The 57671-nt window shown below is 71.8% G+C and carries 48 protein-coding genes (2 of these 48 only partly in view); 27 read left to right on the top strand and 21 right to left on the bottom strand.

Annotated elements, in window-relative coordinates:
- The 6 genes from gcvP to Q9R28_RS09445 form a co-directional block, all read left to right on the top strand.
- Positions 1-1872, top strand: partial view of an aminomethyl-transferring glycine dehydrogenase gene (gcvP, locus tag Q9R28_RS09470; RefSeq protein ID WP_311205958.1) — the 3' portion only. It extends 1044 nt beyond the left edge of the window; 1872 of the gene's 2916 nt are visible here — the last part of the coding sequence; the start codon falls outside the window, past its left edge; the stop codon is at positions 1870-1872.
- Between the two features lie 402 nt (positions 1873-2274).
- Positions 2275-3903 carry an ABC transporter substrate-binding protein gene (locus Q9R28_RS09465; protein ID WP_066652772.1) on the top strand — a complete coding sequence of 543 codons (1629 nt, stop codon included), beginning with the start codon at positions 2275-2277 and terminating at the stop codon, positions 3901-3903.
- A gap of 246 nt (positions 3904-4149) precedes the next feature.
- The gene (locus Q9R28_RS09460; protein WP_066652773.1) at positions 4150-5079 is read left to right on the top strand and encodes an ABC transporter permease; all 930 of its coding nucleotides are present in this window, start codon (positions 4150-4152) and stop codon (positions 5077-5079) included.
- A complete protein-coding gene (locus tag Q9R28_RS09455) occupies positions 5069-6019 on the top strand; it encodes an ABC transporter permease (protein ID WP_066652788.1) in 951 nt (316 codons plus the stop codon). The genes Q9R28_RS09460 and Q9R28_RS09455 overlap by 11 nt, the downstream gene beginning before the upstream one ends.
- Positions 6016-7758 carry an ABC transporter ATP-binding protein gene (locus Q9R28_RS09450; RefSeq protein ID WP_066652791.1) on the top strand — a complete coding sequence of 581 codons (1743 nt, stop codon included), beginning with the start codon at positions 6016-6018 and terminating at the stop codon, positions 7756-7758. Before Q9R28_RS09455 ends, Q9R28_RS09450 begins: the two co-directional genes overlap by 4 nt.
- Before the next feature lie 62 nt (positions 7759-7820).
- The gene (locus Q9R28_RS09445) at positions 7821-8324 is read left to right on the top strand and encodes a PH domain-containing protein (RefSeq protein WP_066652794.1); all 504 of its coding nucleotides are present in this window, start codon (positions 7821-7823) and stop codon (positions 8322-8324) included.
- Between the two features lie 121 nt (positions 8325-8445).
- On the opposite strand, the gene Q9R28_RS09440 is transcribed toward Q9R28_RS09445, so the two are convergent.
- From Q9R28_RS09440 to Q9R28_RS09430, 3 genes are all read right to left on the bottom strand, one after another.
- Entirely contained in the window at positions 8446-8991 is a 546-nt protein-coding gene (locus Q9R28_RS09440; RefSeq protein WP_158407732.1) for a PH domain-containing protein, read from the bottom strand.
- A 212-nt stretch (positions 8992-9203) separates the two neighbouring features.
- Positions 9204-9680: a peroxiredoxin gene (locus Q9R28_RS09435; protein WP_251154698.1), complete on the bottom strand. Its 477-nt coding sequence runs from the start codon at positions 9678-9680 to the stop codon at positions 9204-9206.
- 69 nt (positions 9681-9749) lie between these two features.
- A complete protein-coding gene (locus Q9R28_RS09430; RefSeq protein WP_251154699.1) occupies positions 9750-11432 on the bottom strand; it encodes an ABC transporter family substrate-binding protein in 1683 nt (560 codons plus the stop codon).
- A gap of 144 nt (positions 11433-11576) precedes the next feature.
- Between Q9R28_RS09430 and Q9R28_RS09425 the strand changes: the two genes are divergently transcribed.
- From Q9R28_RS09425 to Q9R28_RS09415, 3 genes are read left to right on the top strand one after another with little or no spacing between them, the layout of a single operon-like run.
- Positions 11577-12560: an ABC transporter permease gene (locus Q9R28_RS09425; RefSeq protein WP_251154700.1), complete on the top strand. Its 984-nt coding sequence runs from the start codon at positions 11577-11579 to the stop codon at positions 12558-12560.
- Position 12561: 1 nt separating this feature from the next.
- Positions 12562-13590, top strand: coding sequence for an ABC transporter permease (locus tag Q9R28_RS09420; protein WP_251154701.1), 1029 nt, complete (start codon positions 12562-12564; stop codon positions 13588-13590).
- A complete protein-coding gene (locus Q9R28_RS09415; RefSeq protein WP_311205957.1) occupies positions 13587-15725 on the top strand; it encodes an ABC transporter ATP-binding protein in 2139 nt (712 codons plus the stop codon). Before Q9R28_RS09420 ends, Q9R28_RS09415 begins: the two co-directional genes overlap by 4 nt.
- Positions 15726-15912: 187 nt before the next feature.
- On the opposite strand, the gene Q9R28_RS09410 is transcribed toward Q9R28_RS09415, so the two are convergent.
- On the bottom strand, positions 15913-16662 hold the full coding sequence (locus Q9R28_RS09410; protein WP_311205956.1) for a CPBP family intramembrane glutamic endopeptidase: 750 nt from the start codon (positions 16660-16662) through the stop codon (positions 15913-15915).
- 139 nt (positions 16663-16801) lie between these two features.
- Between Q9R28_RS09410 and typA the strand changes: the two genes are divergently transcribed.
- The 7 genes from typA to Q9R28_RS09375 all read left to right on the top strand — a co-directional run bounded on the left by typA (position 16802) and on the right by Q9R28_RS09375 (position 24902).
- On the top strand, positions 16802-18724 hold the full coding sequence (gene typA / locus Q9R28_RS09405) for a translational GTPase TypA (protein ID WP_066652823.1): 1923 nt from the start codon (positions 16802-16804) through the stop codon (positions 18722-18724).
- Positions 18725-18833: 109 nt separating this feature from the next.
- A complete protein-coding gene (locus Q9R28_RS09400; protein ID WP_066652826.1) occupies positions 18834-20027 on the top strand; it encodes an amidohydrolase in 1194 nt (397 codons plus the stop codon).
- Between the two features lie 75 nt (positions 20028-20102).
- Positions 20103-20642 (top strand): hypothetical protein, encoded by a 540-nt coding sequence (locus Q9R28_RS09395; RefSeq protein ID WP_311205955.1) that lies wholly within the window; start codon positions 20103-20105, stop codon positions 20640-20642.
- Positions 20643-20661: 19 nt separating this feature from the next.
- Positions 20662-21921, top strand: coding sequence for a PIG-L family deacetylase (locus Q9R28_RS09390; RefSeq protein ID WP_311205954.1), 1260 nt, complete (start codon positions 20662-20664; stop codon positions 21919-21921).
- A gap of 37 nt (positions 21922-21958) precedes the next feature.
- A complete protein-coding gene (fdxA, locus tag Q9R28_RS09385; RefSeq protein ID WP_066652836.1) occupies positions 21959-22276 on the top strand; it encodes a ferredoxin in 318 nt (105 codons plus the stop codon).
- A gap of 14 nt (positions 22277-22290) precedes the next feature.
- Positions 22291-23409: a succinyldiaminopimelate transaminase gene (gene dapC / locus Q9R28_RS09380; RefSeq protein WP_311205953.1), complete on the top strand. Its 1119-nt coding sequence runs from the start codon at positions 22291-22293 to the stop codon at positions 23407-23409.
- A gap of 194 nt (positions 23410-23603) precedes the next feature.
- A complete protein-coding gene (locus tag Q9R28_RS09375; RefSeq protein ID WP_081984701.1) occupies positions 23604-24902 on the top strand; it encodes a citrate synthase in 1299 nt (432 codons plus the stop codon).
- 585 nt (positions 24903-25487) lie between these two features.
- Here the strand turns inward: Q9R28_RS09375 and Q9R28_RS09370 are convergent.
- Positions 25488-26303 (bottom strand): alpha/beta hydrolase fold domain-containing protein, encoded by an 816-nt coding sequence (locus Q9R28_RS09370; RefSeq protein WP_311205952.1) that lies wholly within the window; start codon positions 26301-26303, stop codon positions 25488-25490.
- A 23-nt stretch (positions 26304-26326) separates the two neighbouring features.
- On the bottom strand, positions 26327-27295 hold the full coding sequence (gene dapD, locus Q9R28_RS09365; protein ID WP_311205951.1) for a 2,3,4,5-tetrahydropyridine-2,6-dicarboxylate N-succinyltransferase: 969 nt from the start codon (positions 27293-27295) through the stop codon (positions 26327-26329).
- A 174-nt stretch (positions 27296-27469) separates the two neighbouring features.
- Here dapD and dapE point away from each other — a divergent pair, with 174 nt between their 5' ends.
- Positions 27470-28552: a succinyl-diaminopimelate desuccinylase gene (gene dapE, locus Q9R28_RS09360; protein WP_066657851.1), complete on the top strand. Its 1083-nt coding sequence runs from the start codon at positions 27470-27472 to the stop codon at positions 28550-28552.
- Positions 28549-29787: a hypothetical protein gene (locus Q9R28_RS09355; RefSeq protein ID WP_311205950.1), complete on the top strand. Its 1239-nt coding sequence runs from the start codon at positions 28549-28551 to the stop codon at positions 29785-29787. Before dapE ends, Q9R28_RS09355 begins: the two co-directional genes overlap by 4 nt.
- Here Q9R28_RS09355 and Q9R28_RS09350 read toward each other — a convergent pair.
- The gene (locus Q9R28_RS09350; RefSeq protein WP_158407733.1) at positions 29766-30908 is read right to left on the bottom strand and encodes an AI-2E family transporter; all 1143 of its coding nucleotides are present in this window, start codon (positions 30906-30908) and stop codon (positions 29766-29768) included. The genes Q9R28_RS09355 and Q9R28_RS09350 overlap by 22 nt on opposite strands.
- Positions 30909-31053: 145 nt before the next feature.
- On the opposite strand from Q9R28_RS09350, the gene Q9R28_RS09345 reads away from it, so the two are divergent.
- Positions 31054-31224: a DUF3117 domain-containing protein gene (locus Q9R28_RS09345; protein WP_017887054.1), complete on the top strand. Its 171-nt coding sequence runs from the start codon at positions 31054-31056 to the stop codon at positions 31222-31224.
- 173 nt (positions 31225-31397) lie between these two features.
- Here Q9R28_RS09345 and Q9R28_RS09340 read toward each other — a convergent pair whose 3' ends face one another.
- Positions 31398-32030: an O-methyltransferase gene (locus Q9R28_RS09340; RefSeq protein WP_066652851.1), complete on the bottom strand. Its 633-nt coding sequence runs from the start codon at positions 32028-32030 to the stop codon at positions 31398-31400.
- A gap of 64 nt (positions 32031-32094) precedes the next feature.
- Between Q9R28_RS09340 and Q9R28_RS09335 the strand changes: the two genes are divergently transcribed.
- The gene (locus Q9R28_RS09335) at positions 32095-32475 is read left to right on the top strand and encodes a twin-arginine translocase TatA/TatE family subunit (protein ID WP_066652853.1); all 381 of its coding nucleotides are present in this window, start codon (positions 32095-32097) and stop codon (positions 32473-32475) included.
- Positions 32476-32544: 69 nt separating this feature from the next.
- Here the strand turns inward: Q9R28_RS09335 and Q9R28_RS09330 are convergent, their stop codons facing one another.
- From Q9R28_RS09330 to Q9R28_RS09315, 4 genes are read right to left on the bottom strand one after another with little or no spacing between them, the layout of a single operon-like run.
- Positions 32545-33396 carry a bifunctional 2-polyprenyl-6-hydroxyphenol methylase/3-demethylubiquinol 3-O-methyltransferase UbiG gene (locus Q9R28_RS09330; RefSeq protein WP_066652855.1) on the bottom strand — a complete coding sequence of 284 codons (852 nt, stop codon included), beginning with the start codon at positions 33394-33396 and terminating at the stop codon, positions 32545-32547.
- 43 nt (positions 33397-33439) lie between these two features.
- Entirely contained in the window at positions 33440-34606 is a 1167-nt protein-coding gene (locus Q9R28_RS09325) for a P-loop NTPase (protein WP_311205949.1), read from the bottom strand.
- Positions 34599-35114 (bottom strand): DUF1003 domain-containing protein, encoded by a 516-nt coding sequence (locus Q9R28_RS09320; RefSeq protein WP_396137159.1) that lies wholly within the window; start codon positions 35112-35114, stop codon positions 34599-34601. The genes Q9R28_RS09325 and Q9R28_RS09320 overlap by 8 nt, the downstream gene beginning before the upstream one ends.
- Positions 35115-35148: 34 nt before the next feature.
- Positions 35149-36468: a magnesium transporter MgtE N-terminal domain-containing protein gene (locus Q9R28_RS09315; protein WP_066652860.1), complete on the bottom strand. Its 1320-nt coding sequence runs from the start codon at positions 36466-36468 to the stop codon at positions 35149-35151.
- A gap of 157 nt (positions 36469-36625) precedes the next feature.
- Here Q9R28_RS09315 and Q9R28_RS09310 point away from each other — a divergent pair, with 157 nt between their 5' ends.
- A complete protein-coding gene (locus Q9R28_RS09310) occupies positions 36626-37543 on the top strand; it encodes a general stress protein (RefSeq protein ID WP_311205947.1) in 918 nt (305 codons plus the stop codon).
- 115 nt (positions 37544-37658) lie between these two features.
- Here Q9R28_RS09310 and Q9R28_RS09305 read toward each other — a convergent pair whose 3' ends face one another.
- Together Q9R28_RS09305 and Q9R28_RS09300 are read right to left on the bottom strand one after the other, a co-directional pair.
- Positions 37659-38168 carry a GNAT family N-acetyltransferase gene (locus Q9R28_RS09305; protein ID WP_081985226.1) on the bottom strand — a complete coding sequence of 170 codons (510 nt, stop codon included), beginning with the start codon at positions 38166-38168 and terminating at the stop codon, positions 37659-37661.
- A 15-nt stretch (positions 38169-38183) separates the two neighbouring features.
- The gene (locus Q9R28_RS09300) at positions 38184-39668 is read right to left on the bottom strand and encodes an aminopeptidase P family protein (RefSeq protein ID WP_209683626.1); all 1485 of its coding nucleotides are present in this window, start codon (positions 39666-39668) and stop codon (positions 38184-38186) included.
- A 69-nt stretch (positions 39669-39737) separates the two neighbouring features.
- Between Q9R28_RS09300 and Q9R28_RS09295 the strand changes: the two genes are divergently transcribed.
- On the top strand, positions 39738-40610 hold the full coding sequence (locus Q9R28_RS09295; RefSeq protein WP_311205946.1) for a PHP domain-containing protein: 873 nt from the start codon (positions 39738-39740) through the stop codon (positions 40608-40610).
- 7 nt (positions 40611-40617) lie between these two features.
- Here Q9R28_RS09295 and Q9R28_RS09290 read toward each other — a convergent pair whose 3' ends face one another.
- Together Q9R28_RS09290 and Q9R28_RS09285 are read right to left on the bottom strand one after the other, a co-directional pair.
- Entirely contained in the window at positions 40618-42102 is a 1485-nt protein-coding gene (locus tag Q9R28_RS09290) for a glycosyltransferase family 39 protein (RefSeq protein WP_311205945.1), read from the bottom strand.
- A 124-nt stretch (positions 42103-42226) separates the two neighbouring features.
- Positions 42227-43723 carry a DEAD/DEAH box helicase gene (locus tag Q9R28_RS09285; RefSeq protein ID WP_311205944.1) on the bottom strand — a complete coding sequence of 499 codons (1497 nt, stop codon included), beginning with the start codon at positions 43721-43723 and terminating at the stop codon, positions 42227-42229.
- 104 nt (positions 43724-43827) lie between these two features.
- Here Q9R28_RS09285 and Q9R28_RS09280 point away from each other — a divergent pair, with 104 nt between their 5' ends.
- A complete protein-coding gene (locus Q9R28_RS09280; protein WP_251159866.1) occupies positions 43828-44544 on the top strand; it encodes a ferritin-like fold-containing protein in 717 nt (238 codons plus the stop codon).
- Between the two features lie 57 nt (positions 44545-44601).
- Here the strand turns inward: Q9R28_RS09280 and Q9R28_RS09275 are convergent, their stop codons facing one another.
- Together Q9R28_RS09275 and Q9R28_RS09270 are read right to left on the bottom strand one after the other, a co-directional pair.
- Positions 44602-44898 (bottom strand): hypothetical protein, encoded by a 297-nt coding sequence (locus Q9R28_RS09275; RefSeq protein WP_066652875.1) that lies wholly within the window; start codon positions 44896-44898, stop codon positions 44602-44604.
- Position 44899: 1 nt separating this feature from the next.
- Entirely contained in the window at positions 44900-45124 is a 225-nt protein-coding gene (locus Q9R28_RS09270) for a DUF3107 domain-containing protein (RefSeq protein WP_066657860.1), read from the bottom strand.
- 117 nt (positions 45125-45241) lie between these two features.
- Here Q9R28_RS09270 and Q9R28_RS09265 point away from each other — a divergent pair, with 117 nt between their 5' ends.
- A complete protein-coding gene (locus tag Q9R28_RS09265; RefSeq protein ID WP_311205943.1) occupies positions 45242-48397 on the top strand; it encodes a PD-(D/E)XK nuclease family protein in 3156 nt (1051 codons plus the stop codon).
- Between the two features lie 110 nt (positions 48398-48507).
- Positions 48508-51807 (top strand): ATP-dependent DNA helicase, encoded by a 3300-nt coding sequence (locus tag Q9R28_RS09260; RefSeq protein WP_396137158.1) that lies wholly within the window; start codon positions 48508-48510, stop codon positions 51805-51807.
- A gap of 196 nt (positions 51808-52003) precedes the next feature.
- On the opposite strand, the gene Q9R28_RS09255 is transcribed toward Q9R28_RS09260, so the two are convergent.
- Positions 52004-53002: a phosphotransferase gene (locus Q9R28_RS09255; RefSeq protein WP_066652883.1), complete on the bottom strand. Its 999-nt coding sequence runs from the start codon at positions 53000-53002 to the stop codon at positions 52004-52006.
- A 119-nt stretch (positions 53003-53121) separates the two neighbouring features.
- Between Q9R28_RS09255 and nudC the strand changes: the two genes are divergently transcribed.
- Both nudC and Q9R28_RS09245 read left to right on the top strand, forming a co-directional pair.
- Positions 53122-54057, top strand: a complete 936-nt coding sequence (gene nudC / locus Q9R28_RS09250) for an NAD(+) diphosphatase (protein WP_066652885.1) — start codon at positions 53122-53124, stop codon at positions 54055-54057.
- On the top strand, positions 54054-55808 hold the full coding sequence (locus tag Q9R28_RS09245; protein WP_311205941.1) for an ATP-dependent helicase: 1755 nt from the start codon (positions 54054-54056) through the stop codon (positions 55806-55808). Before nudC ends, Q9R28_RS09245 begins: the two co-directional genes overlap by 4 nt.
- Here the strand turns inward: Q9R28_RS09245 and Q9R28_RS09240 are convergent.
- Positions 55699-56556, bottom strand: coding sequence for a hypothetical protein (locus Q9R28_RS09240; RefSeq protein ID WP_311205940.1), 858 nt, complete (start codon positions 56554-56556; stop codon positions 55699-55701). The genes Q9R28_RS09245 and Q9R28_RS09240 overlap by 110 nt on opposite strands.
- 60 nt (positions 56557-56616) lie before the next feature.
- Positions 56617-57671, bottom strand: the 3' portion of a protein-coding gene (locus Q9R28_RS09235) for a zinc-dependent metalloprotease (protein ID WP_066652890.1). It continues 367 nt past the right edge of the window; only the last 1055 of its 1422 coding nucleotides appear in the window; the start codon falls outside the window, past its right edge; the stop codon is at positions 56617-56619.

Below are 57671 nucleotides of genomic sequence, written 5' to 3'. Positions count from 1 at the left end.
ATGTACGCGGTCTACCACGGCCCCGAGGGGCTGCGCTTCATCGCGGACCGCGTGGCCCGGACGACCTCGGCGCTCGCCGACGTCGCCCGTGCGGCGGGGCTCGAGGTCGTGCACGAGCACTGGTTCGACACCCTGACCCTGCGGGCTCGCGGGCGCGCGGCAGCGATCGTCGACGCCGCGCGCGACGCCGACCGCCTGCTCCACCTGATCGACGCCGACACCCTCCAGTTGTCGGTGGACGAGACGACCACACCCGAGGACGTGACGGCGCTCGCCGACGTGTTCGGGGCGGTGGACGTGACCGTCCCGTCGACCGAGGGCGCCGTGCGCGACGCGGCCACGGGCCTCCCGTCCGACCTGCTGCGCAGCAGCGAGTACCTGACGCACCCCGTGTTCAGCGCGCACCGCAGCGAGACCCGCATGATGCGGTACCTCAAGCACCTGGCCGACAAGGACTACGCGCTCGACCGCGGCATGATCCCGCTCGGCAGCTGCACCATGAAGCTCAACGCGGCGACCGAGATGGCGGCGGTCACCTGGCCCGAGTTCGCGAACGTGCACCCGTTCGCCCCGCGCGAGGACGTCGATGGGTACCTCGACATGATCGGCGACCTGGAGACCTGGCTGGCCGAGGTCACCGGGTACGACACGGTCTCGTTGCAGCCGAACGCCGGCAGCCAGGGCGAGCTCGCGGGGCTGCTCGCGATCCGGGGCTACCACCGGTCCCGTGGTGACGTCGACCGCACGGTGTGCCTCATCCCGTCGAGCGCCCACGGCACGAACGCCGCGTCCGCCGTCCTCGCCGGCATGAAGGTCGTCGTCGTGGCCTGCGACGAGGACGGCAACGTCGACCTCGCCGACCTCCGTGCCAAGACCGCGCAGCACGCCGACACCCTCGCCGCGCTGATGATCACCTACCCCTCGACGCACGGCGTGTACGAGCACGACGTCCGCGAGGTCTGCGACGCCGTGCACGAGGCCGGTGGCCAGGTGTACGTCGACGGTGCCAACCTCAACGCACTGCTCGGGCACGCCCGGTTCGGCGACTTCGGCGGCGACGTCTCGCACCTCAACCTGCACAAGACGTTCTGCATCCCGCACGGCGGCGGCGGCCCCGGCGTCGGCCCGGTCGCGGCGAAGGCGCACCTCGCGCCCTTCCTGCCGGCGCACGCCTTCGCCCAGGACCCGGACCGGCGACCCGGATCGACCTCGGACGGGCGACTCGCCCACGCCGGTGGGCCGGTCTCAGCAGCGCCCTACGGCAGCCCGAGCATCCTGCCGATCACCTGGACCTACGTCCGGATGATGGGACTCGAGGGCCTCACCCGGGCGACCGAGGCCGCGGTCCTCGGTGCGAACTACATCGCCGCGCGGCTCCGTGACGCGTTCCCCGTGCTCTACACGGGGGAGTCGGGGCTCGTCGCCCACGAGTGCATCCTCGACCTGCGCCCCCTGCGCGAGTCGTCCGGCATCACGGTCGACGACGTCGCGAAGCGCCTGGTGGACTACGGCTTCCACGCCCCGACGATGTCGTTCCCGGTCGTCGGGACGCTCATGGTCGAACCGACCGAGAGCGAGGACCTCGCCGAGCTCGACCGCTTCGTCGACGCGATGCTGGCCATCCGTGCCGAAGCGGCAGCCGTCGAGCGGGGGGAGTGGCCGGCGGACGACAACCCGCTCGTGCACGCCCCGCACACCGCGGCGTCCGCGATCTCGGGGGAGTGGACGCACCCGTACACGCGGGAGCAGGCCGTCTACCCCGTCCCCGGGATCAGTGCGCGGAAGTACTGGCCACCGGTCCGCCGGATCGACCAGGCGTACGGCGACCGGAACCTGGTCTGCGCGTGCCCGCCGATCGAGGCGTTCGCCTGATCGGGCCCGCCGCCCGTGTCACACGGCGGCGATCCCACCCCTGAGCGCGTAGCGTGTGCCCTGTCCGGAGATCCGGGCAGGGCACACGTGCGCCAGGGGGTGTGCGCCGACGGTTCCGGACAGCGGGATGTCGGAGCGCTCCACCTCCGTCCGAGGGCTGCTCGGCTAGCCCATCGCTGTGCGCTCGTGCAACAACTTCGTTGCAGAAGCAACAAACCCGCTCGCGCCTCGTCAGGGCGACCGAATCTTGCATCCTCCCGCAACGATCCTGCAACTTGGTTTCCGGTTTGTAACCGATGGCCGCAGGGTTTGGTCGGCGGTCCGAGCACTGCCTACAGTGCAAGGACAAACGCGCCCGGCAGCACCTCTGTGCCTGGCGCGTCCCATGCACCAGGAGGAACCTTGATCAAGAAGCGCGCTGGGCTCTCTGCCCTCGCCGTGCTCGGGGCCACAGCAATCGCCCTGACCGGCTGCTCCAGCAACGGAAGCGGCAACGGCGGTGACTCGGGCTCGACGAACGCGTCCGGGATCGTCACCACGAACGGCTCCGAGCCCCAGAACCCGCTCATCCCCTCGAACTCCACCGAGACCGGTGGCGGCAAGATCATCACGTCGATCTTCGAGGGCCTCGTCTCGTACGACGCCGACGGCAAGCCGGTGAACGAGGTCGCGAAGAGCATCGACACCGATGACTCCAAGACCTACGACATCACGCTCAACACGGGCTACACCTTCACCAACGGCGAGAAGGTCACGGCCGAGTCGTTCACGAAGGCGTGGAACTGGGCTGCCCAGAAGTCGAACGCGCAGGGCGCGAGCTACTTCTTCGAGAACATCGAGGGCTACGACGCCGACAAGGACTCGGAGCTCACCGGGCTCAAGGTCAAGAGTGACGACGAGTTCACCGTCACGCTGAAGTCGGCGCAGTCGGACTTCCCGCTGTCGCTCGGCTACTCGGCCTTCATGCCGCTCCCCTCGGCGTTCTACGACGACACCAAGGCGTTCGGTGAGAACCCGATCGGCAACGGCCCGTACAAGCTCGACGGCAAGGGTGCGTGGACGCACAACCAGTCGATCAAGCTCGTCACCAACGAGGACTACGCCGGCAAGCGCAAGCCGAAGAACGGTGGTCTGACGATCACGTTCTACACCTCGCAGGACACCGCCTACGCGGACGTGCAGGGTGGCAACCTCGACGTGCTCGACGCCATCCCGGACGCTGCCTTCGCGACGTACAAGTCGGACTTCCCCGACTCGAACGCGAACCAGGCCGCGGCGATCTTCCAGGGCTTCTACCTGCCCTACTACCTCGACCACTGGAAGGGCGAGGAGGGCAAGCTCCGTCGCGAGGCCCTGTCGATGGCGGTCAACCGCAAGCAGATCACCGACAAGATCTTCGACGGCACCCGCACCCCGGCCAAGGACTTCACCTCCCCGGTCATCGCCGGCTGGAACGGTGACCTCAAGGGCTCCGACGTCCTCGACTACAACCCGTCCGAGGCCAAGAAGCTCTGGGCGCAGGCCAACGAGATGTCGCCGTACGACGAGACGCTCACCATCGCCTACAACGCCGACGGCGGACACGAGGCATGGGTGACCGCGGTCACCAACTCGATCTCGAACACGCTCGACATCAAGGCCGAGGGCAAGGCGATCCCGACGTTCCAGGAGGCGCTCGACGCCCAGACGCAGGACAAGCTCACGGGCGGTAGCCGCACCGGTTGGCAGGCCGACTACCCGTCGCTGTACAACTTCCTCGGCCCGACCATGGGTGAGGGCTCGTCCAGCAACTACGCGCGCTACGACTCGGCCGAGTACAACGAGCTGCTCGCCAAGGGCCGTTCCGCCTCGACCGTCGAAGAGGGCAACAAGTACTTCGACCAGGCCCAGGAGCTCCTGTTCCAGGACCTGCCGGAGATCCCGCTGTGGTACTCCAACGTGACCGGCGTCTGGTCGGCCGACAACGTGAAGAACGTCAAGTTCGGTTGGGACTCCGTGCCGCTGTACTACGACATCGAGGTCACCAAGTAACACCGGTGTCACCGCGGTCGAGCACCGCGGAGACACATCGCGAGCAGGTATCCTGCTCCGCGGCCACCGGACGGGGGTCCGGAGACCACACGGTCTCCGGGCCCCCGTACCTCGGCGGCAACACAACCCCCACCACCGCGGGCGCCGCCGCCCGCACCGGACACCCGTGCCGACCCGCGAGCCGTCCACCCCTCACGACATGAACCTGAACGACACGCGCGCCGCTGCGCAGGGCCGAGCGATCTGATGCTCTGGTACCTCGGCAAGCGCCTCCTGCAACTCATCCCCGTCTTCTTCGGGGCCACGTTCCTCATCTACTTCATGGTCTTCTCGCTGCCCGGCGACCCGATCGCCGCGCTGTTCGGCGACCGTCAGCCGTCGCCGCAGGTGATCGAGCAGCTCCGGCAGCAGTACAACCTGGACAAGCCGTTCCTCGTCCAGTACTTCCTGTGGATCGGTGGCGTCTTCCGCGGCGACCTCGGACTGACCTACTCGGGCCTGCCGGTGTCGCAGCAGCTCGCGTCGGCGTTCCCGATCACCGCGCGTCTGGCGCTCCTGTCCCTGCTCTTCGAGGCCGTCGCGGGCATCGTCGTCGGTGTCATCGCGGGTCTCAAGAAGGGCAAGTGGTTCGACACCTCCGCGCTCGTCGTCTCGCTGCTGCTCATCTCGGTGCCGACCTTCGTCGTCGGCTTCCTGCTGCAGTACGTCTTCGGCATCCAGCTCGGTCTGTTCCGCGTGACCGTGTCGGGTCAGGCACCGTGGTCGGAGCTCGTGCTCCCGGCCGTCGTGCTCGCGACCGTGTCGTTCGCGTACATCGTGCGGCTCACGCGCGCCAGCGTCGCCGAGAACATGAACGCCGACTTCGTCCGGACCGCCACCGCGAAGGGCCTGCCCCGTCGTCGCGTGGTCGGGGTGCACATCTTCCGCAACTCGCTCATCCCCGTGGTGACCTACCTCGGTGTCGACATCGGCAACCTGATGGTCGGCGCGGTCGTGACCGAGGGCATCTTCAACATCAACGGTGTCGGCGGCACGGTGTTCCGCGCCGTCAAGCTCGGCGAGGGCCCCACGGTCGTGTCGTTCGTCGCCGTGATGGTCATCATCTTCATGCTCGCCAACCTCCTGGTCGACCTGCTCTACGCCGTCCTGGACCCGAGGATCCGCTATGCCAAGTAACGCCGAACCCCGCTCCGCGACGCACTACGTGGCGCCGATCGAGGAGACGCCGCTCCAGGCCGTCGACCAGGTCGACGAGACGGAGAAGACGCGCTCGACCTGGACCGACGCGTGGGACTCCATGCGTGTCCGCCCGACCTTCTGGATCTCCTCGGTCCTGATCCTGCTCGTGCTGGTCGTCGCGGTCTTCCCCGGCCTGTTCACGCACGTGGACCCGCGCGCCGCGAACCTCGACTTCAGTGACGAGGGCGCCCGCCCGGGTCACCCGCTCGGGTACAACCGCCAGGGCTACGACGTGTACGCCCGTGTCATCTGGGGCGCACGCAGCTCGGTCATCGTCGGCCTGGTGGCCACGATCCTGGTGTCGCTCGTCGGCATCATCATCGGTGCCCTCGCCGGCTTCTACGGCGGCTGGCTCGACACGATCGTCTCCCGCATCGGCGACATCTTCTTCTCGATCCCGACCATCCTCGGCGCGATCGTGATCATGTCGGTCATCCCGGCCCGCAACGCGATCACGGTGGCCCTCGTGCTCGCCGCGTTCGCGTGGCCGCAGATCGCCCGCATCATGCGCGGTGCGGTGCTCAGTGCGAAGCAGTCCGACTACGTCACCGCCTCGGCGGCGCTCGGCGTCAGCCGCTTCACCACGCTCGTCCGCCACGTGATCCCGAACGCGATCGCCCCGGTCATCGTCATCGCCACGGTGTCGCTCGGGTCGTTCATCGTCGCCGAGGCCACCCTGTCGTTCCTCGGCATCGGGCTGCCCCCGTCGGCGCTCAGCTGGGGCCTCGACATCGGGACCGCGCAGACGTCGATCCGCACCAACCCGTCGACGATCTTCTGGCCGTCCGCCGCCCTGTCCATCACCGTGCTCGCGTTCCTGCTCCTCGGCGACGTGGTCCGCGACGCGCTCGACCCGAAGGCGAGGGCCCGTCGATGACCGAGACGCTCACCGATCCCACCACCCGTCGTCCGGCCGGTTCCGGCGCCCCGCTGCTCGAGGTCTCCGGCCTGCAGGTCGGGTTCCGCACGCAGAGCGGTCTCGTGCAGGCCGTACGCGGCGTCGACTTCACCCTCGAGCAGGGCGAGCGTCTGGCGATCGTCGGCGAGTCCGGTTCGGGCAAGTCGACCAGCGCCCAGGCGATCATCAAGCTGCTCGCCGGCACCGGCGAGGTCACCGGCGGGTCGATCAAGTTCAACGGGCGTGAGCTCGTCGGGCTGTCCGACAAGGAGATGGCCGGCATCCGCGGGAAGGAGATCGGCTACGTCCCGCAGGACCCGATGTCGAACCTCAACCCGCTGTGGTCGATCGGCTTCCAGGTGGAAGAGGCCATCAAGGCCAACGGCATGGCCACCGGCAAGCACGCGATCCGCGCCCGCGCGGTCGAGGTGCTGCAGGAGGCCGGCCTCGGCGACGCCGCCACCCGGCTCAAGCAGTTCCCGCACGAGTTCTCCGGCGGCATGCGCCAGCGCGTGCTCATCGGCATCGGTCTGTCCAGCCGCCCGCAGCTGCTCATCGCGGACGAGCCGACCTCGGCGCTCGACGTCACCGTCCAGCGGATCATCCTCGACCACCTCGAGACGCTGACCCGTGACTTCGGCACCTCGGTCCTGTTCATCACGCACGACCTCGGCCTCGCCGCCGAGCGTGCCGAGAAGCTCGTCGTGATGTACAAGGGCCAGGTCGTCGAGTCGGGTCCGTCCAAGGAGATCCTGGCCAACCCGCAGCACCCGTACACGCAGCGCCTCGTCGCCGCGGCGCCCTCGCTCGCGAGCCGTCGCATCCAGTCGAAGGTGCAGCACGCGCGGGTCGACATCGCCGACGCGGGCAGCGAGGACGACGAGCTGATCGCCCGCGCCCAGGAGCGCGAGCACCGTCCGGCGCAGGACCTCATCGTGGTGAAGAACCTGCAGAAGGTCTACAAGCTCCGAGGGAAGAACCTGCAGTCCCGCGAGCTCAAGGCCGTCGACGACGTCTCGTTCGCGATCCCGAAGGGCACCACCACGGCGCTCGTCGGCGAGTCGGGCTCGGGCAAGTCGACCGTCGCGAAGCTCGTGCTGCAGCTCGAGTCGATCAGCGGTGGTTCGGTCACGTTCGACGGCATCGACATCGGCGCCCTCAAGGGCAAGGACCTGTTCGACTTCCGTCGCCGGGTGCAGCCGGTCTTCCAGGACCCGTACGGCTCGCTGGACCCGATGTACAACGTCGGGAACACGATCGCCGAGCCCCTTGCCACGCACAAGGTGGGCGACAAGGCGAGCCGCCGGGCCCGCGTGCTCGAGCTGCTCGACCAGGTCGCGCTGCCGAAGTCGATGGTGAACCGCTACCCGAACGAGCTCTCCGGCGGGCAGCGGCAGCGCATCGCGGTCGCGCGTGCGCTGGCGCTCAAGCCCGAGGTCATCGTGCTCGACGAGGCGGTCTCGGCGCTCGACGTGCTCGTCCAGGGACAGATCCTCGACCTGCTCACCGAGCTGCAGACCGAGCTCGACCTGACGTACCTCTTCATCACGCACGACCTCGCCGTCGTCCGCCTCGTCGCGGACAACGTCTGCGTCATGCGGAAGGGGCAGATCGTCGAGAAGGCGACGACCGACGAGGTCTTCGCGAACCCGAAGGAGCAGTACACGAAGGACCTGCTCGCCGCGATCCCGGGTGCCGGGTTCGAGTTCGGGCGCTGATCCCGCTGCACCACCCCGAGGCCGGACGTCCCGTCAACCTCCGCGCAGGTCGCGGAGGGGCGGTGGCGTCCGGCCTCGTCGTCGTCCTGGGGGTGTTCCTGCTCGCCGACGCCGCGGTACGGGGGAGTTGGGACGTCGTCTGGGTCGCGGTCGGCCCGGTCGCCGCGATCGTGTGGGCGCTCTGGCTGCTCACCGTCCGGCCGTCGGTGCGGCTCGACGACGACGCGCTCACGGTCGTGAACCCGATGCGCACCACCCGCGTCCCGTGGGCTGCCGTCACCGACGTCCGGCTGCGCTGGCAGATCGTGGTGCAGACCGCCGACGGGCGCTCCGTCACCTGCCGCGGCGGGCCGTCGATCCGCGGGTCGCGTCCGGTCCGTCGTGGGCAGCTGTCCGTGCCGCAGGAGCCGGAGGAGCTGCGGACGATCCGCCAGCGCTGGCGCGCACGCCGCGCGGCCGGGGCACCCGACAGCGACGTCCGCCGCGGGTGGGACCGTCCCGCCGTCGTGACCGGGGCGGCGGTCGCGGTCCTGCTGCTGGTCTCCGCGGGCGCGCTGGCGGTCTGACGCACCACGGGGCGGTCGGGAGGCTCTGCGCGGTCCCGCCACGCGCCTCCCGTCCGCCGACGGGATGATCCGGAGGCTCGACGCGGTCCCGCCACGCGCCTCCGGGCCGTTGCGTGCTCGTCTAGAGCTGTGCGCCCGCCATCGACGCGGCGACACCGAGCACGATCATCGCCGTGACCGTCCACCCGTGCACGCGGTGGACGATGGTCGCGGCCTCGACGGTCGCCGGCGGCGGTCCGTCCTGCACGACCGGCGCCGGCACGTGCGCGCGGAGGACGTCCGCGACCTCCCGGACGTCGGCGGCCGTCGTCGCGCCGTCGCCCGGCCGACGGATCCCGAGCGCGGCGGTCGGCCGCGTCGCGAGCCAGGTGCGGCGGACGCCCTCGGTCGTGACCACCTCGATGCCGTACTTCGTGCGGACCTCCTGCACGCGGCGCCAGGGGTAGGTGCTCGTGCGGCGGACGTCGACGATCGTCAGCGTCTCCTCCGTGAGCTCGAACCGCGGGCGCCAGAGCACGGCCCACGCGATGAACGCGGTGAAGATGCTCGGGACGGGGACGAGCAACGGGTTGCCGCCGGTCAGGAGCGCGAGCGGCACCAGCACGACCGCGACGACCCACAGGACGACGGCGAACAGGCGCATCCGGGGCGCGACGACGGTGCTCATCCAGGCCATCGTAGGGGAGTGGGCGGGGTCGAGAGCGCCTCCCCGGGGACGTCCGGGAGCGGGTGTGACACACCTGCGCGTACCGCCGGACGACCCGGTTCCCCGGAGAGGCGGGTCCGTTGCGGACCTCGTCCGTCCATGGTCAGCACCGCCACACCCGGGTGTCAACACCCGGTGCCCGATCTTCAGGAACGCTGGTCCGTCCCGCGCGGTCAGACGAGTCGTTCGACCTGCTCGCGGATGGTGTCGGCCTTCGGGAAGCGCAGGCCGACGAGCCCGACGTGGCGCCAGCGGACGATGCCGTCGGCATCGATGACGAAGACCGAGCGGCGGAGGCCGATGCCCGGCGCACGGACGCCGTAGGCCCGCGCGACGTCGCCGCCGGTGTCGCTCAGCAGCGGGAAGGTGAGGGACGCACCGCGGGCGAAGTCCTCGTGCGAGTCCAGTGCCTGCGGGCTGACACCCCAGACGACGGCCCCGAGGTCGGTGAACTCGTCGAGCTCCTCCTGGTAGCTGCAGAGCTGGGCCGTGCACACGGGCGTGGCGTCGCCGGGGTAGAAGGCGAGGACGAGCGGACGGCCGATGACCGCGGACAGGGCGTACTCGTCGTCCGTGCGGGTGCCGTTCCGGACGACGAGTCCGGGCAGGGAGAAGTCGGGCGCGGTGTCGCCCGGCTCGGGGATGCTCATGCCCTCACAGTAGGACAGGGAACGGGCCCGGTCGCGTGGTGCGACCGGGCCCGTCCTGGTGTCGTGCTGCTACTTGGTGAACCCGACCTTGGTCCAGTCGATGTTCTGCGCGCCCGCGAACGCGCCGTAGTTGGCGAGCTTCGGGTTCTGCGCGACGAGGGCAGGCTTCGCGGTGATCGGCATCGAGTGCCCGATCGCCCAGACCTGCTTGTCGACCTTGTTCCAGATCGCGTTCGCCTTCTCGGTGTCCGGCTCGGCGACCGCCTGCGCGATGAGCTTGTCGATCGCGTCGTCACCGATGCGGCCGTAGTTCTGACCGGTGTCGCCGGTTTGGTAGATCGACGCGCTGCTGGAGTGGAAACCGGTGCCGCCCCAGACGAAGATCGTCATGTCGTAGTTGCCCGGCGTGACGTACTGCTCGAAGAAGTCGTCCACCGCGACGGACTTGAGCTTCAGCTCGATGCCGACGTCCTTGAGCTGCTGCTGCATCACCTCGGAGAGCTTCTGCGACGAGGTCGCACCCGACGGGATCGTGATGGACAGCGAGAGCGTCTTTCCGCCCTTCTTGCGGTATTGGCCGTCGGTCTTCCAGCCGTCGTCGTCGAGGATCTTCTTCGCCTTCTCGACGTCGAAGGTGCCGTTCGGGTCGGTGTTCGCCTCGTAGCCGTCGTCGGTCGACAGGAAGACGTGGTTGTCGAGCGTGCCGAGCTTGTACGGCAGGGTCCCGCCGATGACCTGCGCCAGCGCTTCCCGGTTCACCGCGTGCTGGATCGCGAGTCGGAGCTGCTTGTCCTTGAGGATGCCCTTGGACGAGAAGTCGACGTGCGTGTACTGCGCCGAGGTCGAGGCGTAGACCTTCGAGTTCTTGGCGTCCTTGACGCGGTCGAACCGTTCCGAGGTCGTCGTCAGGACCGAGTCGATCTCCTTGTTGAGGTAGGCGTCGACGTCCGCGTTGCCGTCGAGCGACCGGAAGATGACCTGGTCGAGCTTCGGCTTGTCACCCCACCAGTTCTCGTCGGGGACGATCGTCACGGTGCCGGCGGTCTCGTCGAGCTCGGACACCTTGTACGGGCCCGAGGAGACCGGGACCTTGCCCTTGTACGCCTCGTTGAACTGCTCGGGGGTTCCGGTCTGGCTGGCCGGGTAGAGCGGGGTGAAGAGCGACTTCCAGTCGGAGAACGGCTTGTCGAAGACGACCTTGACGTCCTGGTCGGACGACCCCTTCGTCACCGAGGCGATGTCCTCGTACCCGGTGGTCGACCCGACCAGGTAGTCCGGGTTCGTCCCGTTCAGGGCCTTCCACTCGTTCTCGAAGTCCTTCCACGTGATGGGGGACCCGTCGTTCCACTTCGCCTTCGGGTTGATCTCGTACTCGATCGTGAGCGGGTCGTCGCTCGTCGCCTCGGCCTTGGAGACGTAGTCGGTGTCGAGCTGCGGGGCGCCCTTGCCGTCGATCACGTAGATGAACGGCATCGTCGCCTGTTCGATCGTGGAGGCGTCGACCAGGGCGCCGTCGACCTGGTTGTAGTTCCACTGGGTGATCCACTGCGAGATCGGCAGGCGGAGCGTGCCGCCGTCCTGCAGGTCCGAGACGGGCTGCTCGTTGATCTGGGCCGAGGTGGGCAGGGTCTTCTTGCCCGAGTCGTCGGAGCCGCTGCCGGACCCACCGTTGGATCCGTTCGAGCAGCCGGTGGCGACGAGAGCGAAGCCGGCGAGTGCCGCCGTCAACGCCAGGACTTTCCTGTGCTTCATGGTCTTCCCCTCGTGAAGTTGTGGATCACCATACGGCCCCCGCGCGGGGGCAGTCGACCCGTTCTGTTGCAAACACCAATTCGTTACGCGGGGAGTGGCGGGATGTGATCTCCCGGAAACAAATCGGGTCGTATGGTGTTCCGCATGACCCGCTTCCTGGCGCGTCGACTCGTGTACTACGTCGTGCTCGTGTTCCTCGCCACCTCGCTGACGTACTTCCTGGCCTCGGCGACGTTCAGCCCCCGATCCGTCTACGCAGAGCGCAACCCGGCCCCGCCTGCGGCCACCATCGACAAGAAGCTCGACGACATCGGTGTCAACGACAAGACGCCGATCGTCGTGCGGTACGGGCACTGGCTCGGCGACGTCGTGCAGGGAGACATGGGGCGGACGATCCAGGACCGCCCCGTGACCGACCAGTTCTGGCCGCGCCTGGGGGTGAGTCTCCGCCTGCTGCTGGTGGGCACGATCGTCGGCATCCTGCTCGGGGTGCTGCTCGGCGTCTGGAACGCCGTCCGGCAGTACCGGATCTCGGACCGGGTGAGCGCGATCATCTCGATCGTGCTCATCTCGACACCGGTGTTCCTGACGGCCGTGTTCCTGAAGATCGGGGCGACGAAGCTCAACCAGGACACCGGGACCCAGCTCATCAACTTCACCGGTGAGGCCACCCCGGGGCTCAGCGGGAGCTGGATCGACCTGTTCTTCGACCGCGGCGTGCACCTGCTCCTGCCGACGATCTCGATCGCACTCGGGCTCATCGCGATCTACAGCCGGTACCAGCGGGCGACGATGCTCGACGTGCTCGGTTCGGACTTCCTGCGGACCGCGCGCGCGAAGGGCCTGACGAAACGGCAGGCGACGTTCAAGCACGGGCTCCGGACGGCGCTCCTCCCGATGACGACCCTCTTCGCCTACGGCTTCCTGGGCATCCTGACCGGGGCGATCTTCACCGAGAAGATCTTCGGGTGGAACGGCCTCGGTGCGTGGTTCATCGACTCGGTGAACAACAACGACGTGAACGCGGTCACGGCGTACTCGCTGTTCGCGTCGGTGATGGTGCTCATCGCCGGGTTCCTCGCGGACACCCTCACCGCCGTCCTCGATCCCCGCGTGCGGAGGAACTGACATGACCGACACCCGGATCGAACCCGTCGACGGCACGACCGTCGGTCGGTCCGACACACCGTTGCCCGGCAGCCCGAAGCCCGGCGGGAAGCAGCGCAACCGCTTCGTGCAGACCGTCGTCCGCACCTTCATGAACCGCGGGGCCGGGATCGGCCTCGTCGTGATCGTGCTGCTCTTCGCCTTCGCGTTCATCGGGCCGCTCGTGAGCCCGTACGGCTACTCGCAGATCGACTACACCGCGTTCTCGCAGCCGCCGAGCGGGACGCACTGGTTCGGCACGAACGGCATCGGGCAGGACGTCTTCGCGCAGACCGCGCGGGGGATGCAGAAGAGCCTGCTCATCGGCCTGCTCGTCGCGGTGTTCTCGACGGCGATCGCTGCCCTGACGGGTGCCGCGGCCGGGTACTTCGGCGGCTGGGTCGACCGGATCGTGATGTTCTTCGTCGACATGCTGCTCGTGCTGCCGTCGTTCCTCATCATCGCGATCATCAGCCCACGCATCCAGAACTCGGGCTGGATCGTCCTGGTCGCCCTCATCGCGGGCTTCGGCTGGATGATCACCGCCAGGGTCGTCCGCTCGATGACGCTGTCGGTGAAGGAGCGCGAGTTCGTGCGCGCCGCCCGGTACATGGGCATCGGACCGTTCCGGATCATCGTCCGGCACATCCTGCCGAACGTGGCGTCCTTCCTCATCATCGACGGCACGATCCAGGTCGGCGCCGCGGTGTTGTCCGAGACGAGTCTCAGCTACTTCGGCTTCGGCGTGCAGGCACCGGACGTCTCGCTGGGCACGCTCATCGCGCAGAACCAGGACGCCGCGCTCACCAGCCCGTGGCTGTTCTTCTTCGCGGCCGGTGCGCTCGTGGTCTTCGCCATCGCGGCGAACCTGCTCGGCGACGGGCTGCGCGACGCGCTCGACCCGACGTCGGCGACGGGCAAGAAGCAGAAGCGGAGCGGTCGGAAGCGCGACCAGAACCAGGCCGCGGTCGACGCCGCGACCATCACCACGCAGGCAGGGGCCGGCGCATGAGCACCACCACCACGACGACCACCACGACCGAACCGCTGCTCCGCGTCCGCGACCTCGACGTCCGGTTCCCGACCCCGCGCGGCGTCGTGCACGCCGTTCGGGGGGTCGACCTCGAGCTCCGGCGGGGCGAGGTCCTCGGCATCGTCGGCGAGTCCGGTTCGGGCAAGTCCGTCACGAGCATGGCGATCCTCGGACTGCTGCCGGAGACCACGAAGGTCACGGGGTCGATCGCGCTCGAGGGGCAGGAGCTCCTCGGCCGCAGCGACAAGCAGCTGAGCAAGCTGCGCGGAGCCAAGGTCGCCATGGTCTTCCAGGACCCGCTGTCCGCCTTCACGCCCGTGTACACGATCGGTGAGCAGATCGCCGAGACCGTCCGCGTGCACCGGGGTGCCTCGAAGCAGGACGCACGCGCCCGGGCGATCGAGCTGCTCGAGCTCGTCGGCATCCCGCAGGCCGCGCAGCGCGTGGACGCCTTCCCGCACGAGTTCTCCGGTGGCATGCGGCAGCGCGCGATGATCGCGATGGCCATGGCGAACGACCCGGACGTGATCCTGGCCGACGAACCGACCACGGCACTGGACGTGACGATCCAGGCCCAGATCATCGACGTGCTCCGCACCGCGCAGCGCGAGACCGGTGCCGCCCTGGTGTTCGTCAGCCACGACCTCGGGGTGATCGCCGGCATCGCCGACCGCATCGCCGTGATGTACGCCGGGCGGATCGTCGAGACCGCGAGTGCGGACGAGCTGTTCGCCCGACCACGCATGCCCTACACGATCGGCCTCATCGGCGCGCTGCCCCGGCTCGACGAGTCGAGCGGCGAGCCGCTGGTCCCGATCCCCGGGTCGCCGCCGTCGCTCATCGGGCTGCCCGACGCCTGCCCGTTCGCCGACCGGTGCCCGCTCGCCGCCGCCGTCTGCCGTGGGTCGGAACCGCCGCTCGCCGCGGTCGACGTGGCGGCCGGTGTCCCCGGAGAAGGGCCGGTCGACACCTCGGTGCCGCACGCGGTCGCCTGCCACCGGTACGAGGAGGTCGCCGAGGCCCACGCCGACGCCGGCGCGATCTTCCGGCTGCCCGAGATCCCGGACACCGGCGTCGCGGTCACCACACCCGCCGCCCGCGAGCAGCGCCCCGCCGTCGTCCAGGTCGAGGGGCTGACGAAGACGTTCCCGCTCGTCAAGGGATCGGTGTTCAAGCGCAAGGTCGGCGAGGTCTACGCGGTGGACGGCGTCGACCTCGACATCCGCACGGGCGAGACGCTCGGGCTGGTCGGGGAGTCGGGGTCCGGCAAGTCGACGACCCTGCACCAGCTGATGGACCTCGAGCGGCCCGAGCACGGCACGGTCGAGCTCTTCGGACAGCCGGTCACGGCGTCGAAGCAGCTGCGGCAGCGCATCTCGATGGTGTTCCAGGACCCCGCAGCGAGCCTCGACCCGCGCATGTCCGTGTACGACGTCGTCGCCGAACCGCTCCGGGCCATCGGCGCCGCGTCGGACCGCATCGCCGAGCGGGTGCCGGAGCTCCTCGGGCTCGTGGGGCTCCGTGCCGCCGAGGCCGACCGCTACCCGCACGAGTTCTCCGGCGGGCAGCGGCAGCGCATCTCGATCGCTCGGGCGCTCGCGACCGAGCCGGAGCTCATCGTGCTCGACGAGCCGGTCTCCGCGCTCGACGTGTCGATCCAGGCCGGGGTGCTCAACCTGCTCGCCGACCTCAAGGCACGACTCGGGTTGTCGTACCTGTTCGTGTCGCACGACCTGTCGGTGATCCGGCACGTCGCGGACCGGGTGAGCGTGATGTACCTGGGCCGCACCGTCGAGGAGGGTGCGGTCGACGAGGTCTTCGAGCGCCCGATGCACCCGTACACGGCTGCGCTCATGTCGGCGGTCCCGGTGCCGGATCCCGTCGTGGAGCGCGCACGGCGGACGATCCTGCTGCCGGGGGACCCGCCCAGCCCGACCGAGCGCCCGACCGGCTGCCGGTTCCGCTCGCGCTGCCCGCTCTACGCGATGCTGCCCGAGGCGCAGCAGGCGCGGTGCCGCGACGAGGTGCCCGAGAAGGCGCCGCGCGCCGGCGCGGAGCGCGACCACCGTGCGGCGTGCCACTACCCGGAGCAGGTGCCGCAGCTGGTCGCGTGACCAGCCGACGGACGGAAGGCGCGGTGCCGGTCGGTACCGCGCCTCCCGTCCGTCACCGGCCCACGTCGGGCCCGTCCTGCCGTGAGACGGTCTCGTCACGTCGAGACGCCGCAGGATCCTGCGGCGTCTCGCGTCGATGCCTCCGTCTGACGGGCACGCCGGCGTCTCGCTTCGGCGACGCACCCGCTCACCGGAACAGTCCCGGGAACGCCTGGGCGACGAAGGGGTAGCCCACGAAGACGACGGCGTCGAGCAGGCAGTGCGTGATGACGAGCGGGAGCAGCCGCCCCCACCTCGTGTAGATCCACCCGAACACGATGCCCATCATCGCGTTCCCCACGAACGCCCCGAACCCCTGGTACAGGTGGTAGCTCCCGCGCAGGACCGCGGTCGACAGGATGACCTGCCACCGCCCCCACCCGAGCCCGCCGAGCCGCTCGTACAGGTACCCGATGACGATGACCTCCTCCTGCAGCCCGGACCGGACGGCCGAGAGCAGCAGGACGGGGATCGTCCACCAGTAGGTGTTCAGCGCCGCCGGGTCGACGTCCACCGTGAAGCCGAGTGCGCGACCGGCGAAGTAGAGCGCGAGTCCGGGGACGCCGATGCCGAGCGCGATGAGGGCTGCACCGCCGAGGTCCGGCCGCGCCCGGAAGCGGTCGATGCCGAGCCGGTGGAGGTGCGGGCGCCTCGCGCTCCAGAGGAGGTAGCAGACCAGCGCGACCGGGGCCAGGTCGACCGCGATGCCGACGAGCTGCCGCGCGAGGTCGACGTACTGCACGGTCGTCGTCGAAGTGTTGAGCGCGGTGGACTGCTGCCCGAGCGGGGTCGTCTGGGACAGGTCGTCGATGATCTGCAGCACCGAGTACAGCGCGCTGCCGCCCAGTGAGAGCATGAGGACGATCGTGATCTCGGTCCACGTCCGCCGTCGGGTCATGCGCTGTACTCCTCAGGGTTGCGAACTACCGGTAGACTGGCGTGTCGGGCGTTCCAGCCCACCCCCGGGCAGTGCCACCACGGCGCGAGAGCCGCCGTCGGCCGCCCGATCTTCTCCGAACACTTGAAGGATGTCCTGTATGGCGCTCGCCACCCGGTCCGACCTGCGCAACGTCGCCATCGTGGCACACGTCGACCACGGCAAGACCACCCTCGTCGACGCGATGCTCACGCAGACCAACTCGTTCGACGCCCACTTCGAGGGCGAAGACCGGATGATGGACTCGAACGACCTCGAGCGCGAGAAGGGCATCACCATCCTCGCGAAGAACACCTCGGTGCTCTACAACGGGGAGCACGCCGAGCAGTTCAACCCGGGTGGCCGCATCACGATCAACGTGATCGACACCCCCGGCCACGCCGACTTCGGTGGTGAGGTCGAGCGCGGCCTCTCCATGGTCGACGGTGTCGTGCTGCTCGTCGACGCGTCCGAGGGCCCGCTGCCCCAGACCCGCTTCGTGCTGCGCAAGGCGCTCGCCGCGAAGCTCCCGGTGATCCTGCTCGTCAACAAGACGGACCGCCCGGACTCCCGCATCGACGAGGTCGTCTCCGAGTCGCAGGACCTGCTCCTCGGCCTGGCCTCGGACCTGTCGGACGAGGTCGACGACCTCGACCTCGACGCGATCCTCGACGTCCCGGTCGTCTACGCGTCCGGTCGTGCCGGCGCCGCGAGCCGCAACAAGCCGAACGACGGCGAGCTGCCCGACAACGACGACCTCGAGCCGCTGTTCGAGGCGATCCTGCAGCACGTCCCGGCGCCGACGTACGACGACGAGCACCCGCTGCAGGCGCACGTCACCAACCTCGACGCCTCGCCGTTCCTCGGCCGCCTCGCGCTGCTCCGCATCTTCCACGGCACGATGAAGAAGGGGCAGACGGTCGCGTGGGTCAAGCACGACGGCACCGTCGCGAACGCCCGCATCACCGAGCTGCTCATCACGAAGGCACTCGACCGCTTCCCGGCCGAGTCCGCGGGCCCCGGTGACATCGTCGCCGTCGCCGGCTTCGACACCATCACCATCGGTGAGACGCTGTCCGACCCCGAGGACGTCCGCCCGCTGCCGACCATCACGGTCGACGACCCCGCCATCTCGATGACCATCGGGACCAACACGAGCCCGCTCGTCGGCAAGGTCAAGGGCCACAAGCTGACCGCGCGCATGGTCAAGGACCGCCTGGACCGCGAGCTCATCGGCAACGTGTCGCTCAAGGTGCAGGACATCGGCCGTCCGGACACCTGGGAGGTCCAGGGTCGTGGTGAGCTGGCGCTCGCCATCCTGGTCGAGCAGATGCGCCGCGAGGGCTTCGAGCTCACCGTGGGCAAGCCGCAGGTCGTCACGAAGCGTGACGAGAACGGCAAGCTCCAGGAGCCCTACGAGCACATGACGATCGACACGCCGGAGGAGCACCTCGGCGCGATCACGCAGCTCATGGCCGCGCGCAAGGGTCGCATGGAGAACATGACGAACCACGGCACCGGCTGGATCCGCATGGAGTTCATCGTGCCGTCGCGTGGCCTCATCGGCTTCCGCACGTCGTTCCTCACCGAGACCCGTGGCACGGGCATCGCGAACGCGATCTCGCACGGCTACGACGACTGGGCGGGCCCGATCCAGACCCGCATCAACGGCTCGATCGTCTCCGACCGCGCCGGTGTCGTGACGCCGTTCGCCATCACGAACCTGCAGGAGCGCATGACGTTCTTCGTCAACCCGACGGAGGAGGTCTACGAGGGCATGGTCATCGGCGAGAACTCGCGCGCCGACGACATGGACGTGAACATCACGAAGGAGAAGAAGCTCACGAACATGCGTTCGGCGAACGCCGACTCCTTCGAGTCGATGACGCCGTCGCGCCAGCTCTCCCTCGAGGAGTGCCTGGAGTTCGCGCGCGAGGACGAGTGCGTCGAGGTCACCCCCGACAACGTGCGCATCCGCAAGGTCGAGCTCGACGCGCAGGCCCGTCAGCGCGCGTACGCCCGCCTGAAGCGCCAGGACGCGTAACTCCGCGACAGCCTGGAGGCACTGCCTCCGTCCGACGGCCCGGTCACCTCGTCGAGGTGGCCGGGCCGTCGGCGTCCGCGCCCTCCGGCTCCGGGGTTACGGTGGACGGGTGACCCTCGATCTCCTCTCCCTGTACCAGGACCTGCACGCCCACCCGGAGCTCGGCTTCCAGGAGCACCGCACCGCCGGTGTGATCGCCGACCGACTGGCCGAGATCGGTGGGATCGAGGTCACCACGGGCGTCGGCGGCACGGGCGTCGTGGGCGTCCTGGCGAACGGCGACGGGCCGGTCGTGTGGCTCCGCGCCGACATCGACGGCCTGCCCGTGCAGGAGCGCACGGGGCTGTCCTACGCGAGCACCCACACCGGCCGCGACGACGAGGGCGTCGAGGTCCCGACGATGCACGCCTGCGGACACGACATCCACGTCACGTGGCTGCTCGGGACCCTCGAGCGCCTCGTCGACACCCGTGACGCGTGGCACGGCACGGTGGTCGCCGTCTTCCAGCCCGCAGAAGAGGTGATCTCCGGTGCCCGCGCGATGATCGAGGACGGCCTGGTCGAGCGCTTCCCGCAGCCGGAGGTCGTGCTGGGGCAGCACTCCGCCCCCGCGCCGGTCGGGATCGTCGCGGTCGGCAGCGGACCGGTCATGGCGTCGAGCGACCGGCTGACGGTCACGTTCAACGGCCGCGGCGCGCACGGTTCGGCGCCGCAGGCCTCGCTCGACCCGATCGTCACCGCCGCGAGCGCCGTCGTGCGGTTGCAGACGGTCGTCTCCCGCGAGGTCTCGCCGTCCGACGCCGGCGTCGTCACCGTCGGCGCCTTCCACGCCGGGACCCGGCCGAACATTATCCCGGACCAGGCCGTCATCGAGATCTCGACGCGCGCTCGGAACGAGGAGACCCGCGAGCGGATCATCGCCTCGATCGAGCGCATCGTGCGGGCCGAGAGCGAGGCGGGCGGCCTCGCCGCGCCGACCATCGAGCGTGCCCCGGGTGCCGAGGTGACCGTGAACGACCCCGAGGCGGCGAAGCGCGTGCTCGAGGCGATCCGTCCCGTCGTGCCCGGTGCGCGCGACCTGGAGATCGGGCTGGCGATGGCGTCGGAGGACGTCGGCCAGCTCGCCACCGCGGCGGGGGTGCCGCTCGTGTACTGGTTCACCGGCATCACCGATCCGGAGCTGTTCCGCCGCGGCGAGGAGATCCCGAGCAACCACTCGCCGTTCTACGCGCCGCAGGCCGAGACGGCGATCCCGGTCGGCGTCGACGCCCTGACGGCAGCCGCCCGCACCTACCTGTCCTGACCGGCGGCGCGGCGGACGGGAGACTTCCCAGGGAACGCACGCCGCGCCTCCCGGCAGTCCACCTAGGGTGTCCGCATGCGCACGACCCGGACCCTCATCGCCGCCGTGACCGCGGGGATCGCCCTCGCGGGCCTGACCGGCTGCTCCGCCGACGCGGTGCGCCAGGCGACCGACCTCGGCTCGTCGGTCGCCTCGAACGTCAGCGAGACCGTGCAGGGCATCGACGGCAAGGCTGTGCGGGACGGCATGGCCTCGGTCGCGGGCGGCATCGACGGCGCCCTCGACGCGGCACTGTCGGGCACGGGCGTGACGAGCGACGGCAGGGTGCCGGACGGCTTCCCGACCCCCGACGTCCCGCTCGTCGACGGCACCGTGCTCGGCGGTGGGGCCGGGCCGAACGGTTCCGGCTGGGTGGTGCAGGTCCGCGTGGCCTCGGTCGACGACTTCGCGGCGGCCGCCGAGCAGCTCGCTGCCGCCGGGTACACCGAGTCCGCGAAGCGTGCGGACACGTCGAGCGCGTTCGGGATGTTCCGCAGCGACGCGTACCGCGTGGTGCTGACGGTGTCCGAGTCGTCGGACGGCGTCACCGCGACGTACATCGTCACGCCCCGCTAGCGAAGTACCCTGGGACGCGATGTCCAAGGCTCCCGCACCGCGTCCCGAGCGCGTCCTGTTCGTGCACGCCCATCCCGACGACGAGACCCTGTCGTCCGGCGGCACCATCGCCACCCTGCTCGAGCTCGGCGCCGAGGTGACGGTGCTCACCGCCACGCGGGGCGAGCGCGGCGAGATGCTCACCGAGGCCCTGGCGCCGCTCTTCGGTGACGGCCCCCGTGTCGCGGCACACCGCGAGACCGAGATCGCCGCCGCGCTGGCCGCGCTCGGCGGTCCGGCACACCTGTGGCTCGGCGGCCGGGGAGCACGTCCCACCGACCTGCCCGAGCGGCGGTACAGCGACTCCGGCATGCAGTGGGGACCGGACGGACGCGCGACGGCCGCCGACGACGCCCCGGCCGACTCGCTCACCGCGGCGGACCTGGGCGAGGTCGTCGACGACGTGCGCGCGGCGATCCGCTCCACCGGCGCCGACGCGGTGGTCAGCTACGCCGACGACGGCGGGTACGGCCACCCGGACCACGTGCGGGTGCACCACGCTGCCCGGTACGCGGCCCGGGCAGAGGAGGTCCCCTTCTCGATGATCGTCGACCCGACGTCGGACGAGGTCGACCTGACCGTCGACGTCGTCCCCGTCCGGGCGAAGGTCCGCGCCGCCGTCGAGCAGTACCGGTCGCAGGTCGCCATCGACCCCGTGGACCCGACGGACCCGCAGCGCCTGACCTGGGTGATGCCCCACGGCGTCCGGCAGGAGGCCCCCGCGGTCGAGGCGTTCCGGCACGACGCCGACCCGGTGCCCCACGCTCCCGAGACCTTCGCCGAGCTCACCCGTCAGGGGAAGGTGACGGCGGTCGTCGTCGCGGCGGTCGCCGGGCTCGTCGTCGGAGCACTCGGGACCGTCACGCACCAGCAGCGGCTCGCGGGCTTCCCGGTCGGCATGGTCCTGACGACGCTCATCGTGCTCGGACTCGTGGTGGGACTGCGCCTCCTGTACCGCTCGCGGGCGATGGTCGCAGCGGCCGGCATCGGGATCATCGTCGCGACGCAGGTGCTCGTGAGCGTCGGCGGGCAGTCGTCCCCGCTGGTGCTCGCGAACCTCGCCGGCTACGTCTGGACCTTCGCGCCGGCGGCGATCGCGGCGTTCGCCCTCGCCTGGCCCGACCTGTCGGGGCTGCGAGCCCGCGCCGCGGCGGCGTCGGCGTCCGGAGCCGGGGCCGGGACGGCTGCCGCATCGTCCACGGACACCGCGCGGTCCGGGGCTCCCGGGCGCCGCGAGTAGACTCGACCACGCTCAGTCCGAAGGGAGCACCCGCACCGTGACCTACGTGATCGCCCAGCCCTGTGTCGACGTCAAGGACCGCGCCTGCATCGACGAATGCCCGGTCGACTGCATCTACGAGGGTGACCGGTCGCTGTACATCCACCCCGACGAGTGCGTCGACTGTGGTGCGTGCGAGCCGGTCTGCCCGGTCGAGGCGATCTACTACGAGGACGACCTGCCGGACGAGTGGGCCGACTACTACAAGGCCAACGTCGAGTTCTTCGACGAGGTCGGTTCGCCCGGCGGTGCTGCCAAGGTCGGTGTGATCCACAAGGACCACCCCGTCATCACGGCCCAGCCCCCGCGCGGCTGACCCCGGACCGCTCCGTGGCGCTCGACCTCCCCGACTTCCCCTGGGACCAGCTCGTCCCGTTCAAGCAGCGCGCAGCGGCGTACGAGGGCGGCATCGTCGACCTCAGCGTCGGTTCGCCCGTCGACCCGACCCCCGAGGTCGTCCGACGGGCCCTGGCGGGTGCGACCGACGCGCACGCCTACCCGCAGGTCGCCGGCACGCCCGCGCTGCGCGAGGCGATCGCCGACTGGTACGGCCGTCGGCAGGGCATCACGCTGACGCCCGAGCAGGTGCTCCCGACCATCGGCTCGAAGGAGTTCATCGCCGGGCTCGCGCTCTGGCTCGGGATCGGCCCGGGGGACACCGTCGTGTTCCCGGAGGCCGCGTACCCGACCTACGAGCTCGGAGCCGCGCTCGTTCGGGCCGACGCGCTGGCATCGGACGACCCCGCCGCATGGCCGGAGAGCACGAAGCTCGTGTGGCTGAACTCGCCCGGCAACCCGGACGGTCGCGTGCTGTCCGTCGAACAGCTGCGCGCCGCGGTCGCACGGGCGCGGGAGCTCGGCGCCGTGATCGTCGGTGACGAGTGCTACGCCGAGCTCGGGTGGGAGCCGCCGTACGACGCGTCGCCGACACCCTCGATCCTCGACCCGCAGGTCGTGGGCGATCGGGTGGACGGCGTGCTCAGCGTGTACTCGCTGTCGAAGCAGTCGAACCTCGCCGGGTACCGTGCTGCCTTCGTCGCGGGGGACGCCGCGATCCTGGCCGACGTGCTGGCGGTCCGGAAGCACACCGGCATGATGCCGCCGCTGCCGGTCCAGGACGCGATGATCGTGGCCCTCGCCGACGACACGCACGTGCAGCAGCAGAAGGCCCGCTACCGGGCCCGTCGGAACATGCTCCGACGGGCACTCGAAGGGGCGGGCTTCCGGATCGACAACAGCGAGGCCGGGCTCTACCTCTGGGCGACCCGCGGCGAGCCCGCGCTCGACACGGTCGGCTGGCTGGCGGAACGGGGCATCCTCGTCGCACCAGGCACCTTCTACGGGCCCGCCGGGGCGGAGCACGTCCGGGTGGCGCTCACCGCGACCGACGACCGGATCGCGGCCGCGGCGCAGCGGCTGGCGAGCACCCGGAGACTGGCCGCGTCCTGATCGAGGTGGGCCGCGCCTCCCGGTCGTGACGAGGGTTGGGACCGCTGTGCGCTCCCCGCACAATCCGTGGAATCCACCAGATCTCCGCCTTCCGGTGGTGCACGACCGACAGTCGGCGCAGTTAGGCTGTCGTCGTGACTGACACTGCCAACGACGCTCAGAAGACGGCCACACCGCCCACCACGCCCGTCCCCGTGAGCCCCGCCGCCGCGGAGTCGACGGAGACGGCGACACTGACGTTCCCGGGTGGCACGGCGGAGTTCCCGATCCTGCCGAGCGTCGACGGCGCGTCCGCCATCGACATCTCCTCGCTGAAGAAGCAGACCGGGCTGAACACGCTCGACTACGGCTTCGTCAACACCGGCGCGACCAAGAGCGCCATCACGTACATCGACGGCGACCAGGGGATCCTGCGCTACCGCGGGTACCCGATCGACCAGGTCGCATCGGGGTGCACGTACCTCGAGGTCGCGTGGCTCCTCATCTACGGCGAGCTCCCCACGAAGGACGAGCTCGACGACTTCGACGCCCGCATCCGTCGGCACACGCTGCTGCACGAGGACCTCCGCCGCCTCTTCGACGCACTGCCGCACTCGGCGCACCCGATGTCGGTGCTGTCGAGCGCCGTGAGCGCACTGTCCACGTACTACGAGGACGACATGGACGTCGACGACCCCGAGAAGGTCGAGCTGCAGACCGTCCGGCTCCTCGCGAAGCTCCCGGTCATCGCCGCCTACGCGCACAAGAAGGCGATCGGGCAGGCGTTCCTCTACCCGGACAACAAGCTGTCGTTCGTCGACAACTTCCTCCGGCTGAACTTCGGCACGATGGCCGAGCCGTACGAGCCGAACCCGGTGCTGTCGAAGGCGCTCGAGCGGCTCCTCATCCTGCACGAGGACCACGAGCAGAACGCCTCCACCTCGACCGTGCGCCTGGTCGGCTCGACGAAGGCGAACATGTTCGCGTCGATCTCCGCCGGCATCAACGCGCTGTACGGGCCGCTGCACGGTGGCGCGAACGAGGCCGTGCTCGAGATGCTGCAGCAGATCAAGGACTCCGGTGAGCCGGTGTCGCGCTTCGTCGAGCGGGTGAAGAACAAGGAGCGCGGGGTGAAGCTCATGGGCTTCGGGCACCGCGTCTACAAGAACTACGACCCGCGCGCGAAGCTCGTGAAGGAGTCCGCGCACGAGGTGCTGCAGTCGCTCGGGGTGCAGGACGACCTGCTCGACATCGCGATGGAGCTCGAGCAGATCGCGCTCGAGGACGAGTACTTCGTCAGCCGCAAGCTCTACCCGAACGTCGACTTCTACACGGGCATCATCTACCGGGCGATGGGCTTCCCGCCGCGCATGTTCACGGTGTTGTTCGCCATCGGGCGTCTGCCGGGGTGGATCGCCCAGTGGCGTGAGCTCAACAACGACCCGCTCAACAAGATCGGTCGCCCGCAGCAGCTCTACGTGGGGCACCCGGAGCGGGACCTGCCCGCTCGCTGACGTCCGGCCCCGGTCCACTTGACACGGTCCGAGAGGCCCGCTCGCGTCCCGCGAGCGGGCCTTCTCCGTCACGCTCGACGGGCGGGGCCCGCGAGCGGACCATTCCTGTCACGCGCGACGTCGTCCGGCGACGGTTCCTGCCCGCTCGGCAGGAGACGCGCGGCGTGTCCTGCCCGCTCGGTGACCTGAGGGCAAGTGCGCGCGCGCCGGACGGGAGGCGCGGTGTGGGCTGGCACCGCGCCTTCCGTCCGGCGCACCCGTTCCTTCCCAACACGCGTGCCATGGCAGGCGGAACCGGGCGTACCTGGTCGATCCTGCGGATCAGGTACGCCCGGTTCTGCTGGGTGCGCCCGGTTCTGCTGGGTGCGCCCGGTTCTGCTGGGTGCGCCCGGTTCTGCTGGGTGCGCCCGGTTCTGCTGGGTGCGCCCGGTTCTGCTGGGTGCGCCCGGTTCTGCTGGGTACGCCCGGTTCTGCTGGGTGCGCCCGGTTCCGTGAGTGCGCCCGGGGTCCGTCGGTCCCCGGCGGCGTCACCCGGCTCGCGGCGAACTCCTCGCGGCGCTCAGGAGCGGCGCTCGGGAGCGGCGTTCAGCAGGCGCGGTGCGCCGCCGCCGGGAATCGGCCCGTCGCCCAGGTCCCGAGCAGGTCGACGGCAGCACGGAACGCGGGCGTGCCCGGTCGGTTCAGGAAGGCGTGCCGATCGGGCAGGACGTGTCGCTCCACCGACGTGCCCGCCGAGACGAGCTCGGCAGCGAACCGCTCGCCCGACGCCCGCATCGCGTCGGACGCGGCGTCGACGACGAAGGCGGGCGGGAAGCCGGTCAGGTCCTGTCCGCCGGCGAACGCGGTCCGCTGCCCGAGTGCCGTCCGGGGCACCGCGTTCCGGTTCGCGACGTCGAGGGCCCACGGGGCGTGCGTCACACGGCGGTGTCCGCGGACGGTGCGCTGCACGGCGCGGTCGCGGGGGAGTCGGGCGTGGTGGAAGCCGTACGCGAGGACGACGCCCTCCGGCGGGTCGCCGGCATCGAGCAGGCCGAGCGTCGCGGCGGACGCGAGGCACGCCCCCGCGCTCGCCCCACCGAGCAGCAGCGGCCCGTCGGTGTGCGCCCTCGTGTGTCGGACCACCGCGAGCACCTCGTCGTGCGCGTGGGGCCACCGCGCCCGGGGCCGAGCTCCGCGGCGTCCGACCCAGGGCAGCCCGGGCAGCGGAGCGAGGCGGTAGTCGACGGTCACGACGGCGAGCCCGTGGGCGGCCAGCGCGGTGGCGACGGCGTGCGACTCCGGTTGGTCGAGGCCACCGCGGAAGAACCCGCCCCCGTGCAACCAGACCAGGGTGGGTCCGCCCGGGCGTCCGTACCGCCGGACGGGCACCGGTCCGTGCGGCCCCGCGATCGTCGCCCCCATGCCGTCTCTCGTCGGGAGCCGCGCTACGCGTGCAGCGCCGTGTTGAGCTGGATGCCCTGGCCCTGGCGCTGCAGGGCCTCGACCGCACCGGAGAGCGAGTTGCGCCGGAACAGCACGTTCGGCACGCCCGACAGCTCTGCGGCCTTCACGGTGCGCGGCGTGCCGTCCGGGTTCGGTGCGACACCCACCAGGACGACCTTGGTGCCGGCCGTCACGTAGAGTCCGGCCTCGATCACGGAGTCGTCCCCGAGCGAGATGCCGAGGCCGGCGTTCGCCCCGAGGAGCGCCCGCTCGCCCAGCGACACCCGGTGCGTCCCGCCGCCGGACAGGGTCCCCATGATCGACGCACCCCCACCGATGTCGGTGCCGTCTCCGACGACGACCCCCTGCGACACCCGACCCTCGATCATGGCGTCACCGAGCGTGCCGGCGTTGAAGTTCACGAAGCCCTCGTGCATGACGGTCGTGCCGGGAGCCAGGTGTGCGCCCAGCCGCACCCGGTTGGCGTCGCCGATGCGCACCCGGTCCGGCACGACGTAGTCGAGCAGGCGGGGGAACTTGTCGACCGCGTGCACCGCGATGCCCGCACGCTGCAGGACCGGACGAAGGCGGACGAGGGCGTCCGGGTGCACCGGGCCGGCGTTGGTCCAGGCGACGATCGGCAGGTGACCGAAGACGCCGTCGAGCGAGACGGTGTTCGGCCGGACGTGCAGGTGGCTGAGCAGGTGCAGCCGCAGGTACGCATCGGGCGTGCTGGTCGGTGCGTCGTCGATGACGATCTCGGTCGTCACCGCCTCGATCCGGACCTCGCGCCGGGGGTCGTCGCCGACGTGCGCCTCGAGCTCGGGCGGGAACACCGCGTCGGCCGGACGCGCACCGAGGTGCGTCTCGGGGTACCAGGTGTCGAGGACGGCGCCGTCGGCGGCGATCGTCGCGAGGCCGTGGCCCCAGGCGTGCGTGGGTCGGTCGGTGGCAGCGGTCGCGTCGGTCACGCCACCAGGGTAGCGAGCGGGCCGGTCGGCGACCCGTCCGGGGAGACGGTCTGTGGAGAACGTCGGTGACGCGACCAGGCCGGCCTGGAGGCAAAGGTGCTGTGGACGGATCGGCACCGTCCACCGGTGGTCGCCTCACCGTCCGCTGAGGGAAGCGGCCGGTACGCTGACCGCATGCCGGAGCAGCTCGACCTCACCGCCTCGTCCATCGACATCACGCGCGCCGTCTGCGACATCGAGTCGGTGTCGGGGAACGAAGGACCCCTCGCCGACGCGATCGAGGCGGCGCTGTCGTCGCTGCCCCACCTCGACGTCGTGCGCGACGGCGATGCGATCGTGGCACGCACGCAGCTCGGTCGCGAGCGCCGGGTCGTGATCGCCGGGCACATCGACACGGTGCCGCTCAACGGCAACCTGCCGACCGAGTTCCGGACCGCGGACGACGGCACCGAGATCCTCTGGGGTCGCGGCACGGTCGACATGAAGGCCGGGTGCGCCGTGCAGCTGAAGCTCGCGCACGACCTGACCGAGCCGAACGTCGACGTCACGTGGGTGTTCTACGACCACGAGGAGGTCAGCGACTCCCTGAACGGCCTCGGTCGGCTGGCGCGGACCCGTCCCGAGCTGCTCGCGGGCGACTTCGCGATCCTCGGCGAGCCGTCGGGCGCCCAGATCGAGGGTGGGTGCAACGGCAACCTCCGCGCCGAGGTCCGGACCTCCGGCAAGCGCTCCCACAGCGCACGCAGCTGGATCGGCGACAACGCGATCCACAAGACCGCACCGATCCTGGCGACGCTCGCGGCGTACGAGCCGCGCACCGTGACGGTCGACGGGCTCGAGTACCGTGAGGGGCTCAACGCCGTGGGCATCACCGGCGGCATCGCCGGCAACGTCATCCCGGACGAGGCCATGGTGCACGTGAACTACCGCTTCGCGCCGTCGCGCAGCGCGGACGAGGCGGTCGCGCACATCCGAGAGCTGTTCGCCGGGTACGACGTGCAGATCGTCGACCTCGCCGCCGGCGCCCGCCCCGGGCTCGACGCGCCGCTCGCGCAGCAGTTCGTCGCAGCGGTCGGCGGCCCGGCCCCGCGTCCGAAGTACGGGTGGACCGACGTCGCCCGCTTCTCGGCGCTCGGGGTCCCGGCGGTCAACTACGGTCCCGGCGAGCCGGTCTTCGCCCACCACGACGACGAGCAGGTCCCCGTCGACCAGATCACCGCGGTCGAGGACGGCCTGCGTCGGTGGCTGACGGCGTGACCACCGGCCCCGCGCGCACCGTCGCGGGGCTCCACGGCGCCGGCCGCTGGCGCGCGCGCTACCGGCTCGTGCCCTGGTGGGTCCGGGTCACCGTCGTCTACGTGGTCGCGCGGCTCGTGACGGGGGCGATGCTCCTGGCCTTCGCCGGTGTGCAGACCGCCAACTCGTTCACCGGTGCGCGTCCGTCGTACCTGTCCTTCGCATCCATCTGGGACGGCGCCTGGTACCGGGTGATCGCGTCGAACGGGTACCCGTCGACCCTGCCGGTGGACGCCGCGGGTCACGTCACCGAGAACGCGTGGGCGTTCATGCCCGCGTACCCGTTCCTCGTCCGAGGGCTGATGGTGCTGACCGGGGCGTCGTTCGAGGCCGTCGCGGTCACCGTGTCGCTGGTCGCCGGGTGGGGCGCTGCGCTGGTGTTCCGACGGCTGATGGGCCGCTTCCTCGACGACGGCCGGGCGACGTTCGCCACGGTGCTGTTCTGCGTCGCGCCGGTGTCCGCCGTGTTCCAGGTCGCCTACGCCGAGGCGATGGGGCTCTTCCTGCTCCTGGTCGCCCTGCTGCTGATGGTCGACCGCCGCTGGTGGACGATGCTGCCGGTCGTGCTGCTGCTCGGGATGACCCGACCGACCGGGCTCGCGTTCGCGTTCCTCGTGGTGCTGTTCCTGGCCGCCTGGACGATCCGGCCGTCATGGGTGCGCGAGGTGGAGCGGCCGACCCTGCGCACCGCTCTGCCGCCACTCGTCGTGGGTTCGGTCTCGGGGCTCGTCGGACTCGCCTGGCCGGCGATCGCGTGGGCGGTGACCGGGGTCCCGAAGGCGTACACCGACACCGAGCTCGCCTGGCGGTCGTCGTACATCGGGTGGCGGGAACTCGTCCCGTTCGCGCCGTGGATCCAGGGCGCCGGCTGGTGGTTCGGGCAGCCGGCGGGGGCGATCCTGCTCGCCGTGGCGCTCGTCGGGTTCGCGGTGTTCGTCGCGCACCCCGCTGTGCGGCGCGTCGGCCTCGAGCTGCGGTTGTGGGGCGTGGCCTACGTCGTCTACCTGCTCGCCGTGTTCTTCCCGCAGTCGAGCACCTGGCGCATCCTGCTGCCGATCGCGCCGCTCCTCGGCATCGTGGCCCTCCCGCGGTCGTCGGGCTACCGGGTGCTGGTGGTCGCGGTCTGTCTCGGTCTGCAGTTCGTCTGGCTGTACACCTGCTGGTGGGTCGACGGCTACGACTGGACGCCGCCGTGATCGACCTCGCGGTCGTCTGAGTCCTCGGCGGCCGGTGTCGCCGAGGGGTCCTCGCCCGGGCGCCAGTCGGCCGCGGCGTGCACCATCGCGTTCACCGTCGCGATGAACGGCACGGCGAAGAAGGCTCCGACGACGCCGGCGATCGTGGTGCCCGCGGTCACACCGAGCACGACGCCGAGCGGGTGCACCCGGACGGCCGAGCCGGTCAGGAACGGGTGCAGCACGTGGCTCTCGAGCTGCTGGACCACCACCACCACGGCGAGCATGACCAGCGCCGGCACCAGTCCGTTGAAGACCAGCGCGATGAGCACGGCGACGATGCCGGCGACGATCGCCCCGACCACCGGGACGAACGCGCCGAAGAACACGATCACGCCGATCGGGACGGCGAGCGGGAGGCCGAGCGCGAGCGCGCCGATGACGATGCCGAGTGCGTCCGTCACCGCGACGACGAGCTGCACGCGGATGAAGCTGGTGAGGGTCTTCCACCCCGCCTGACCCGCGGCGTCGATGCGTCCGCGCGAGCGTCGCGGGAAGATCCGCACCACCCACGACCAGATCCGGCGGCCGTCGATGAGCACGAAGATCGTCGTGAACACCACGATGAACAGCCCCTCGAGCGCGTGCACCAGCCCGCTGCCCGCCTCGGCGGCCCCGGACAGGATCGACGCGACGTGGGTCTGCAGGAACTTCGTCGCCTCCGCCAGGTACTTCGTGACCTGCGCCGAGGTGATGCCGAACGGCTCGGACGCGAGCAGGGTCTGGAAGGTCTGCACGTTGCTCGTCAGTCGACGCTCGAGCGTCGGCAGGTCGTAGCGGATCTGCGCCGTCACGACGAGCGCCAGGACACCGAGGACGACCACGACCGAGATGCAGGCCGTGAGCACGGCGAGCCACTTCGGCCACCGGTGACGTTGCAGGAACGCCGAGAAGGGGGCGAGCAGTGCGCAGACGAGCAGCCCGACCAGGAACGGCACGAGGATGTCCTGCAGCAGGACCACGAGGGCGACGACGACGGCGAGGGCAGCCACCACCACGAGGAAGCGCCACGAGAACGCTCCGGCGATGCGCATGCCCCTCGGCACCGCCTCGACGACCGGATCGACCTGTGGACGCAGCATGGAGCGGATGTTCGGCACACGCCAAGGTGACCACCCGGAGCCGCGAGAACGTCGCATTCCGACACCCCCAACCTGGGCGGTTTCGCAGTTGCCCCCTCGGTACGGGATAATGGGCCTGCATCTTCTGCACGAAAGGGGACATCTGATGGCAGCGATGAAGCCGAGGACCGGTGACGGGCCGATGGAGGCTGTCAAGGAGGGTCGACTCATCATCGTGCGGGTTCCGCTCGAAGGTGGAGGCCGCCTGGTGGTCTCGGTCAACGACGCCGAGGCCAAGGAACTCCACGACGCACTGGCAGAGGTCGTCTCCGCCTAGTCCGTCGACGCACCACGACGAGAGGCCCGGAGCGCGTACGCTCCGGGCCTCTCGTGTGCGTCGTGGCCGACGGAACCGGCAGACCGGGCCGCGACGTCCGTCGATCCAGGACGTCCATCGGATCAGGATGTCCGTCGGTCCAGGACGTCCGTCGGGTCAGGACGTCCGGCGGGTCAGGCCGAGACCTTCGTCATCTGCAGCAGCCCGTCCCCGGCGGGGGAGAGCGCACTCCGCACCGCGCCCGAGGTCGAGACCTCGGTGAGCAGCAGTCGGAAGTCCGTCGTCGCGCGGTCCCGACGCACCGGGTCCGCGACGCGACCGCGCCAGAGCGCGTGCGGCACGAGCACGGTGCCCCCGACGCGCGCGAGGCGGAGTCCGTGCTCCACGTACTCGATCACGTGCTCGGGGTCGGCGTCGACGAGGACGACGTCGTACGACGCCTCGTTCATCCGGGGCAGCACCTGGTTCGCCCGACCCGGGATGAGCCGGACGCGCGAGGGCGCCGTGCCGGCGGCGACGTAGGCGTCACGGGCGTACTGCTGGTGGTCGACCTCGACGTCGATCGTCGTGAGGGTCGCATCGGGCGCGCCGCGCAGCAGGTAGAGCCCCGAGACGCCGAGCCCGGTGCCGATCTCGATCATGCTCGTCGCGCGCGATGCCGCTGCGACCACGGCGATCTGGGCGCCGATCGCGGGGGAGACGGCTTCGACCCCGAGTTCGAGGGAGTGCTCTCGCGCTCGGGCGATCACCTCGGGCTCCGAGACGATGTCCTCGGCGAACTTCCAGTTCGACTCTTTCTCTGACACGCACACTCCGTTCGGGAGACAACTCTACGGGTGCGGCGCAGTGGGACGGGTTACGCTCGTTGCCGTGTCCATCGACTTCAACAAGATCCTGATCATCGGGATCATCGCGGTGCTGCTGCTCGGGCCGCAGCGCCTGCCGATGTACGCGCAGAAGCTCGCCGAGTTCGTCAAGGCGATCCGCCGGTTCGCGGACACCGCGAAGGACCGCATGCGCGAGGAGATGGGCCCCGAGTTCGACGACGTCGACTGGCAGAAGCTCGACCCCCGGCAGTACGACCCCCGTCGCATCATCCGCGACGCCCTGCTCGACTCCGGGGGCACCGCCGCCGGCAGCACGGCCGCGGTGGAGACCGCGCAGGTCACCGCGTCGAAGGTGCGTGCGACGGCGCCGGTGGTGCCGCTCGCCGAGGGCGAGCCGGCCCCCTTCGACACCGAGGCGACCTGACGCGGCTCCCGTCACGACACGACGGACGGGAGGCCCGGTGCCAGCTGGCACCGGGCCTCCCGTCCGTTCTCAATCACGCGTCGCGACGATCGTGAACGTCGTCGGGATCCGGTCGCGGTCCGGGGCGGGCCACACCCACGAACCGTGGCCGTCCTCCTCCATGCGCGGGCTGAACCGCCACGGCAGGGTGCGCCCCTCGTCCAGTCGGCGGAGACGCAGTCCGGCGCCGAGCAGGGCGTTGACGACCTCGGACAGCGGGTGCGGCCACTCGTACGTCCGGGTGTTCGCGACGGTGCCCTCGCCGACGTAGGTGCCCGCGTCCTCCCACTGCTGGGCCGTGCCGTCGGGGAAGTACCGGTGCCGCGTCACGAGCTCCGGCGCGTCCTCGTCCAGGGCGTACAGCGCGGGGTGTCCGTCGCGGATGAAGAACACCCCGCCCGGCCTGAGGAGTCCCGCGACCTGCGCGGCCCAGCGGTCGAGGTCCGGGAGCCAGCAGATCGTGCCGATGCTCGTGTAGACGACGTCGAAGTCGCCCGTGACGGCCGCGCGGGCGTCGAGGACGTCGGTCTCCACCCACGTGACGTCGAGGCCGAGCCGGTCGGCCAGGGCCGCTGCCGCCGCGAGCGCCGGTGCCGAGAAGTCGACCCCGGTGAGGCGTGCACCCTCGCGGGCCAGCGAGACCGTGTCGGTGCCGATGTGGCACTGCAGGTGGCAGACGTCGAGCCCCGTGAGCGTGCCGCCGGGCAGCCACGGCGTGAGCGCGGGCAGGTCGTCGCGCACGACGTCCGACCGGTGTGCCGGGTCGTCGAGCGCGGCGACGTCGTACGCGCCCTCGTGGATGGGGACCCGGTCGTCCCAGTTCGCGCGGTTCGTCGCGCGGGCGGCGTCCCAGTCGACGCTGACGTGGTCGGAGCTGTCCATGCGGCCACGCTAGCGGGCGCATCCGCCCGTGCGCGACGATCGCTCAGGACAGGCTGAGCCCGAGCTTCCGTCCGGCCAGGCCCCGTCCCATCGTGGTGATGGTCTCGGCGACGGACCGCAGGGCGACCGCGGCGGGGTCCTCCGGGGCGCCGAGCACGACCGGGACGCCGCCGTCGCCGCCCTCCCGGAGCGGGACCGACAGGGGGACGCGGCCGAGGACCGGCACGGGGACGTCCTGCCCCCGGGAGAGCCGAGCGGCGGTCTCGTCGCCGCCGCCCTCGCCGAACAGGTGCAGGACGCTGCCGTCGGGCTGCACGAGCCCGGCCATGTTCTCGACCACACCGATGACCTTCTGCCCGGTCTGCCGTGCGACGACCCCGCTCCGCTCGGCGACGTCGGCGGCCGCGGCCTGGGGCGTCGTGACGACGAGCACCTCGGCGTGGGGGAGCAGCTGCCCGACCGAGATCGCCACGTCGCCGGTGCCGGGCGGCAGGTCGAGCAGGAGCACGTCGAGGTCGCCGAACCACACGTCGGTCAGGAACTGCGAGACCGTGCGGTGCAGCATCGGTCCACGCCAGGACACCGCGGTCGAGACGTCGTCGACGAACATGCCGATCGAGACGACCTTCACCTCGTGGGCGACCGGCGGCAGGATCATGCTGTCCACACGGGTCGGTCGTGGTGCGACGCCGTGCTCGTCGGTCAACCCCATCAGGCCGGGCACGCTGAAGCCGTGCACGTCGACGTCGACGATGCCGACCCGCTGACCGGCCGCTGCGAGCGCGACGGCCAGGTTGACGGTGACCGTCGACTTCCCGACCCCGCCCTTGCCGCTCGTGACGGCGATCACTCGGGTCAGGGAGTCCGGGGTGAACTGCACGCCGCGCGGCCGGCCGGCACGGAGGCGTTCGGTGAGGGCGGCGCGGGTCGCCGGGCTCATCACGTCGACGTCGACCTCGACGTGGTGCACGCCGTCCACGGAACCGGCGGCCGACCGCACGTCGTGCTCGATGGTGTCGGCGGCGGGGCAGCCGACGATCGTGAGCTGCAGGTCGACCCGAACCGAGCCTCCCGGCCGGACGTCGACCCCGCGGATCATGTCGAGCTCGGTGACGGGGCGGCGGATCTCGGGGTCGATCACGCGACCGAGCGCAGCGAGGACCGCGGCGCCGAGCTGCTCGTCGGGCGTCGCTGCGGTGCCGTCAGCCACGCGTGCTCGTCGCTCCCTCACCGTCGTCGACGGAGTCGGCGCGCAGCGCTGCCTCCTCGGCGTCCCGCCGGTCGAGCTCCTCGAGCAGTGACCGGATCTCGGCGCGGATGAAGTCCTTCGACGCCATCTCCCGCATCGCCAGACGGAGGGCGACGACCTCGCGGGCCAGGTACTCGGTGTCGGCGAGGTTGCGCTCGGCGCGCTGGCGGTCCTGCTCGAACTGCACGCGGTCGCGGTCGTCCTGCCGGTTCTGCGCGAGCAGGATGAGCGGCGCCGCGTACGAGGCCTGCAGTGAGAGCACCAGGGTGAGCGCGGTGAAGCCGATCGCAGCCGAGTCGAACTGCCACGGCTTCGGAGCGAGGGTGTTGTAGCCCATCCACAGGGCACAGAAGAGGGTCAGGCCGACCAGGAACCAGGGCGTTCCCATCGCCCGCGCGATGCCCTCGGTCGCCCGACCGAAGGTGTCCCCGCGGCCACGGCGGCGGGTCGGGAGCACACGCGTGCGCATGCCCTTGGGCGAGTCGAGTCGCTCCTGGCGGTTGTCATCCGTTCGGGCCACGGGTGGTCCTCCTCCCCGTCGTCACGGGCGTCTTGCGCTGGCGTTGGCGGAGTCGCGAGGGGGCATCCCCCTCGCCGTGACTTCGCCAGTCGTCCGGCAGGACGTGGTCGAGGACATCGTCGATCGTCACCACCCCGACCAGACGGTGGGCGTCGTCGACCACGGGGACGGACACGAGGTTGTAGGTCGCCATCACGCGCGTGACCTCGGCAGCGCTCGCGTCGACGCGGACCGGCTCGGTCTGCTGGTCGATGAGCGTGCCGAGGCGCTCGTTCGGCGGGTACCGGAGCATGCGCTGGAAGTGCACGAGCCCGAGGAACCGACCGGTCGGCGGCTCGTACGGCGGCAGCACCACGCACACGCTCGCGCCGAGCGCCGGGGCGAGCTCGTGCCGGCGGATGAGCGCCAGCCCCTCGGCCACGGTCGCGTCCGCGGAGACGATGACGGGTTCGGTGGTCATGAGACCACCCGCGGTGTCCGGCTCGTACTCGAGGAGCATGCGGACGTCCTGCGCCTCCTCCGGCTCCATGAGCTGCAGCAGCGCCTCGCTCCGGTCGTCGGGGAACTGCGCGAGCACGTCGGCGGCGTCGTCGGGCTGCATCTGGTCGAGGACGTCGGCTGCGCGGGCGTCCTCGAGCCGGGTCAGGATCTCGATGCGCTCCTGGTCGGGCATCTCCTCGAGCACGTCGGCGAGCCGGTCGTCGGGGAGCTCCTCGGCGACCTCGAACCGGCGCTCCTCGGGCAGGTCGAGGAGCGTCGACGCCAGGTCGGCCGGGACCAGGTCGGAGTAGGCGGCGATCACGTGCTCGGCGGACTGGGCCTCGCCGGGGAGCTCGTCCTCGGTGACCTCGTTCCACGTGGCGAACGTCGTCGGGCCCTTGCCGAACGGCGACGGCGTCGTCTTCGGCTTGCGGAGGAAGAGCTGCGACACCTCCCAGTCGCCCTGTCCGCGGTCCTCGATCGCGACGTCCTCGATCGTGGCGCGGATGCGGTCGCGCGTCAGCAGGACCTTGCGGCCGAGCATCTCCGCGATGACGCGCACCTCACCCCCGCGCTGCTCGAAGCGACGCATGTTGACGATGCCGGTGGTGATGACCTGACCGGCGCCGATCGACGTGACGCGGCCGATGCTGAGGAAGATGCGGCGCTTGCCGGGCACCTCGACGATGAGCCCGACGACGTGCGGGGCGTCGACGCGGCGGTACACGACCAGGACGTCCCGGACGCGACCGACGCGGTCGCCCGCGGGGTCGAAGACGGAGCACCCGGCGAGGCGGGCGACGAAGACCTTCGTGGCGCTCACCCGTCCAGCGTAGTCGCTGCCGCGCGGGCCGGGGACGAGCGCACCCTGCGCACACCGAGGGGACGCGCGGCTCGGTGCATCAGCCGCTGCGCCCCTGCCCCGGAGGTTCCCGGGAGGCGCACGTGTGATCGCAAGGTGCCCGGTGGATGATGGCTGGGTGAGCAACCAGAGCCCGTTCGCCGGACGCACCGCCCAGGCCTTCCCGACGCTGCCGCGTGGGGACGTCCTCGGCACCTACGACAGCTACCCCGATGCCCAGCGCGTCGTCGCGAAGCTCGCCGAGGCGGACTTCCCCGTCGCCAAGATCTCGATCGTCGGCAACGACCTGAAGACCGTCGAGCGCGTCACCGGGAAGATGACATACGGCCGTGCGGCCATCGCGGGCGCGCTCTCCGGTCTCTGGCTCGGCATCTTCTTCGGCATCGTCCTGACGCTGTTCTCACCGACGGCGGGCGGGCTGATCATCGCCGCGGCGATCATCGGTGCCGCGTTCGGCATGCTGTACGGCATCGTCTCGTTCGCGATCACGAAGCGGCAGCGGGACTTCACGAGCGTGCACCAGGTGCTCGCCACGAACTACCAGATCGTCGTCGACCCGCAGCTCACCGGCCAGGCGCAGCGGATCCTCGGCCAGCACGGCGCGACGCCGTCGACGCACTGGAACGACGCTCCGCAGCCGGGCGCGCCGGGTTCGCAGGCCCGACCGTCCCAGGGCCAGGAGCCGTGGCGTCCGGGCCCCCAGCAGAGCTCGCCCTACGGTGGGCACGCGACGCCGCACCAGCCGCAGCAGCACCGGCCTGGAGGCCCGCAGCAGTCCGGCCCGTCGGCCGCCGGTCCGCGGTACGGGACCGACGACGGCCCGCGGTACGGGACGAACGACGGCCCCCGGTACGGCGAGACCCCGCAGACGGCGCAGCAGCCGGCGCCGACGTCGGACCCGCGTGTCCCGCAGTCACGACCGGGCCAGCCCCCGCAGTACGGGGAGCGCGTCGACGGAGCCGACGAGCGCTCCGCCGGTGCGGACCAGCGACCCGGCTCGGCACCCGACGACCGCCGCGACGGCGAGCGCGGCTGACGGAGGGACCGAACCGGAGGACGCCCGCGTCGACGATCGTCGACGCGGGCGTCCTCCGTTGCGGCGCGTGACCGGTCAGGGCTCCGGTCACGGGTCGCCGGTCAGGGCTCGGTGGTCAGAGCACCTTCGAGTAGCACATCGACCGCGCCGCTCCGACGTACGGCCCGAACTGCGCGATGCGGCGGAAGCCCTCGCGCTCGTAGAACCCGATCGCGCGCTTCTGCTCGTCGCCGGTCTCGAGCACGAGCGCCGGGGAACCCAGGTCGATCGCGGCCTCCTCGAGGCGACGGAGGATCGCGCTCGACACCCCGGCCCCGCGGGACTCCGGCCGCACGTACATCCGCTTCACCTCGGCGATGCCGTCCTGCACCAGGCGCAGGCCACCGCAGCCGAGGGGCGTGCCGTCCTCGTCGCGGGCCAGGAAGAAGACCGCGATCGAGTCGGCCGTCGGCTTCTCGCCCGGTTCGGTGTCCCCGCCGTAGGCCCGGTCGATCTCGAGACGCTGGGCGGCGCGGAGCCGCTGTGCGTCGGGCGAGTCGAAGTGCTCGACGTCGATCACCAGCCCGCGCGGCGCGATCGGGCCGTCGGTCGGGGCGGACGTCGTGCTGGGGGAGGCGTCGGGCATCGTCACCCGCTCAGGCTAGCGGCCGGTGCGGGCGATCCACCCCTCCACTTCCGAGGGGGTCCGGGGGATGCCGACCGACAGGTTCTCGGCGCCGTCCTCGGTCACCAGGACGTCGTCCTCGATCCGGACGCCGATGCCGCGGAACTCCTCGGGCACGGTCAGGTCGTCCTGCTGGAAGTACAGGCCGGGCTCGATCGTGAACACCATGCCCGCCTGCACGACGCCGTCGATGTACATCTCGCGACGGGCCTTCGCGCAGTCGTGGACGTCGAGCCCGAGGTGGTGGCTCGTCCCGTGCACCATGTAGCGGCGGTGGAACTGGTTGTCCGGCTGCAGCGACTCCTCGGCCGTACCGGGCAGGAAGCCCCACTCGGCGGTCTTCTTCGCGATGACCTCCATCGCGGTGGCGTGCACCTCGCGGAAGGTGATGCCCGGCTTCACGATCGCGAACGCGGCGTCGGCGGCTTCGAGCACGGCCTCGTAGACCATGCGCTGCACGTCGGTGAAGGTGCCCGACACGGGGAGCGTTCGGGTGATGTCGGCGGTGTAGAACGAGTCGACCTCGACGCCGGCGTCGATCAGGATCAGGTCGCCCGGCTGCACCGCGCCGTCGTTGCGGGTCCAGTGCAGGATGCACGCGTGGTGGCCGGACGCGGCGATCGTGTCGTAGCCGACCGTGTTGCCGTCGGCCCGTGCGCGACGGTTGAACGTGCCCTCGACGATGCGCTCGCCGCGAGGGTGCGCGAGCACGGCGTCGAAGTCGGCGATGACGTCGTCGAAGCCCGACCCCGTGGCCTCGACGGCCTTCCGGAGCTCGCGCACCTCGTACGCGTCCTTGACCAGCCGGAGCTCGGACAGGTCACGGGAGAGCACGTCCTCGGTCGCCGGGGCCCCGTCCACGGCGTCCGCACCGCCGACCGTCGTGCCGAGTCGGGTGTCGAGGGCGCGCGTCAGCTCGGCGTCGGCATCGCGGACGAGCAGGACGGATGCGTCGAGGCCGTCGGCCACCCCGGCGAAGGCGCCGAGGTCGGCCGTCGCGAGACCCAGGTCGGCGGCGACCTCGTCGAGCGAGGGGCGGGGCCCGACCCAGAACTCACCGATCTCGGGGTTCGCGTAGAACTCCTCGGAGTCACGGCCGGCCGTGGCGCGGAAGTACAGCGTGGCGTCGTGACCGGACCCGTTCGGGGTCATCACCAGGACGGAGCCGACGACCGTGTCGGTGCCCCAGCCGGTCAGGTGCGCGAAGGTCGAGTGCGGACGGAACGGGTAGTCGCAGTCGTTCGACCGCACCTTCGCCTGACCCGCGGGGACGACGATCGTGCGTCCGGGGTGCAGCTCCGAGATGCGAGCACGTCGCTCCGCCGCGAAGGGCGACTGCTCGCGCGGCTCGGGGGTGGGACGCTCCCGGTCCGCCCACTGCGACGCGATGTGGTCCTTGAAGGTCGAGGACCCGGGGGTGGTGGATCGGTTGCTCGTCGCGCGAGGAGTGGTGTCGGCCATGTCACCCATCATCGCACCGAGCTGACCCTCCGGCCTGAGCGGCTGTTCACCTGTCGGTAGCATGGTGACGTGCCCGATCCGTTCATCGACCTGCACGCCCACTCGAGCGTGTCCGACGGCACCGAGCGGCCGGCGGAGCTCGTCGCTGCCGCCGCCGCTGCCGGCCTCGACGGCGTCGCCCTGACGGACCACGACACGACGGCCGGCTGGGACGAGGCGACCGCCGCCGTCCGCGACCGGCCGATGTCGCTGCTCCCCGGCCTCGAGCTGAGCACCCGCGTCGGCCACCGGAGCGTGCACGTGCTCGGCTACCTGGTCGACCCGACCGACGAGGCCCTGGTCGCAGAGACCGCCCGGATCCGCGACGGCCGGTTCGCGCGGGCACGGCGCATGGTCGAGCGCATCGGTCGCGACCACCCGATCACGTGGGACGACGTCCTCGCGCAGGCGCGCGACGGCGCCACCATCGGTCGCCCGCACATCGCCGACGCCCTGGTCGCCCGGGGGCTCGAGCCGGATCGCAGCGCGGCGTTCCGCGGGATCCTGCACCCGGCCTCCGGCTACTACGAACCGCACGAGGCGCCGACGCCCCTGCGCGGCGTCGAGCTCATCCGCGGCGCCGGTGGCGTGCCGGTGATCGCGCACCCGGCGGCGTCCTCGCGCGGGATCGTGATCGACGAGCCCATGCTGCGTGACCTCGTCGACGCCGGCCTCGGCGGGCTCGAGGTCGACCACCGCGAGAACCTCGCCCACGGCAAGCGGACGCTGCTCGACTGGGCCGGTCGCTACGACCTGTTCGTCACCGGCTCGAGCGACTACCACGGCACCGGCAAGCCGAACCGGTTCGGCGAGCACCGGACCGCGCGGCACTCCTTCGACGCCATCGTCGACCAGGCCACCGGCAGCGACCCGGTGCACGGAGCGGGCTCCCGCCTGGCCTGAGGACCGGTCAGCGGACGAACGTCGTCACGACCCCCGTGCCGACCCGTCCTCCTCGGAACGTCCGGGTGGAGACCTCGTCGAACCCTGATTCGTCGAGTGCCGCTCGGACCTCGGCTTCTTCTTCGCTCCCGGCCATCCCCACGTAGAAGACCGTCCGGAGCCCGTCCGACCGCCGCGGGATGACATCGGGCTGGGCCCGCTGGTCCTTGAACCACCCGGCCCCGTGCTGCCGGGCCGGCAGCAGGGTCAGGTCACGGAGACCCCGCACCGCCTCGGGGCGATCGTGACGGATGTCCTCCGACCGGTTCACGGAGGGACCGTAGACGATGCCGGCCGGGCCCGGACGGACCGAGCGTTCCGCGACGATGACCTGCGCGGCTCGTCGGAGATCCGGTCGTGGCGCGTCGAACCGCTCGGTGGTCCAGCTCACGACGCAGGCCACGACGAGGACGGCTGCGACCGCCCAGCGCACGAGTGGGCGCAGTCGGTCGAGGCCGAGCGCGATCAGCAGCGCCAGTGCCGGCAGGGACATCGACGGGTACCTCCAGTGGTACATGGGGTGCGCGGTGAGGAGCGTGGCCACCAGGACCGCGGTCGGCAGGAGGAGCCACGGGACGAGGAGTGTCCGCGCACCGACGGATCCGGGTCCACGGCGTCGAGGCGAGGTCAACGCCACCAGGACGCACCCCCACCCGACGATCGCCGCCGGGATCGACGTGAAGAACCACTGGAAGACGCCGACCTCGGCGATGAGTCGGACCGGCTCGGGGCGTTCGATCCACCCCACCTGGTGCACCTGTCCCGCTGCTGCACACATGAAGGGCACCACGATCGCAGCACTCGCAGCCGTCGCGGTCGTCCAGCCGACGAGCGTGGATCGTCCCACCGAACGGCGCGCAGCGGACACGAGGACCGTGACCCCGAGTGCGGCGATCACCAGCACGTCGTGCACGTTGAGGACCACCGCGAGGGACCCCAGCGCTGCGTGGGCCGTCCAGGCGAGCCGGGCGCGGCCACCGGACTCCTGCGTCGCGATGACGAACGCGAGGCAGGCGGCCGTGACGGCAGCGCAGGCGAGGGCGCGGGGCCGGGCGTCGCCACCCGTGTAGAGGACCGGTGGGAGCAGCGTCAGGACGATCCCGCCGAGGACACCGACCCTGGTGGACCGCACCCGGCGACCGAGGACCACCACCATCGACGCGGTGAGTCCGATCGCGACGGCGGAGGGCAGGCGGAGTGCCGCGATCGACGTGCCCGCGACCGTCGCCCACGCTCGAAGGACGCTGTAGTACGCGCCGTGCACGAGGTCGATCTCGCGGAGCATGTCGCTGAACCGGTCACCGTCGAGCTCGACGGCGATGCGGGTCGCGGTCTCGTCGACCCAGATGCTCGGGACGTCGATCGTGGACACCGCCAGGAGGAATGCGAACAACCCGACCGACGCGCTGGGCCCGAAGTCGCGGACGGATCGACGGAGAGATGAGGACGACACATCTCCAGTGTGACATATCAGATCGTCCACTGTCGCATCCGCGATGCCAGGTGGGCGGGGCGGAGGCGCGCGGACGTGACACAGGCCCCGTCACGTGGGTGACGGGGCCTGCGGACGGGAGGCGCTACTCGCCCTCGCCGGTGCCCTGCGGTGCCGAGGTGGTCGCCTCGGCGGAACCACTGCGACGACGACGACGGCGACGGCGCTTCGCGGCCCCGTCGGGGGTCGAGCCCTCGCCGGCGGGCTGCGCGGCGTCGGGACCCGTGGACTCGGCGGCCGGAGCCGACGTGACGGCGTCGGACGAGCCTCCCGACCGGGTGCGCGAGCGCGGACGCGAGCCGCCCTGGCGGTCACCGCTGCGCTCGGAGCCGCGACGGTCACCGGTCCGCTGCGCGCCACGGCCGGCGGAGGAACCTGCCTCGGCCGCGTGCGAGGGCGCACCGGGCAGGCGGCCCTTCGTCCCGGCGGGGATGTCGAGGTCGGCGAACAGGTGCGGCGACGACGAGTAGGTCTCGACGGGCTCGGGGATGCCGAACTCGAGGGCCTTGTCGATGAGCGTCCACTTGTGCAGGTCGTCCCAGTCCACGAAGGTGACCGCGATGCCCGTCTTGCCGGCACGACCGGTGCGGCCGGCGCGGTGCAGGTAGGTGTCCGGGTCGTCCGGGATCGTGTGGTTGATGACGTGCGTGACGTCGTCCACGTCGATGCCGCGCGCCGCGACGTCGGTCGCGATCAGCACGTCGCGCTTGCCGGCCTTGAACGCCGCCATCGCGCGCTCGCGCTGCTCCTGGTTGAGGTCGCCGTGGACGGCGGCAGCGTTGAAGCCACGGTCCTTCAGTTCCTCGACGAGCTTCGCGGCGGCGCGCTTCGTGCGCGTGAAGATCACGGTCTTGCCGCGGCCCTCGGCCTGCAGGATGCGGGCGATGACCTCGTCCTTGTCGAGCGAGTGCGCGCGGTAGATGACGTGCTTGATGTTCGCCTGCGTCAGGCCCTCGTCGGGGTCCGTCGCGCGGATGTGCACCGGGCGCGTCATGAACCGGCGGGCCAGCGCCACGATCGGAGCCGGCATCGTCGCCGAGAAGAGCATGGTGTGGCGCACCGCGGGGACGGCCTGGAAGATGCGCTCGATGTCCGACAGGAAGCCGAGGTCGAGCATGCGGTCTGCTTCGTCGAGCACGACCTCCTGCACCTTCGACAGGTCGAGCAGGCGCTGGCGCTGCAGGTCGATGAGGCGACCGGGCGTGCCGACGACGATCTGCGCGCCGGCCTTGAGCTGCTCGATCTGGCCCTCGTACGCCTTGCCGCCGTAGATCGACACGATCGTGGTCGACCGGTTCGAGGTGGCGAGCTCGAGGTCCTCGGTCACCTGGACCGCGAGCTCGCGGGTCGGGACGACGACGAGCGCCTTCACGCCGTGCTCCGGGTCGGCGCCGAGACGCTGGATCAGCGGCAGGCCGAAGCCGAAGGTCTTGCCGGTACCCGTCTTGGCCTGGCCGATGATGTCCTGGCCGGTGAGGGCGAGCGGGATCGTCTGCTGCTGGATCGGGAAGGGCTCGGCGATGCCCTTCGTCGCGAGCGCGTCGACGATGTCCTGCTCGATGTTGAGGTCTGCGAAAGTCAAAGAATCACCTTAGTCCTGGTGGAAGTCCAGGCCAGTCTACCGACGGCGGGCGAGGACAGCGCCCGCCGGGCGGGAGTGGTGCCCGCGGCCCGTATGCTTGGGGCGTGGTGTCGTGGTGGAACCGGAAGCGCGCTGCGCAGCTCGCCGCCGCGTGGCTGGCGTCGCGGAACCCGCGGAACGCCAAGCCCGTGGAGCGCCTGCAGCTGGACGACGTGAGTCCCGAGCTCGACGTGTACCTGGGGCAGGCGGCCTACCTGCAGCTGTCGCTCTACGAGACGATGGGTCGAGCCGGTGCCGCGGCGCCGACGATGGCCGGGCGGCTCGTCACGGGCGTGCTCGCGACGACCGCGCTCGAGCGGCACCGGACGATCGTCGCCGAGATCGAACGAGGCGGATGGGCGCCCGCGGAGCTCATGGAGCCCCACCGCGAGGCGATCGACCGCTTCCTGCTGCGCACGAGCGGCGCTGACTGGTACGAGTCGATGCTCACGGGCTACGTGACGGCAGGGATCCTCAACGACCTCTTCGGCAACCTGCTCCGGTCGCTGCCGCTCGACGTCCGGCAGCGGTTGCGGACGGTGTTCGACGCGCGCGAGGAACCGGCTGTCGTCGAGGAGCTGGCAGCGCACATCGAGCAGGACCCGCGCGTCGGGTCGCGCCTGGCGATGTGGGGCCGGCGGCTCGTGGGGGACACGCTGCTCGTGGCACGGTCGGCGCTGGCGGTCCACGCCCGTGAGGACCAGGAGAAGCTCGAGCCGGTGTGGACGGAGCTCATCGCTGCGCACACACGGCGGATGGACGCACTCGGCCTGACCGCCTGAGGCGCGGGCCGCGTCGACGGCCCGGGGCGCGGGGCGCGCTCGCTCGGGCCTGCTCGGTCAGACGCGCTCGGTGCGTGCGCGCTCGAAGGCGTGCTCGTCCGCGGCCGTGCGACGACGACCCAGGACCCACTCGGTCACGACGGCGACGACCCCGGCACCCACCAGGGCCACGACCCAGATCCATCCGCCGTCGTACGGCCAACCGGCCCAGGTCAGGGCCTCCCACACGACGGCCGCAACGACGCCGCCGACGACGGGTCCGAGCAGTGCGCCGCGCGTCGAGCGCCACGGCACCACGACGTGCGCGACGGCCCCCGCGATGAGGCCGCCGAGCACGGCGAAGAGCAGCTCCACGTCAGGCGACGAAGCCGATGCGGCGGGACTCCTCTGCGCCGACCTCGACGTAGGCGAGCGAGGCGACGGGCACGATGAACCGGCGGCCCTTCTCGTCCTTGAGGGAGAGGTGGGTCGACTGCGACTCGAGGGCCGCTGCCACGGCCTGCTCAATCTCCTCGGCGCTCTGGGCGGTCTCGAAGGCGATCTCGCGCGGGCTGTTGATGATGCCGATCTTGATGTCCACGAGCACAGCGTATCCGAGCGGTACCCCGTCGGCCCGGGCGTTCGCCGGGGGCGCACCGCCAGCGGCGGTCCCGGTGCGTCGAGCGTTGCTGTCGGCCGTCCTCGGTACCGTGTCCGCGTGCCCAGGACCACGCTGACGACCCTCCCCGAGGACGTCGGGGTCGTCCGCCCGCTCGTCGCCGACCCCGCGCAGGACGCCGTGCTCGCGCTGCCGGAGGGCCGGCACGCCGCCGTGCTCGGCGCGCCGGGCACGGGCAAGACCACCACGCTCGCGCGGCTCGTCGCCGACCGGCTGTCCCGCCCGGACGCGGTCTCGCCGGACGGTCACGCCACGGTGCTCGCGCTGACCTCGGCCCGCACCGCAGCCACGGCGCTCCGCGATCGCCTGGCGGCCGCGGTCGACCGGGCGGTCCCGGGCGCGCTCGCCCGGACGGTCAACTCCCTGGCCTTCCAGGTCGTCGCGCACGCCGCCGCGCTGCAGGGGCAGGAGCCGCCGACGCTGCTCACGGGTGGCGAGCAGGACCGCATCATCGCCGACCTGCTCGCGGGGCACGAGACCGACGGGGTCGGACCGGAGTGGCCGGCGCCGATCACCGCCGTCGTACGGGAACGGGCCGGCTTCCGCACGGCACTCCGCGACGTGATGATGCGCGCCGTGGCCGCCGGGGTGGAGCCCGAGGACATGCGGGAGCTCGCCGTCGAGCGCGGTCGCCCCGAGTGGCGCGCGGTCGGTGACTTCGTGGACGAGTACCGCGCAGCGGTGACGGCCTTCCGTGGCAGCAGTCTCGACGCTGCGGAGCTCGTGGCGTTCGCGACCGCCGCGGTGCTGCGACACGAGGTCCCGGCGAGTGTCGCCGCGCTGCGCCTGGTCGTCGTGGACGACACGCAGGAACTCGTCGAGGGCGAGGTCGCCCTGCTCGGGGCGCTCGCCCGCTCCGGGGTGCAGGTCGTGGCGTTCGGGGACCCGGACATCGCGGCCTCGGCGTTCCGCGGTGCGGAGCCGGACGTGCTCGGACGCCTGGCCACCCGGCTCGGTGTGGCGCGCGTCGACGAGGTCGTGCTCGGCACGGTGCACCGGCACGCGGCACCGGTCCGGGAGCTCGTCGGCGCGGTGACGGCGCGCATCGGGGCCGCCGCGGCCGGACGCCAGCGCACCGCCGTCGCGTCGACGACCGGTGCCCGGAGCGACGCCGTGCTGCACCTCGAGGCCGGCAGCCGTTCGGCGCTCGTCGTCGCCGTCGCCCGGCGCCTCCGTGAACACCGGCTGCTGGACGGCGTGCCGTGGCACCGGATGGCCGTCGTCACCCGCAGCGGAGCGGCCATCCCGGAGCTCGTGCGTGCCCTGTCCGTCGCCGAGGTGCCCGCGACGGCCGGCGCCGCCCCGGTGCGCCCGCGTGACGACAGCGCTGCCCGGGCGCTGCTCGACGCCGCCGCGGTCGCGCTCGGGGTGCTCCCGCTCGGTGCCGACCTGGCGACGTCGTTCGCGACCGGACCCCTCGGGGGCCTGGACACCCTGGCGATGCGACGTCTCCGGCTCGCCCTGCGTCGCGAGGAACTCGCGGGCGGCGGGACCCGTACCGCCGACGAGCTGCTCGTCGAGGCGCTCGGTGCCCCCGAACGGCTCGCCACCGTCGACGCCGGCTTCGCCAGACGCGCGACCCGACTCGCCCGCAGCCTCGTGCAGGCGCGGGCGGACGCCGCCGCGGACGCCAGCATCGAGGAGATCCTGTGGGGACTGTGGGAGCGCAGCGGCCTCGCGACGGCCTGGGGCGGGCAGTCCGCGGCAGGAGGTGTCGGGGCCGCCGAGGCCGACCGGCACCTCGACGCCGTCGTCGGGCTCTTCACCGCGGCGAAGCGCTTCGTCGAGCGCACCCCGGACGCGCCCGCGCGGGTGTTCGTCGACGACCTGCTCGGCGCCGACCTGCCCGAGGACTCCATCGGCCCCGACCGCACGGCCGGACGCGTGCGCGTGCTCACCCCCTCGGCCACGATCGGGCTCGAGTGCGACGTGGTCGTCGTGCTCGGGCTCCAGGACGGTGTCTGGCCGAACACCCGGGTGCGGGGGAGCCTGCTCGACCCGGACGGGCTGGTCCGCGCAGCCGCCGGCATCGACGACCAGACCGTCGACGACCGGGCAGCCGTCATCGCGGACGAGCTCCGGTTGTTCGCCCGCGCCGTCTCCCGCGCCACCACCCAGGTCGTCATCGGCACGGTCGCCAACGACGACGAGGCACCGTCGCCCTTCGTCCGGCTCGTCCCGGTGCCGCCGGACCGGCAACCGACCGTGCACCCGCTGTCGCTCCGGGGCATGGCGGGTTCGCTGCGGCGCCGCGTCGTCGCCTCGGGCGACCACGAGGCCGCATCCGCCCTCGCACGGCTCGCCGAGGCCGGGGTCGCCGGTGCGTCACCGGACGAGTGGTACGGGACGGCCGAGCCGACGACGGAGGACCCGCTGGTCGACCTGGACGCCCCGCCGGCGCCCGAGCACGAGGACGGTGAGCCGGTCGCCCCGACGGTCGCGGTGTCGCCCTCGCGCATCGGCACCTTCGAGGAGTGCCCGGTGCACTGGTTCGTGCAGACCTTCGGTGGCAGCGCGCCGAGCCCGGCGATGGGCATCGGGACGATCGTCCACGAGGCGATGGAGCAGGCCACCGCGGTCGACGTCGAGTCGCTGTGGGACCACGTGGAGGGGCGCTGGGACGAGCTGACCTTCGAGTCGCCGTGGGTCGCCGACCGCGAACGCGCGCGGACCCGGCGGATGATCGAGGGGCTCAGCGACTACCTGCGCACGTTCGCGAGCGCCGGTCGACGGCTGCTCGGCGCGGAGACGTCGTTCGCACTCGTGACCGGGCCGGCGCGGATGCGCGGCAGCATCGACCGCATCGAGGTCGACCCCGACGGGCGGGTCAGCGTCGTCGACCTGAAGACCGGCCGCTCCATGCCGAGCGAGAAGAACGACATGCCGGAGCACCCCCAGCTCGGCGCGTACCAGCTCGCGGTCGAGGACGGCGCGGTCGAGGGGGTCCCGGCGGGCGCGCCGATGGCCGACGCCCGACTCGTCTTCGTGCAGAACCCCCGCTCGGGACAGGCGTACTCGGAGCGCACGCAGCACGCCTTCGACGACGAGGCGCGCGAGGCCTACCGGGAACGGTTGCACGCCGTCGCGCGGGGGATGGCCGGCCGGACCTTCCTGGCGAACGTCGACGACCACTGCGACCGGGCGCGGACCGGCGTCGAGTGCCGCATCCACGTGGTGGGGGAGGTGACCTGGTGACGACCGGTACCGACACGCAGCCCGGGGCCGACGCAGGTGTCGACACCGCCGCACCCCCGGCGGCCCACGACGCCGACGCGCCCCCGGCGGCCCACGACGCCGACGCGCCCCTGGCGGCCCACGACGCCGACGCGATCGCCGACGCCCTCGGCCGACCGCGCCCGACCGACCAGCAGCGTGCGGTCATCGAGTCGCCGCTCGCTCCCGCGCTCGTCGTCGCGGGAGCCGGCAGCGGCAAGACGGAGACGATGGCGTCGCGGGTGGTGTGGTTGCTCGCGAACGGGTTCGTCCGTCCCGCCGAGGTGCTCGGGCTGACGTTCACCCGCAAGGCGGCCGGTGAGCTGTCCGTGCGCATCAACGACCGGATCCGTGCGCTCGAGGACGTCGGGCTCCTGACCGCCGGCGACGCCTTCGAGGCCCCGACGGTCTCCACCTACAACGCGTTCGCCAACGCCGTGTTCCGCGAGAACGCCCTGCTGGTCGGACGCGACGGCGAGTCCCAGGTGCTCACCGAGCCCTCCGCCTGGCAGCTCGCCCGTCGGGTGGTCGTCGGTGCGCGGGACGACCGGCTCGCCGGGCTCGACCGCGACGTCGACACCGTGACCGCTGCCGTCGTGGCCCTCGCCGGGGCGGTGTCCGAGCACCTCGTCGACCCGGCCGACCTGCGTCGCTTCGCGATCGACTTCGGCGCGCTGCTCGAGCTGCCCGGGAACGCCAGGGGCAACCCCTACAAGGCCGTGACCGACACCGTCGCAGCGATCGGAGCGCTGGAGCCGCTCGTCGACCTCGTCGAGGAGTTCCGACGGCAGAAGGTCGACCGCGGCTTCGTGGAGTTCTCGGACCAGATCGCCCTCGCGCTCGCCGCGGCCGAGTCCGCCCCGCGGGTGGTCGACGACCTGCGGAGCCGGTTCCGTGTGGTGCTCCTCGACGAGTACCAGGACACCTCCGTGGTGCAGACACGCTTCCTCGCCCGGCTCTTCCGCGGACACCCGGTGATGGCGGTCGGCGATCCGCACCAGTCGATCTACGGCTTCCGCGGGGCGAGCGCGGCGAACCTGGCCCGCTTCCCGCGCGACTTCGCGGTCGCACCGGTCGCACCGGTCGCACCGGTCGCACCGGTCGCACCGGTCGCACCGGACGCACCGGACGCACCGGTCGCACCGGACGCACCGGTCGCGGGGACGGACGGTGCCGGAACGCCGGCGCCGGTGACCTTCGCCCTGTCCACGAGCTGGCGCAACCCGGTCGACGTGCTCGCCGGCGCGAACGCCGTCGTCGACCCGCTGTCGGCTGCGTCGGAGGTCGCCGTGGAGCGACTCGCGCCGCGACCCGGTGCGGACGCCGGCACGGTGACGGCCGTCTTCCCCGAGACCCTGCCCGAGGAGGCGGACGCGGTCGCCCGCTGGTTCGCGGACCGCCGGAGTGCCTCGCCGGAGGGCTCGATGGCGCTGCTGCTGCGCTCGCGGAAGGACCTGTCGGCGTTCACCGCCGCGCTCGGTGCACACCGGGTGCCGTTCCACGTGCTCGGCACCGGCGGCCTCCTGCAGCGACCCGAGATCGTCGACCTGGTGGCGTGTCTCCGGGTGCTCCACGACCCGGCGGCCGGCAACGACCTCATCCGCCTGCTCGCCGGCGCACGGTGGCGGGTCGGTGCCGCCGACGTCGCCGCGCTGCACGCACTCGCCCGCTGGCTGTTCCGCCGCGACCACACGCAGCAGCGCCTCGACGACGAGCTGACCGCGGCGTTCCGCGCGTCCGTCGCCGCCGGGGAGCACGGATCGATCGTCGACGCGCTCGACTTCGTCGCGAGCGCCCCCGACGAGCACGGCGCCCTCGAGGGCATCAGTCCCGCCGGCCGCCAGCGGATGCGCGAGCTCGGGCAGCAGCTCGCCGCGCTCCGGGCCCGGGCGGCCGGGGACCTGGTCGACTTCGTGACCCTGGTCGTGCAGGAGATGCGGCTCGACGTCGAGGTCGCCGCCCACGAGCAGGGGAGCGCCGCCTTCCTCGACGCGTTCGTCGACGAGCTCGCCGGGTTCGTGACGACCGACGACCGCGCCGACCTCGGTGCCTTCCTCGGCTGGATCGACGCCGCCGCCCGCCGCGACGACATGGGCCCGCGGTCGGAGGAGCCGGAGGCCGGCACGGTGCAGATCCTGACGATCCACGGGTCGAAGGGCCTGGAGTGGGACGCGGTCGCGGTGCCGCGGCTCGTCGAGGGCGGGCTCCCCGCCCGACCGCAGGAAGGATCCTCGGGGTGGCTCGGCTTCGGCCGCCTGCCGTACGAGTTCCGCGGGGACGCCGACGAGCTCCCGCGGCTCGAGTGGCGGGGGCACGCGGACCAGAAGGGCGTCGTCGACGCCATCGAGGCCTACAAGGAGCAGGTGAAGGCCCGGAACGAGGACGAGGAGCGTCGGCTGACCTACGTGGCGCTGACGCGGGCACGGCACGACCTGCTCGTGTCCGGGTCGTCGTGGGCCGGCGGGGTCAAGCCGACGCCGCCGAGTCGGTACCTCCGGGACCTCGTCGCGGCAGGGGTCGTCGCTGCCGACGCCGTCCCCGACGGCACCGTGCACGAGGAGAACCCCCTCGGCGGGGACGGGGCGACCCAGGCCTGGCCGCACGTGCCGTTCGGGCAGCGGGGTGCCCGGGTCCTCGCGGCAGCCGAGCGCGTCCGGAACGCGAACCCCGGTGCGGCCGGGCGCTTCGCGGCGGACATCGACCTGTTGCTCGCCGAGCGGCAGGCTGCACGGTCGGACCGGCGCCGCGTCGCGATCCCGCACCGTGTCCCGGCCTCGGGGTTCAAGGACTACATCGGCCAGCCGGACGCGGTCGCCGAGCGCCTGCGCCGGCCCATGCCGGAGCGGCCGTACCGTGCGACCAGGCTCGGCACGCTCTTCCACCAGTGGGTCGAGCAGCGCGCGCGCAGCGGTGGCTCGCTCGAGACCCTCGACCTGTGGGACGACGAACGCGACCTCGACGCGGACGAGGCCGTGGACGCCTCGACCGACGCCGCGGTCACCGACGACGATGCACGACGACTGGCGGCGTTCCAGGCGACCTTCGCCCGGTCACGCTGGGCCGACCTGACCCCGGTGGAGGTCGAGCGCGAGATCCACATCCCGTTCCTCGGGCACAGCGTCGTGTGCAAGCTCGACGCGGTGTACGAGATCGACGGTCGCGCCGAGGTGGTGGACTGGAAGACCGGCAAGGCACCGACCGGCACGGCGGACCTGGCCGCGCGGCAGCTGCAGCTCGCGCTGTACCGGGTGGCGTACGCCGAGTTCACCGGGCGACCGGTCGACGAGGTGGACGCCGTCTTCTACTTCGTCGCGGACGACCTCGAGGTACGGCCCACGGCGCTGCTCGACCGTGCCGGTCTCGAGCGCGCCTGGCAGGAGGCACTCGGCTGATCCGGTGCGTCGACCGGCCGGGTGCGTCGACCGGCCGGGTGCGTCGACCGGCCGGGCCCGGTGCGTCGGCCGGCCGGATCAGGGCTGGGCCGCTGCGGCACGTGGACCGACGCCGTGTCGGACGGGAGGCGCGGGGCGGGGCCGCGGGGAGCCTCCCGTCCGGTGGGTGGTCGCGACGGACGGGGCGGTGGCCGGGTCAGCCGTGTCGACGCTCGGTCGACGACAGCAACTGCTCGACCTCGCCGATCTCCATCGTCTCGGGGGAGACCGACTGCAGCGGCGCCGCGCTCGGGGTCTGCACGGCGTCGACCAGTCGGTGCATCATCGCGACCGCGTCGTCGACCACCTCGGTGCTCTTCGCCTGCACGCCGTGCAGCAGCCACTGGGCGGTCTCGAGCTCGTGGTGGACGCGGGCGCGCTGGGCGAGCTGGCGGTCCCGACCCCCGCCGTTCGCCTCGTACGCACTGATCACGGTGTCGAAGGCGTCGCGGTGACCGGCGAGCACCCATGCCAGGTCCTTCGCGGGGTCGCCGAGTCGGAGCTCGCCCCAGTCGAGGACGCCGGTGACCGAGTCGCCGTCGACCAGGACGACCCCGGTGCCCAGCGCGCCGTGCACGACCGTCGGGGTGAACTGCCAGAGCTGCTGGTCGCGCGCAGCGCCCTCCCACCGTTCGACGAGTGCGGCGGGCACGAGCTTCGTGGCGACCGCGCGGTCCATCACGGAGACGGCGGAGCGCAGGACCTCGAACGGGGTGAGCGACGGCAGTCCCGCGTCCGTCACGAAGCTCGTCGGCAGCTGGTGGACGGCCGCGACGGCACGGCCGACGGCGGTCGCGAGGTCGGGACGCTCGGTCAGGTCGCGCAGCGTCGGGTGGGTGCCCGGAACGTAGGTCGTGACGATCGCCCGGGTCGAACCGATCGGCGCCTGACCGCGGTACTCGGCGACGGCGAACGGCAGACGCGAACGGATGCCGGCGCTCAGGGCACGGATCGCGACGAGGTCCGCGGACTGCCGGGCCTCGGCCCGCTGGTTGCGCGGGCGACGGATCGCACTGAGCGCGCCGTCCGCGTCGCGGAGGACGGCCGACTCGTAGTCACCGGAGGCGGCCGAGCCGAGTGTGCGCGTGCCCGTGACGACCAGACCGGGAACGGCCGTGGTCGCCAACGCGGCTAGAGTGAACTGGGATCCCGCCATGCCCCTCAGGGTAGGTCCGCGTCCGGTGCCGGAGCGCACGCCACGCTGGCCTGTGCAAGCCCGGGCACCGTGCACAGGGTCCCGTTGAGAAGCCCGTCCCGATCGAGGAGCACCCCGCCGTGACCGTCGAGTTCGCCGCCAGACTCCCGCTGTCCCGCAACGAACTCGACCGCGACGCGGAGTTCCGGACCACCCCCGACCTCGACCGCGTCCTGCGGGCCGACCCGGACACCCGGTGGCTGCCCGTCCGCGGTGCCGAGCTGCTCCGTGACGCCGACGGCGCGCTCCGGTTCGTGGGCGCCGACGCGGTGCCCGAGCACGCGGTGACGCTCTACCTCGGCCGAGCGGTCACCGACGCCGCCGACGCTCCTGCCGGCACGCGCTTCGCCGCCGCGCTGCTCGACGCGACGGCCGCCGCCGCGATCGAGCCCGACGACGAGGCGTGGTCGAGCCTGCGCATGTTCGGCACCGAGCTGTCCGCCCGCGACCAGGGCCTCGCGGTCGAGGCCGTCGCGATGGCGAACTGGCACGCCGTGCACGGGTTCTCCCCGCGCACCGGCTCGCCGTCCGACGTCGTCAGCGGCGGGTGGGTCCGCCGCGACCCCGAGGGGCACGAGCTCTTCCCGCGGACCGACGCGGCGATCATCGTCGGGGTCACCGACGCCGACGACCGCATCCTGCTCGGGTCGAACGCCGCGTGGGACGCCGACCGCTACTCGCTGCTCGCCGGCTTCGTCGAACCGGGGGAGTCCCTCGAGGACGCCGTCCGCCGCGAGGTCTGGGAGGAGTCCGGCGTGCGCGTCGAGGAGCCCGAGTACCTCGGGTCGCAGCCCTGGCCGTTCCCCGCGTCGCTCATGGTCGGCTTCCGCGCACGCGCCGTGGACGGCGATCCCTCGACCGCTCGACCGGACGGCGTCGAGATCCTCGACGTCCGGTGGTTCTCGCGCGACGAGGTCCGCGAGCGTGCCGGCGACACCCTGCTGCTGCCCGGCCGCACGTCGATCGCCCGCGCGATCATCGAGGAGTGGTACGGCGGGCCGCTGGACGTGCCGTGACCGATCCCCGCGCGGCGACCGGTGCCGCACCGGTGCGCCCGCCGTCGCCGGACGAACTGCTCGCGGCGCTCGACGCCGAGCAGCAGACCGTGGCCCGGACGTTGCTCGGCCCCGTCGCCGTGCTCGCCGGCGCAGGGACCGGCAAGACCCGGGCGATCACCCACCGGATCGCGTACGGGGTCGCGACCGGCACGTACTCGCCGAACCACGTCCTCGCGCTCACCTTCACGACACGGGCGGCCGGGGAACTCCGGTCGCGGCTGCGCGCGCTCGGCGCCGGGACGGTCCAGGCGCGGACCTTCCACGCCGCGGCGATGGCACAGCTCAGCTACTTCTGGCCGGACACCGTCGGCGGGCACGCCCCGCGCATCGTGGAGTCCAAGGGTCGGGTCATCGCGCACGCCGCCGACACGGTCGGGATCCACGTGGACACCCCGGTGCTCCGCGACCTCGCGGCCGAGGTCGAGTGGCGCAAGGTGCAGATGCTCACCTACGACGAGTACGAGGCCGCTGCGGCCGACCGGGTGATGCCGCGGGACACCCCGCCCCGGCGGGTGATCGACCTCATGAAGGCGTACGAGCAGCTCAAGGACGACCGTCGGCAACTCGACTTCGAGGACGTCCTGCTCGCGACGCTCGGCATGGTCGAGTCGGAGCCGCGGGTGGCCTCGTACGTCCGACAGCAGTACCGGTTCTTCGTCGTGGACGAGTACCAGGACGTCTCGCCCGTGCAGCACGACCTGCTGCGCGCGTGGCTCGGCGGCCGCGACGACGTGTGCGTGGTCGGTGACGCCAGCCAGACGATCTACTCGTTCGCGGGCGCGTCGAGCCGGTACCTGCTGGGCTTCGGGTCGGAGTTCCCCCGCGGGTCGGTCGTGCGCCTCGAACGGAACTACCGGTCGACGCCCGAGGTGGTGCACGCCGCGAACACCCTGATGCGCGGGCAGCCCGGTGCGCTCGACCTCGTCGCGCAGTCCGCCGAGCGGGGCCCGGAGCCGGAGGTGCTGCCCTGCGTGCACGACGGCGACGAGGCGCAGACCGTCGCCCGTCGCATCGGCGAGCTCGTGGCGTCGGGAGCGGCGTTCGGCGACTGCGCGGTGCTCTTCCGCGTCGGCGCGCAGTCCGCCGCGCTCGAGTCCGCCCTCGGTCGCGCCGGCATCCCGTACCGGGTGCAGGGCGGCACGCGGTTCTTCGACCGGCCCGAGGTGAAGCTCGCGGTGCACCACATGCGCGGCGAGGCCGTCCGGCAGACCGACGACGAGCTCACCCGCCGGGTCGGGCTCGTGCTGCAGCTGAGCGGCTGGACCCCGACGCCGCCGGACGGCACCGGCGCGGTCCGTGACCAGTGGGAGGCGTTGCAGGCGGTCATGGGCCTGGCCGAGGCCGCGCCCGCCGGCACGACGATGCAGCAGTTCACGCAGGACCTGGTCGACCGTGCGGCGACCCACCACGAGCCGGAGCTCGACGCCGTGACCCTCGCCACCATGCACTCCTCGAAGGGTCTGGAGTGGCCCCACGTCGTGGTCGTGGGCGCCGCCGAGGGGCTGCTGCCCATCTCCCACGCCACGACCGACGCCGAGGTCGACGAGGAGCGCCGGCTGTTCTACGTCGGGCTGACCCGCGCGCGTCGCTCGGTCACCGTCACGTGGTCACGGCAGGGTTCCACGCGCGGGGGCGCCCGGGCGCCGAGTCGGTTCCTGGCAGCGCTCGACAGGCGCACCGAGGGTGCTGTGCCACCGGCAGCAGGCTGACCGTCAGGTCGTCGCGGTCGAAGACGACCTGCTCCGTCGTGGGGACCTGGGTCCGCAGGGGCAGGCGCTGCACGAGCAACCGCACCGCGGCCGACGCGACCGCTGCGCGTCGCCAGGGCGACAGCGGTGCTGCCGGCCGACCCCACACCTGGGCGGCCAGCGCGGGCCACGCCGGGTCCTCGTCCACGCGGGCGTACTCGACACACTGCAGGCACGGGCCGTCGCCCGGGACGACCACCGGCCCGAGCCGGATCCGTCCGTCGCCGACCACGAGCGACAGGTGCGGGGTCCCGCGCCGCGCCCACGCCGACCGGAGCGCCGGGTCGACGACGTGGTCGACGACGACCACCGCGAGTGCGGGGGTCGGGTCCGGCAGCACGACCGGCCCACCGCGGGGCGCGGCCGTCCGGGCCACCGTCACGCCCTCGCCGGAGAGCATCTCAGCGACGGTGTCGGCGAGGACGCCGTCCCCGTGGACCTCGACCCGGGCGAGCGGCTCGGGCAGGACGTCGACGACGGCGGGGGAGGCGTCACCGAGCACGCGGGCCGCCACCTCGGGCCTGCACCCCGTAGTCCCGGCGAGGGCGGTCAGGGCGTCGCGGCTCGTCTCCCGCCGGAGCGCGCAGAGGAAGCGCTCCTCGGCCACGGTCGGGACGGGGACGACGGCGCGCGGCGGGTCGACGCCGAGCTGCACGGTCCCCGGGTCGCGCCAGACGAACTCGAGCGTGGGGTCGATGCGGATGCCCATGCACCCACGCTGGCGGAACGGCCGGCCCCGTGGGGACCGGCCGTCACGATCTGTGGAGAACTAGCGGGGTCCGGCGCCGGGGGTGTCGTCGCCCGCAGCGCGGTCGTCCGCGGGGCCGCCCTCGTCCTCGATGCCGCCGCTCTCGTCCTCGCGCGGGCGGTCGCCGGAGGCGTCGTTGAGCAGGTCCTCGAGCGCCTTGTCGAACGCGTCGTCCTCGGCGGAGCGACCCGGGTTCCGCAGCCGCAGCACGAAGGCGTCCGGGTCGTCCACGTCCTCGGACGTCGGCACGGCGTCGAAGTGCGACCACAGGGCGTCGCGCTCCTCGGCCCCGAACTCCTCGGTGACGCGCTGCCAGAGCGCAGCGGCCTCGCGCAGTCGGCGGGGGCGCAGCTCGAGGCCGACGAGCGTGGCGAAGGCCGACTCGGCGGGACCACCGGCGGCACGGCGACGGCGGACCATCTCCGCGATCGCGTCGGACTTCGGCAGCCGGACCGTCGCGGCGGCGGTGACCGTGTCGACCCAGCCCTCGACGAGCGCGAGCATCGTCTCGAGCCGGCCGAGCGCGGCTTCCTGCTCGGGCGTGCGCGGCGGGATGAGCGCCCCGGACGCGAGTGCGTCGCGCAGCTGCTCCTGGTTGGTCGGGTCGATCTCCGAGGCCAGTTCCTCGACCCGGTCGAACGGGATGTGGATGCCCCGTGCGTAGTCGGTGATCGACGAGATGATGTGCAGCCGGAGCCAGCGGGCGGAGCGGAAGAGCCGGGCGTGCGCGAGCTCACGGACGGCCAGGTAGATCCGGACCTCGTCCTCGGGCACGTCGAGGCCCTCGGCGAACTCGGCGACGTTCTGCGGCAGCAGTGCGGCGACCTGCTCGTCCAGGAGCGGCACGCCGACGTCGCCGCCGGAGACGACCTCCTTCGACAGCTGCCCGACGACCTGGCCGAGCTGGATCGCGAACAGGGCGCCGCCGACGCCGCGCATCGCCTTCGAGACGTCGCCGAGCATGGCCTTGAGCTGCTCGGGCGCGCGCTGGTCGATCGCCTCGGTGAGCGCGTTCGCGATGCTCAGCGCCACCGGCTCGGCGATCTGCGCCCAGACCGGGGTCGTGGCCTTCGCCC

It is taken from the genome of Curtobacterium sp. BRD11, from assembly GCF_031844345.1.
In the GTDB taxonomy this organism is placed as follows: domain Bacteria; phylum Actinomycetota; class Actinomycetes; order Actinomycetales; family Microbacteriaceae; genus Curtobacterium.
The sequence above is the reverse complement of the archived record's forward strand: the minus strand, read 5'-3'. Positions and strand labels throughout refer to the sequence as shown.

Bases quoted from the DNA above. Each gene is read 5' to 3' on its own strand.
- Q9R28_RS09460 (WP_066652773.1), top strand. From the start codon at position 4,150: ATGCTCTGGTACCTCGGCAAGCGCCTCCTGCAACTCATCCCCGTCTTC.
- Q9R28_RS09455 (WP_066652788.1), top strand. From the start codon at position 5,069: ATGCCAAGTAACGCCGAACCCCGCTCCGCGACGCACTACGTGGCGCCG.
- Q9R28_RS09450 (WP_066652791.1), top strand. From the start codon at position 6,016: ATGACCGAGACGCTCACCGATCCCACCACCCGTCGTCCGGCCGGTTCC.
- Q9R28_RS09440 (WP_158407732.1), bottom strand. From the start codon at position 8,991: ATGAGCACCGTCGTCGCGCCCCGGATGCGCCTGTTCGCCGTCGTCCTG.
- Q9R28_RS09435 (WP_251154698.1), bottom strand. From the start codon at position 9,680: ATGAGCATCCCCGAGCCGGGCGACACCGCGCCCGACTTCTCCCTGCCC.
- Q9R28_RS09430 (WP_251154699.1), bottom strand. From the start codon at position 11,432: ATGAAGCACAGGAAAGTCCTGGCGTTGACGGCGGCACTCGCCGGCTTC.
- Q9R28_RS09425 (WP_251154700.1), top strand. From the start codon at position 11,577: ATGACCCGCTTCCTGGCGCGTCGACTCGTGTACTACGTCGTGCTCGTG.
- Q9R28_RS09420 (WP_251154701.1), top strand. From the start codon at position 12,562: ATGACCGACACCCGGATCGAACCCGTCGACGGCACGACCGTCGGTCGG.
- Q9R28_RS09415 (WP_311205957.1), top strand. From the start codon at position 13,587: ATGAGCACCACCACCACGACGACCACCACGACCGAACCGCTGCTCCGC.
- Q9R28_RS09410 (WP_311205956.1), bottom strand. From the start codon at position 16,662: ATGACCCGACGGCGGACGTGGACCGAGATCACGATCGTCCTCATGCTC.
- typA (WP_066652823.1), top strand. From the start codon at position 16,802: ATGGCGCTCGCCACCCGGTCCGACCTGCGCAACGTCGCCATCGTGGCA.
- Q9R28_RS09395 (WP_311205955.1), top strand. From the start codon at position 20,103: ATGCGCACGACCCGGACCCTCATCGCCGCCGTGACCGCGGGGATCGCC.
- Q9R28_RS09390 (WP_311205954.1), top strand. From the start codon at position 20,662: ATGTCCAAGGCTCCCGCACCGCGTCCCGAGCGCGTCCTGTTCGTGCAC.
- Q9R28_RS09370 (WP_311205952.1), bottom strand. From the start codon at position 26,303: ATGGGGGCGACGATCGCGGGGCCGCACGGACCGGTGCCCGTCCGGCGG.
- dapE (WP_066657851.1), top strand. From the start codon at position 27,470: ATGCCGGAGCAGCTCGACCTCACCGCCTCGTCCATCGACATCACGCGC.
- Q9R28_RS09350 (WP_158407733.1), bottom strand. From the start codon at position 30,908: ATGCTGCGTCCACAGGTCGATCCGGTCGTCGAGGCGGTGCCGAGGGGC.
- Q9R28_RS09345 (WP_017887054.1), top strand. From the start codon at position 31,054: ATGGCAGCGATGAAGCCGAGGACCGGTGACGGGCCGATGGAGGCTGTC.
- Q9R28_RS09330 (WP_066652855.1), bottom strand. From the start codon at position 33,396: ATGGACAGCTCCGACCACGTCAGCGTCGACTGGGACGCCGCCCGCGCG.
- Q9R28_RS09320 (WP_396137159.1), bottom strand. From the start codon at position 35,114: ATGCGCACGCGTGTGCTCCCGACCCGCCGCCGTGGCCGCGGGGACACC.
- Q9R28_RS09305 (WP_081985226.1), bottom strand. From the start codon at position 38,168: ATGCCCGACGCCTCCCCCAGCACGACGTCCGCCCCGACCGACGGCCCG.
- Q9R28_RS09300 (WP_209683626.1), bottom strand. From the start codon at position 39,668: ATGGCCGACACCACTCCTCGCGCGACGAGCAACCGATCCACCACCCCC.
- Q9R28_RS09255 (WP_066652883.1), bottom strand. From the start codon at position 53,002: ATGGCGGGATCCCAGTTCACTCTAGCCGCGTTGGCGACCACGGCCGTT.
- Q9R28_RS09240 (WP_311205940.1), bottom strand. From the start codon at position 56,556: ATGGGCATCCGCATCGACCCCACGCTCGAGTTCGTCTGGCGCGACCCG.